We start from the raw sequence: 55,705 nt of genomic DNA on the forward strand, positions 1-55,705 counted from the left end.
CGTCTACATCGCCACGAGCGACAAGCCCGCGGTCGTCGGGATCATCGGGCGCCGCTGACCGCCGAGTCCGCCCGGAGCCTGCGACGGTCACCAGGCGTGCCCGTCGAGAGCGCCCGACGATGGGCAGTGGGTCAGGGGCCGACGACGGCGAGGAGCTCGGGCCGACCGAAGACGTCGGCGGCGACGGAGCGGACGTCGTCGAGGGTGACGGCGTCGATGCGGGCCATCACCTCGTCGATCCCGATGACGTCGCCGTAGACCAGCTCGGCCTTGCCGATGCGCATCATCCGGGAGCCGCTGTCCTCGAGGCCGAGGACGAGGCCGCCCACGAGCTGGCCCTTGCCGCGGGCGAGCTCCTCGGGCGTGATGCCGTGGGCGGCGATGCGCGACAGCTCGACCCGCACGACCTCCAGCACCTCCTCCAGGCGGCCCGGGAGGCAGCCGACAGCCACGCCCACGAGTCCCGAGTCGGCGTAGTGGCTGGCGAAGGAGTAGACCGAGTAGGCGAGTCCGCGGTGTTCGCGGACCTCCTGGAACAGCCGGCTCGAGGTGCCGCCCCCGAGAGCAGTGTTGAGGACGCCGAGAGCGAACCGACGATCGTCGTCGCGCGTGACGCCCTCGGCCGCCAGCACGACGTTGACCTGCTCGAACGGGCGGGCGATGCGCCCCTCGCCCGCGCGGATGCGGGGCCGTCGGCTCGCCGGTCTGGGGGCCACCGGCTCGGCGGTGCCGTCGAGGAAGCCGTGGCGACCGAAGTGCCTGCGGACGGCCTTGACGACCTCGCCGTGGTCGACGGCGCCCGCCACGGACACGACCATGTTGTCGGGCCGGTAGTGGCGCTTGTAGAACCGCTGGATCTGGGCGCGCGACATCGATTCGATCGACTCGGTCGTGCCGGCGATCGGCCGCCCGAGGGGCCCGTTGCCCCACGCCAGCTCGGCGAGCAGGTTCTGCACCACGTCGTCGGGGTCGTCCTCGTGCATCGCGATCTCGTCGAGGATCACGTCGCGCTCGGCGTCGACGTCGTGCGGCTCCAGGAGCGAACCGGTGATCATGTCACCGAGCACGTCGACCGCGAGCCCGATGTCCTCGCCGAGGACCCGGGCGTGGAAGCAGGTGTACTCCTTCGCGGTGAAGGCGTTGAACTCGCCTCCGACCGCGTCGAGCGCGATGGAGATGTCGAGCGCAGAGCGCTCGTCGGTGCCCTTGAAGAGCAGGTGCTCGAGGAAGTGCGAGGCACCGTGCGTGGTCGCGGACTCGTCGCGCGAGCCCACCCCGATCCAGACGCCGATCGAGGCGGACCGTGCGCCGGCCATCTGCTCGGTGATGACCCGCAGTCCGGACGGCAGCGTCGTCCGGCGTACCTGCGAGGTCACCAGACCGCCCGTGTCCCGGACCGTCTCGAGGGTGCGGGTCGTCGCCCTGAGCGCCGACGGCCGGCCAGCGTCGCGCTGGCCGGCCGTCGGGAAGGACGTCGTCACTTGACCGTCACTTCAGGGTCACTCCGCGTCCTCGGCCTCAGCGGCGTCGGACTCCGACTCCTCCACGACGGGGACGAGCGACAGCTTGCCGCGGTCGTCGATCTCGGCGATCTGGACCTGGATCTTCTGACCCACCGCCACGACGTCCTCGACGTTCTCGACGCGCTTGCCGCCGGCGAGACCGCGCAGCTTGCTGATGTGCAGCAGGCCGTCCTTGCCGGGCATGAGCGAGACGAACGCACCGAAGTTGGTCGTCTTGACGACGGTGCCGAGGTAGCGCTCGCCGATCTCGGGCATCGTCGGGTTGGCGATCGCGTTGACGGCCTGCTTGGCCGCCTCGGCCGCCTCGCCGTTGGTCGCGCCGATGTAGACCGTGCCGTCGTCCTCGATGGACAGCGTCGCGCCCGTGTCGTCCTGGATCTGGTTGATGACCTTGCCCTTGGGCCCGATCACCTCGCCGATCTTGTCGACGGGCACGCGGATCGTGATGATCCGCGGGGCGTGGACCGACATCTCCTCGGGCTCGTCGATGGCCTCGGCCATGACGTCGAGGATCGCCAGCCGGGCGTCCTTGGCCTGGGTCAGCGCCTTGGCGAGGACCTCGGCCGGGATGCCGTCGAGCTTGGTGTCGAGCTGGAGGGCCGTGACGAACTCGCGGGTGCCGGCGACCTTGAAGTCCATGTCGCCGAAGGCGTCCTCGGCGCCGAGGATGTCGGTCAGCGCGACGTACTGCGTCTCACCGTCGATCTCACCGGAGATGAGGCCCATCGCGATGCCGGCGACCGAGGCCTTCAGCGGGACACCGGCCTGCAGCAGCGACAGCGTCGAGGCGCAGACCGAGCCCATGGAGGTCGAGCCGTTGGAGCCCATGGCCTCCGACAGCTGACGGATCGCGTAGGGGAACTCCTCACGCGACGGCAGCACCGGCAGGAGCGCGCGACGCGCGAGCGCACCGTGGCCGACCTCGCGACGCTTCGGCGAGCCGACCCGGCCGGTCTCACCGGTGGAGAACGGCGGGAAGACGTACTTGTGCATGTAGCGACGGTGCTTCTCCGGGGAGAGCGTGTCGAGCTGCTGCTCCATCTTCAGCATGTCCAGCGTGGTGACGCCCAGGATCTGGGTCTCGCCGCGCTCGAACAGGGCCGAGCCGTGGACGCGGGGCAGGACGCCGGTCTCGGCGTGCAGCGGCCGGATGTCGGCCAGGCCGCGACCGTCGATGCGGACCTGGTCGCGCAGGATGCTCTCGCGGACGACGGCCTTGTTGACGGAGCGGAAGGCCGCGCCGATCTCCTTCTCGCGACCCTCGAACTGACCGGCGAGCGACTCCAGGACCTGGTCCTTGAGCTCGTCGGTGCGATCGTTGCGCTCGGTCTTGTCGGCGATCTTCATCGCGGCGACGAGGTCGGTCTTCACGGCGGACTCGACCGCGGCGAAGACGTCGTCCTCGTAGTCGAGGAAGATCGGGAAGTCCTGGACCGGCTTCGCGGCCTCCTTGGCCAGCTCGACCTGAGCCTCGACCAGCTGCTTGATGAAGGGCTTGGCCGCGTCGAGACCGCCGGCGACGACCTCCTCGCTGGGGGCCTGGACACCGCCCTGGACCAAGGCCCAGGACTGCTCGGTGGCCTCGGCCTCGACCATCATGATCGCGACGTCACCGGTGTCGGTGACCCGACCCGCGACGACCATGTCGAAGACGGCGTCCTCGAGCTGGCTGTGCGACGGGAAGGCGACCCACTGGCCCTCGATGAGCGCGACGCGCACGCCGCCGACCGGGCCGGAGAACGGCAGGCCGGAGAGCTGGGTCGACATCGACGCGGCGTTGATCGCGAGCACGTCGTAGGGGGCGTCGGGGTTGAGCGCCAGGACGGTGATGACGACCTGGACCTCGTTGCGCAGGCCCTTCTTGAAGGTCGGGCGCAGCGGGCGGTCGATGAGGCGGCAGGTGAGGATCGCGTCCTCGCCCGGCCGGCCCTCGGACCGGAAGAACGAGCCGGGGATCTGGCCCGCGGCGTACATCCGCTCCTCGACGTCGATCGTGAGGGGGAAGAAGTCGAAGTGGTCCTTCGGGTGCTTGCCGGCCGTGGTGGCCGACAGCAGCATGGTGTCGTCGTCGAGGTAGGCGGTCACCGAACCGGCGGCCTGGCGGGCGAGCAGCCCGGTCTCGAACTTGACGGTGCGGGTGCCGAACTTGCCGTTGTCGATAACGGTCTCTACGGCGGAGATGACGGGTTCAGTCAAGATGTTCTCTTATTCGTACGGCGCGGAGCACGCTGCCCCGCAGTCATTGGACTTGTTGTCTTGAGGATCACACTAGCGACGTGTGAGCGAAATGCAGAAAGGGCGGCCCCACGAGGGACCACCCGTTTCCACACAACATGAGGGACGCGATCAGCGACGCAGACCCAGGCGCTCGACGATCGAGCGGTAACGGTCGATCTCGGTCTTCTTCAGGTAGTTCAGCAGGCGACGGCGCTGACCCACGAGGAGCAGGAGGCCGCGGCGGCTGTGGTGGTCGTGCTTGTGCTGCTTGAGGTGCTCGGTCAGGTGGCTGATGCGGTGGCTCAGCAGCGCGATCTGCACCTCGGGGGAACCGGTGTCGCCCTCGGTGGTGGCGTACTCGGCGATGATCTTCTTCTTGGTCTCCGCGTCGGTACCAATAGCCATGCTTCTGGGGATCCTTCCGGTTCGTTGCGCGGCGCGCCCGGGCATGTCCACCGGGGCACTCTGAATCCGCGGCCGTCGTACGGCAACCGGTCAAGGCTAGCAGCGGCGTCGGGCAACACCGAATCGCGGAAGTGGCCCCGACGGAGCCGGACGGACGCGCCGAGAAGGACTCCGTCGTACGTCGCCGGCACCGTAGCCTCTCCGCCATGCGTGCCCTCCTCCGACGACTCCCCCCGCTCGCCGCCTGCTGTGCCCTGGCGCTCGCCCTCACCGCCTGCGGCGACGACGAGCCCGCGGACGCGGGCTCCGGCCCCACCTCGACGACCACCGCGGATCCCGGTGAGTCGGTGGCCGCCCAGGCGCAGGCGATCCTCGACTGCACGACCGCACAGGGCCTGCCCGGCCAGCTCACGGAGGCAGCCGGCGGCGTGACGGCGGTGGACCTCACGACCTCCGACGAGACCATCGTGGTGCACGTCCTGGAGTCCGCGGAGGAGGCACAGGCGCACCAGTCCTCGTCGTCCCTGGCCGCGGAGGTGGTCGGCAACACCGTCGTCCTCGGCGGCGCCATCTCCGCCGAGCACCACAGCGTCATCGTGGGCTGCATCCAGGATCTCTGACTGCCGCTGGTGCGGCACCGGCAGGACTGCCACGATGGCGAGGTGGCGGAGCAGCGCGGAGTCGACCAGCACCTGGGCGTGTGCAACCTGTGCGAGGCCGTGTGCGGCCTCCTCCTGACCGTCGAGGGGGGCCGGGTCACCAGCGCGCGGGGCAATCCCGACGACCCGTTGTCGCGGGGCCACATCTGCCCCAAGGGCGTGGCTATCGGCGACGTGCACGCCGATCCCGACCGGCTGCGCCGTCCGGTGCGGCGCGACCGCGCGACCGGCACGTGGACCGAGATCGGGTGGGACGAGGCGTTCGACCTCGTGGCCGACCGGCTCGCGGCGGTCGTGGGAGAGCACGGCCGGGCGGCCCTCGGCATCTACCTCGGCAACCCCAACGTGCACAGCCTCGGATCCATGACCCACGGCACCGGCCTGGTCAAGGCGCTGCGCACGCCCAACACCTACAGCGCCACCTCGGTCGACCAGCTCCCCCACCAGCTGATGGCGCACCTGATGTTCGGCCACCAGCTGCTGCTGCCGATCCCCGACATCGACCGCACGTCCTACTTCCTCGTCCTCGGCGCCAACCCGATGGCCTCCAACGGCTCGCTCATGACGGTGCCGGACTTCCCGGGCCGGCTGCGCGAGCTGAAGGCCCGCGGCGGCCGCATGGTCGTCCTCGACCCGCGCCGCACCGAGACCGCCAAGGTCGCCAGCGAGCACCACTTCCTGCGGCCGGGCTCGGACCCGTGGGTGCTGCTGGCGATGGTGCGGCAGCTGTTCGTCGACGGCACCGCCACGGCTCCGTCGTACGCCGTCGGGTTGGCCGCCGTCGAGGAGGCGGTCGCCGGCTTCACCCCCGAGCTGGCAGAGCAGCACAGCGGGGTGCCGGCGGACGAGGTCGTCCGGATCGCCCGCGACCTGGCGAGCGCCCGGGGTGGGGTCGCTTACGGCCGGATCGGGGTGTCGACGGCGGAGTTCGGCTCGATCTGCCAGTGGGCGATCAACCTGCTCAACGTGCTGACCGGCAACCTCGACCGCGAGGGCGGCGCGATGTTCACCTCGCCCGCGATCGACGTCGTCGGCACCGGGCTCATCGGCCGCGGGGGGCACGGTCGGCGCGCGTCGCGCGTGCGCGGGCTGCCCGAGACGTCGAGCGAGCTGCCGGTCGCCGCACTGCGCGAGGAGATCGAGACGCCGGGCGACGGCCAGATCCGCGCGATGCTCACCCTGTCGGGCAACCCGGTGCTCTCCACGCCCGACGGCGCCCGTCTCGACCAGGCACTCGCGGGGCTGGACTTCATGGCGGCGGTCGACATCTACATCAACGAGACGACCCGTCACGCCGACGTGATCCTGCCCCCGACGACGGCGCTCGAGCGCGACCACTACGACCTGGTGTTCCACGCCCTCGCGGTGCGGAACACCGCGCGGTTCACGCCGGCGGTGCTGCCGAAGGACAAGGACGCCCGCCACGACTGGCAGATCTACCGCGAGCTCGCGCTGCGCACGACCGCGCGGCTGGGATCGCGCGGCTCGCTGCTCGACCGCGCCAAGCTGTGGGCGCGGATGTCGATCAGCCCGACCCGGCTGGTGCAGGTGCTGCTCGCCCGCGGCGACTCCGGGGTGACGATCACCAAGCTGCGCAAGAGCCCGCAGGGCATCGACCTCGGCCCGCTCCGCCCCGATCAGCTGCCGCGACGGCTCCGCACCCGCGACCACACGCTCGACCTGGCACCCGCCCTCGTGCTCGACGACCTGGCGCGGCTGCGGGCGGTCGCCCCTCCCGCGGACGAGCTCCTGCTGATCGGACGCCGCCACCAGCGCGACTGCAACTCCTGGATGCACAACACCGAGCGGCTCACGAAGGGCCGACCGCGCCACCAGCTCCTCATGCACCCCGACGACCTCGCGGCCCGCGGGCTCGTGGACGGCGCTCTGGTCACCGTCACCTCGCGGGTCGGCTCGGTGAAGGTCGACGTGCAGGCGAGCGAGGACATGATGCCCGGGGTCGTGTCCCTCCCCCACGGCTACGGGCACGGACGCAGCGGCACGCGCACCGCGGTCGCCGACGGCGTGTCCGGGGTGTCGATCAACGACCTCACCGACCCCGAGCGCCTCGACGTGTCCGGCAACGCCGCGCTGAGCGGCGTGCCCGTCACGGTCGGGTAGCGCGACCTCGCCGGGGGCCGCTCAGACGACCGTCACCGGGTGCCGCACGACCGCGTCGAAGAAGTAGCCGCTCGGGTTGAAGGCCGCGACGTCGGGCTGGGTGCGGCCGAGCCCGTCGGTCGCGCGCGCCAGCAAGGTGTGCGGACCCGGCGCGGCGTCGCGCCAGACGTAGGTCCACTGGCTCCAGCCCCGGCCGCGCGACGGCTGCGGCGCGGGGTGGACCCGGGCGGCGGACCAGGTCTCGCCGCCGTCGGTGCTGACGTCGACGCGCGCGATGGGCGCGGTACCGGACCACGAGCGGCCCGTGAGGACGATCTTCCGGGCGGCGGGCAGTCGGGCGTCGCGGGGCAGCTCCCAGGCGGAGCGCACCGGGTTGACCGTGAGCGCGCCGTCGACGTTGTACCACTTGGTGTTCCACGGCGAGGTCAGCTCGCTGCGGGACACCTCCAGCGAGCCCAGCCACTTGGTGCTCGCGATGCCGACCCATCCTGGCAGGACCAGGCGCAGGGGGAAGCCGTGGTCCGGGAGCAGCCGTTCGCCGTTCACGCCCCAGGCGAGCACGGCGTCGTCGAGCGCCTTCGCGACCGGGAAGGGTCGGCGGACGGGCCCGTAGTCGACTCCCTTGTCGACGTAGCTGGGGTCGAGCCCCGTGCTGAGCACCGACACGGCGTCCGAGCGCAGGCCTGCCGACCGCAGCACGTCGCCGAGCCGTACCCCCTGCCAGGTGACCGTCCCGACGGCGCCGAGCGTCCACGCCGTACCACTCACGCTCTGGCCCTGCTGGGTGGTGAAGAAGCTGCGACCGTTGCCGGTGCACTCGTGCGTCGCGGTCACCTCCACGTTCGTGAACCTCCGTCGCAGGTCGGCGACCGCGAGGGTCACGCCGGCGGGGTCGGAGAGCCCGTCCCCGAAGATCCGCAGCCGGTAGTCGGCCTCGTCGATGATCGGCGTCCTGGTGTGGTTGCGGACGAACAACCGCGACTGGGGCGTGCGGTAGTCCTTGGGGTCCACCGAGTCCCACCGCATCTCGGCGTTGGTGCCGTGGTCGATGAACCACTCGGGCGGAAGCGGCTTGAGGATCGCGGGCCCTCCTGCGACCGCACGCGCGGCCAGAGGGGCGACCTGTGAGAGCACGGAGCCGGCAGCGGCGGCGACCGGAAGACCGAGCAGGGACCTACGGCGAAGGCGGGTGTCCGTCATAGGGTGAATCTAACACGATCAACTTACTCTACTATTGAGCCCCGGGCTTCGTCCTGGTCTCCGTCGCGCAGCATGCGGTAGATCACCCGCATGCTCACGGCGCGCGCCAGCTCCTCCATGATCACCGTGAAGAACTCCTTGCGGTAGAGCTCGTCGGTGATCGCGACGACGGTGAAGTAGAGCCCCGAGAAGCCCGCGAGGAAGAACGACACGTGCAGCAGCTCGACGCTCACGACGTGCGGCCCCGGCGGGTAGGTCGGCTTGGCGCCGACCCATGCGGTGATCACCGACGGGTCGATCACGAGCTTGCCGAACGCCAGGAAGAAGACGAAGACCGCGATCACCAGCAGGAACACCTGCACCGCCTGGGCGACCACCAGCACCAGCACCAGGTTGACCATCTGCAGTCCCGTCACCTGGGCCTGGTCGGGCAGGTCGATGTCGGAGGCCTCCATCCGCGCGGCGGCTGCGGCGAGCGGGGTGCGTGCCGTGCCGGCGAGCACCTCCTCCAGCTGCACCCGGTCGTCGAACTGGTCCAGCTCCTGCGCCAGCCGCGGCACCAGGAAGCCCATCGCGATCGCGCCGAAGCACAGCACCGCCGCCCACAGCACGCCGCCGTGCAGCGCGGAGGCCACCTGCCAGACCTCCGTGTTGATGAAGAGGAAGGTGATGAAGAGCATCAGGATCGGCAGGGCCCGGGTGGCCAGCGGCAGCAACAGGCCGAGGCTGCGGAGCGCGCGCCGCAACGCCCACCGGGCGATCGGCATCGTCCGCAGGGCGACCAGCGCGTAGACGACGACGGTCGCGAGCGCGGCGCTGATCCCCGCGATGACGTCGTACGACGGCGCGCCCGTCGCGCCCACCACCAGTGCCGTGCCGACGCCGACCACGACGGCGGCGAGGGCCACGAGCAGGACCGGCGTGCGCCGCAGCCGCCTGCGGACGACCGCCCGCACGTCGTCGACGAACCACGGCAGTCCGTGGTGGGCGAACCAGGCCTCGGCGGCGGCGCGTTCGGCAGCGACGGGCCCCGGCTCGGTCATGAGCCGAGGATCTCGCGGGTGCGCTCCACGTCGTCGGCGATCGCCACCAGGAGGTCGTCGATCCCGTCGAAGCGCACCATGCCTCGGATCCGCTCCACGAACTCAACCTCGACCTCGACGCCGTAGAGCGCGAGGTCGGTGCGGTCGAGCACGTAGGCCTCCACCCGTCGGTCGCGCTCGCCGTCGAAGGTCGGGTTGGTGCCCACGCTGATCGCGGCGGGCATCCGCTCCCCCGGCGCGCCGTCCGGTCCGCGTGGGGTCAGCCAGCCGGCGTACACGCCGTCGGCGGGGGCGGCCGACCCGGCCGCGACGGGCACGTTGGCGGTCGGGTAGCCGAGGTCGCGGCCGCGCTGGTCGCCCTGCATGACCTCGCCCCGGGTGACGAACGGCCGACCGAGCGCCTCCGCGGCACCGGTGACGTCACCGGCGGCGAGGCAGGTGCGGATGTAGGTCGAGGACCAGACCTGCGGGCCGCCGTCGAGGTCGACCGCGTCGACGGTGAAGTCGTGGGCCGCCCCGGCCTGCCCGAGCGTGTGCACGTCGCCGGCGGCCCGGTTGCCGAACCGGAAGTTGGCGCCGACGACGACCGCCTTGGCGTGCAGCCGCTCCACCAGGATCCGGTCGATGAACTCCAGCGGCGTCCAGGCCGCGATGTCGCGGGAGAACGGGATGACCAGCACCGCGTCGACGCCAGCGTCGGCGAGCAGGCGGAGCCGTTCGTCGATGGTGGTCAGGGTGGGAGGCGCGTGCTCGGGGCGGAGCACCGCGATGGGGTGCGGGTCGAAGGTCACCGCGACGACCGTGTCGACGCCTGCGTCGTCGGCCACCTCGCGCGCCCGTTGCACGACGTGCTGGTGCCCGAGGTGCATGCCGTCGAAGTTGCCGATGGTGACGACGCTGCGCCCGAGATCCCCGGGGACGTCGTCGAGCTGCCGCCACACGTGCACGGCCGTCACCCTACTGACCCGGCCTCAGCCGACGAACACGGCGGCCGGTCGGGCGCGCCCGCCCTCGGGTCGGTAGAGCGCCAGGAACTCGCCACTCGGCGCGAAGACGGCGGTCAGCCCGTCGATGTCGAGCGGGAGCGCGCGCCCGTAGCGGACCGCCTGCGCCTCCCCGGGATCGAGGTCGTACGACGGGAAGGCCGCCCGAGCGGCCTGCTCGATCGACATCACGGAGAACTCGTCGGTGAGCTGCTCGAGGGTGCGCGCGTCGTCGAGGCGGTAGGGCCCGACCGCCGTACGGCGAAGCGCGGTGAGGTGCCCGCCGACGCCGAGGGTCGCGCCGAGGTCGCGCGCGACGGCCCGCACGTAGGTGCCGCTGGAGCAGCGCAGCGAGACGTCGACGTCCACCGTCTGCGGGGAGGCGGCGCCTCCTGGTCGCACGTCGTGCACGACGAGCTCGTGGATCGTGACCGGCCGCGCGTCGAGCGCGACCTCCTCGCCCTCGCGCACGCGCTGGTAGGACCGCTTGCCGTCCACCTTGATCGCCGACACCGCGGTCGGTACCTGCTCGATGTCGCCGACGAACGCTGCCAGCGCGGTGCGGACCTGCTCGCCGGTGAGGCCGTCGGCCGGCACCGTCGCGACGACGTCGCCCTCGGCGTCGTCGGTCACCGTCGAGACACCGAGCCGGATGGTGGCGTCGTAGGCCTTCTCCGTGGTCATCAGGTGCCCGAGCAGCCGCGTCGCCCGCCCCGTGCCGACCACCAGCACACCGGTCGCCATCGGGTCGAGCGTGCCGGCGTGGCCGACCTTGCGGGTGCCGGCGAGGCGGCGGACCCGGGCCACGACGTCGTGGCTCGTGAGGCCGCCGGGCTTGTCGACGACGACCAGCCCGTTGGGCTCGGTCACTTGTCCTCGTCGTCCTCGTCGTGCTCGTCGCCCTCGTCGTCCGACGACTCGAGGACCTCACGCGGCTTCTTGTAGGGGTCGGCCTCCCCCGCGGGGCGGGCGCCCTCACGGGCTGCGGCGACGGCGGCGTCCGCCTCGCGCGCCTTGGCCAGCACCTCGTCGAGGTGGCGGGCACCCTCGGGGATCACGTCGAGCTCGAAGGCCAGGGTCGGCACCAGGCGCATGCCGAGCTGCTTGCCGACCTCGGAGCGCAGCACGCCCCTGGCCGACTCCAGGGCCGCGGCGGTGGCGACCCGGTCGTCCTCCTCACCGAGGACCGTGTAGTAGACCGTCGCGTGCTGGCTGTCGCCGGACAGGCGCACGTCGGTGACCGTCACGAACCCCAGCCGCGGGTCCTTGATGCGACGCTCCAGCATCTCGGCCACGATCACCTGGATCCGGTCGGCGATCTTGCGCACGCGGGGGTTGGTCATGTCTCTCACTCTCTCGCAACGGGTGCACGCGTGTCCGTCTCCCCAGGGATGTAGCCGAATGTGCGCCTCCCAGTGCCCCTTCGCACTGGGAAGCGCACACCGGTCTACCTACCGTGATGAACGACCACCTGCCGCAAGCCCGATCAGGCCCGCGGGATCTCCTTCATCTCGAAGGCCTCGACGATGTCGCCTTCCTTGATGTCCTGGAAGTTGCGGAGCACGAGACCGCACTCGAAGCCCTCGCGGACCTCCGCGGCATCGTCCTTCTCCCGCTTGAGCGAGGCCAGGTCGAGGTTGTCGGCGATGACCGCACCGTCGCGGAGCACGCGCACCTTCGCGTTGCGCCGGATGACGCCCCCGATGACCATGCAGCCCGCGATGTTGCCGATCTTCGACGAGCGGAAGATCGCACGGATCTCCGCCTGGCCGAGGGTCGACTCCTCGTACTCCGGCTTGAGCATGCCCTTGAGGGCGGCCTCGATCTCCTCGATCGCCTGGTAGATGACCGAGTAGTACTTGATCTCGACGCCCTCGCGGTCGGCGAGCTCGGAGGCCTTGCCCTGAGCCCGGACGTTGAAGCCGATGATGATCGCGTCGGAGGCGGCCGCCAGGTTGACGTTGGCCTCGGTGATCGCACCGACACCGCGGTCGATGACCCGCAGCGAGACCTCTTCGCCGACCTCGAGCTGCGCGAGCGCGTCCTCGAGGGCCTCGACAGAACCGGACACGTCGCCCTTGAGGATGAGGTTGAGCTCCTGGCTCTCGCCCTTCTCCATGGAGGCCATGAAGTCCTCGAGAGTACGACGGACCCGCCGCTTGGCCTGCAGGGCGGCACGCTCGCGCGCCTCCCGCTTCTCCGCGATCTGGCGGGCGACCCGGTCGTCCTCGACCACGATGAAGTTCTGGCCCGCTCCGGGCACGGCCGAGAGGCCGAGCACCATCGCCGGACGGCCGGGGTCGGCCTCCTGCAGCTCCTCGCCGTGCTCGTCGAGCATCGCGCGGACGCGGCCGTGGGCCGGACCGGCGACGATCGAGTCACCGACGCGCAGCGTGCCGCGCTGGACCAGCACCGTGGCGACCGGACCGCGACCGCGGTCCAGGTGCGCCTCGACGACCAGGCCCTGAGCGTCCTGGTCGGGGTTGGCCCGCAGGTCCAGGGACGCGTCGGCGGTCAGCACGACGGCCTCGAGCAGCTTGTCGAGGTTGAGCCCGGCCTTGGCCGACACGTCGACGAACATCGAGTCGCCGCCGTACTCCTCGGGCACGAGGCCGTACTCGGTCAGCTGTCCGCGGACCTTGGTCGGGTCGGCCTCCGGCTTGTCGATCTTGTTGACCGCCACGACGATCGGCACGCCGGCCGCCTTGGCGTGGTTGAGCGCCTCGACCGTCTGCGGCATCACGCCGTCGTCGGCCGCGACCACGAGGATCGCGATGTCCGAGGACTGCGACCCACGCGCACGCATGGCGGTGAACGCCTCGTGACCCGGGGTGTCGATGAAGCTGATCCGTCGATCGTTGCCGTCGACCTCGGTGTGCACCTGGTAGGCACCGATGTGCTGGGTGATGCCACCCGCCTCGCCGGCGACCACGTTGGCGCCACGGAGGGCGTCGAGCAGCTTGGTCTTGCCGTGGTCGACGTGACCCATCACGGTCACGACCGGGGGCCGGATGACCAGGTCGCTCTCGTCGCCCTCGTCGGCGCCGAACTCCAGGTCGAAGGACTCGAGCAGCTCGCGGTCCTCGTCCTCGGGCGAGACGACCTCGACGACGTAGTTGAGCTCCTCACCGAGCAGCTCCAGCGTCTCGTCACCCACGGACTGGGTCGCGGTGACCATCTCGCCGAGGTGGAAGAGCATCTGCACGAGCGACGCCGCGTCGAGACCGATCTTCTCCGCGAAGTCGGTCAGCGAGGCGCCACGGGCCAGACGCACGGTCTCGCCGTTGCCCTTGCGGACACGCATGCCGCCCAGGGTCGGGGCCTCCATGGCCTCGAACTCCTGGCGACGCGCCCGCTTGGACTTGCGCCCACGCCGGGCCGGGCCACCGGGGCGACCGAAGGCACCCTGGGTCTGACCGCGCTGGCCGGGACGGCCACCGCCGGGGCGACCGCCGCCGCCGGGGCCGAAGCCACCGCCGCCGCCGGGACCGCCACGACCGGGAGCGCCGGCACCGGCACCGCTGCGGCCGGGTGCGCCACCGCGACCCGGCGCGCCACCACGGGCACCGCCAGGGCCGCCGCCGGGACCGGGACGACCCGGACCACGACCGCCCGGGCCCGCGCCGAACGCGGCCGGGGATTTCGGCATCATCGCCGGGTTGGGGCGCGGCATGCCGGGGCGACCGCCCGCGGGGGCCGGCGGACGCGGACCGGCAGGTCCGGCCTCGCCCTCACGCGGCGGCGGGGCTGGCCGACGGCCCATGCCCTGGCTCGACGCGAACGGGTTGTTGCCGGGCCGCGGGGTGCCGCTCGGCTTGCCGACCGGACGGGGCGCGGGCGCCTTCGGCGTCGGCGCCTTGGGGGCACCGGGCTTCGGGGCGGCGGGCGCGGCCGACTCGGCGGCAGGGGCCTCGGGCTGCTCGGGAGCAGCCGGGGGCTCCTCCACGACGGGCTCGACGGGAGCGGGAGCAGGCGCCTCGGCGGCAGGCTCCTCGGCAGGGGCGGCCGGCGCCGGAGCCTTCGGCTTGGGGCCGGGCTTCGGGGCGGCAGCCTTCTTGGCCGCCGGCTCGGCGGCGGCAGGCGCGTCGGAAGAGGCCATCTGGGCGTTCAGCTGGGCACCGTAGGTGTCCTCGAACTTCTTCACCGCGGGCAGCTCGATGCTCGAGGATGCCGTCTTGGCGAATTCACCGATGGCGTTCAGCTTCTCCAGCGCTTCCTTGCTGGGGATGCCGTACTTCTTCGCGAGTTCGGAAACTCGGGTCTTGGCCACGTTTCTCCTTCTGGCCCAAGACCCGCGTTGGGGGGAGTCTCAGACCGTTGGTGGGTGCTGCAGAGCGAAGGGGCTCATCGCGAGTTACTCATCGAGTGCTCATGAGCTGCTGCTCCAGTTCTTTCCGGTCGGTCATTGCTGTTGGTCGAGCGAGTCGAGGTAGTCACCCACCGGTGCGCTGGACAGCCCACCCTGGACCCGAAGGGCTCGGGAGAAGGCTTTCCGGCGTACCGCGAGGTCGTAGCACCCGGGCGTGGGGTGGAGGTGCGCTCCCCTGCCCGGCGCAGTGCCGTCGGGATCAGGCGTGGCGGCGGGGAGGCCGTCGGTGCCCGAGCCGGCGATCACTCGCAACAACTCGCTTCTGGCGGCCCGCTCCCGGCATCCGATGCATGTCCGGACGGGCTCCTCACGAGGAGATCCGTCCGGTGACGTCGAGATGATCCGTCGGCGTGCCACCAACGGGCAACTCTACCCGTTGCGACCACCGGTTTCCGAAACCGGGGCGTCGTCGCCGGGTGACCGGGCGGTCCTCACCTGCAGGAGGACGGCTCGCGAGCCTGGACGTACGCCGCCAGGACGGTGCCGTCCGTGGACGACCGGGCACGGCTTGACGCTCCGTCCTAACCTGGACACGTGAGCGACCTCCACTGCGCGGCCACCCTCCTGGTGACCCCCTCCGACCGGGTCCCGGCCCTGGTCGATGAGCTCGCTGGCGCCCGGGTGGCACACGTCTGGAGCGACGGGACGACGGAGACCCACGTCGCGGCGCGGTCGGCCGCCGCACGGCTCGGCGTGGGCATCACCGAGCGGGCCGACGTCGGCGCGCACCTCGACGAGGTGGCCGACGAGCACCGCGGCGAGACCGTCCTCGTCGTCGTCGGTGCCGTGGCCGGTGCCGTGGCCGGCGACGCCGAGGTGACCGAGGTCCGGATCGACGGCGACGGCCGCATCAGCCGGCCCTGGCGCGGTTAGGCGCCCTCCTCGTCGGAGTGGATGTCGATCCGCCAGCCCGTCAGGCGGGCGGCGAGGCGGGCGTTCTGCCCCTCCTTGCCGATGGCGAGGGACAGCTGGAAGTCCGGCACCACGACGCGCGCCGACTTCGCGGCCTGGTCGACCACCGTCACGGAGGTGACCTGGGCGGGCGACAGCGCGTGCGCGACGAGCTCGCCGGGGTCGTCGGACCAGTCGACGATGTCGATCTTCTCGCCGTGCAGCTCCGACATCACCGCCCGCACGCGCTGGCCCATCGGTCCGATGCAGGCGCCCTTGGCGTTGACGCCGGAGACGGTCGAGCGCACCGCCATCTTGGTGCGGTGGCCCGCCTCGCGGGCGATCGCCGCGATCTCGACGGTGCCGTCGGCGATCTCGGGCACCTCGAGCGCGAAGAGCTTCTTGACCAGGTTGGGGTGTGAGCGCGAGAGCGTGATCTGCGGGCCGCGCATGCCCTTGCGGACCGAGACGACCAGGCACTTGATGCGCGTGCCGTGGCGGTAGTCCTCGCCCGGCACCCGCTCGCTGACCGGGAGCAGCGCCTCGATCTTGCCGAGGTCGACGAGCACGTCGTCGGGATTGCGCCCCTGCTGGATCACGCCCGAGATGATGTCGCCCTCCTTGCCGGAGAACTCGCCGTACTTGATCTCGTCCTCGGCGTCGCGGAGCCGCTGCAGCATGATCTGCTTCGCCGTGGTCGCGGCGATCCGGCCGAAGCCGTCCGGGGTGTCGTCGTACTCGCCGATCTTGTTGCCGTCGTCGTCGAGCTCCGCGGCGAGCACGGTGACGTGGCCGCTCTTGCGGTCGAGCTCGACGCGCGCGTCCTCCTGGGCGCCCGGCGTCTTGTGGTAGGCCGTGAGGAGCGCCTGCTCGATCGCCTCGACGAGCACGTCGAACTTGATCTCCTTCTCGCGCTCCAGCATCCGCAGGATGCTCAGGTCGATGTCCATGTCACTCGTCCTCGTTCTTCCGGTTGAACTCGATCTGCACGAGCGCCTTCTTGACCTCGTCGTAGCGCACCGTCCGCGGCGCACCGTCGACGTCGAGCACGACCTGCTCCTCGTCGGACTCCCCGATCCGACCGGTCACGGCGCTCCCGTCGGCGAGGGTCGCCTTCACCAGGCGCGTGGCGTTGCGCCGCCAGTGACGCGGCAGGGTGAGTGGGCGGTCGACGCCCCGGGAGGTCACCTCGAGGGTGTAGGGCTGCTCGCCCAGGGCCGCGGTTGCGTCGAGCACGTCGTTGATCGCGCGCGTCGCTGCTGCGACGTCGTCGAGGGAGACCCCGCCGTCCTTGTCGACGGCGATCCGCAGGACGCGGCGCTTGCCGGCGGGGGTCAGCTCCACGGCTTCGACATCGAGGTCCAGCTGCTCGAGCGGGCCGGTGACGGCTGCCGACACGGCCGCGACGGTGGCGTCTGCCCCGGGGCGCTGGCTCGAGCTCATGGGTGGAACCCCCGTGTCCTGTTGTGGTGAAGCGGTTGTGTGGTGGTGCGGTCGTTCTGGTTACCTCCGGCCACGATAGCGGCTGTAGCCTCACCCCGTGCTCAGGCAGGTCCGCGCGTCCCGGCGTGCTCTTCTCGGAGGTGTCGTCGGCGGCGCCGCCGGCGCCGTGGTGCTGTCGGGCTGCGGCGAGCACGACAGTCGTACGGCGTCCGCGGCTGCTGCCGACACCACCGCCCCTGCCGTCGACACCGACAGCGACCTGGTCGCCGACGTCGTCCGCGGGATCGAGGGCGCCCTGAGGACCGCGACGGCCACCGGCGCGGCCTTCCCCGCACTTCGGGCGAGCGCCCGCGCGTTCGTCGCCGTCCACCGGGCCCACCTGGTGGAGCTGGGCGAGCACGGCAAGGACCGTCCGGGCGGCAAGGCGACCGGCAGTGCCGCCGACGCGAAGGCCCACCTCCTCGCGGTCGAGGAGAAGCTGCAGGGCCGCCTCGTCGCCGCCGCCCTGGCCGCCGAGAGCGGAGCGCTGGCGCAGGTCTTCGCCGCGATGGCCGCGGCCGTCGCCCAGCAGCGGACGGTCGCGGCATGAACCCCCTCGTCGACGCCCTCCAGACCGCCCTGGCCGGCGAGCACGCGGCCGTCTTCGTCTACGGCGCGCTCGGCGGGCAGACCTCCCAGTCGGCCACGCCGACGCTCTACGCGAGCGTCACCGAGGGCTACGTCACCCACCGGGCCCGGCGCGACGACCTGATCGACGAGATCGTGGCCGCGGGTCACCAGCCGGTCGCGGCGGAGCCGGCCTACGACCTGCCGGTCGACCTGTCGTCCGCCGCCGCGGTCAGCGACCGGGCGCTCGCGCTGGAGCGGGCCTGCGCGGCGACCTACGCCTTCCTGGTGGCCTCCTCGACCGGGCGGCACCGGGAGTGGGGCGTCACCGCCCTGCTCGACAGCGCGGTGCGTGAGCTCGCCTTCGGTGGGCGGCCGGAGCGACTGCCCGGGCTCTGAGCTCCGGAGGCCGGGCGCTCGTCCCGCGGAATTGCAACAGGTCCGCGACCTCGACTCCGGGGAACTCCCGAGACGTCCCCCGAAGGTCGGGGTCGCGGACCTGGCAGCGGCCGGGGACAACGGCCTTGGCAGCTTCGGTGAGGTGGGGCTCTCCGGGCTGCTGTGCACAATCATGCAACGAAGGGGCACCGAAGCGCTGCTCTCTTCGATCCTCATAAATGTGCACTGCAGGAACCTGCAACGAAAAGCGGTGCGTCCCCCGCCTCGACCCGCCAGTCGGCGGGGAGACGGGGGACGCTCCTGGCGCGTGGGTCAGCCGCGGTAGGCCGCCCACATCGTGTCCATCCGGGCGCTCTGGCCAGGGGTGAACTGGTTGTAGCAGGAGTCGTAGCTGTAGTCCATGTAGTTGTGGATCGGGTCAAGCCCCGGCAGCGAGCAGGAGTCGCGACCGGCGGGGCAGCCCGTGGTCGACGAGCTCTGGGCCGGGGTGTCGCTCACCTCGTCGTTCGTCGCGGTGCAACCGCCCTGGAACGTGTGGTAGAGCCCGAACCAGTGGCCCGCCTCGTGGCTGGCGGTCTTGCCCTGGTTGTAGTTGGTCGCCGAGCCGCCGGGGAGCGAGGAGTACTGCACCCGGATGCCGTCGATCTTCGGGTTCTTCGCGTAGTCCCAGGGGAAGGTGGCGATGCCGAGGTACTTGAAGTCGACCAGCCAGATGTTCAGGGCGTTCTTGCCGCCCAGGCGGGTCTGCGACCGGTAGCTCGTCGACTGCTTGTCGGTGTGCCACTGGTTGTTGTAGTAGGTGTCGACACCCGCCAGGGTGAAGGTGAACCCGGTGTCGGCCGCCGTGCCCGAGGCCTCCTGGCCGGCGTAGTCCTGGTTGAGCTCGGCGATCTGCGCCGTGATCTGCGCCTGGGTGACGTCGCCGGCGCCGCTGGCCGAGAGCATCTTGTGGACGTACACCGGCACCGACGCACTGGTGCGCTGCGCCTCGGTGCGGCTGATGCCCTTGCGGTGCAGTGCTCGCGTCGTCTGGCGCTGGATCGCGCGCTGCTCCTGGGCGGAGATGGCGCGGGTGTCACCCGTGCCGCGGCCGCGGGCATCGGCGGCCGCGTCGTGACCACTGGGGGTGATGCAGGCGTTCTGCGCCCGCAGGTCCGGCGCCGGTCGTGCATGTGCAGGTGCGGAGATGGACAAGCTCGCGGCGGCAAGACCGATCGCCAGCGTCCCGAGTCGCAGGGTTCGATGCAATTGCATGAAGAACTTCCTCTTCATCCGGGGACCCGGCCCGCCCGGGCCACACATTCGGGATCAAACACCAGAAATGTTTCCAGCGGAAGGGGCGCTTACCGGAAGAAGCGCAGACCGCCGTGGGCACGGGCGAGCCGGATCAGGCCGGCCTCAGGCGCGGTAGGTCGCCCACATCGTGTCCATCCGGGCGCTCTGGCCCGGGGTGAACTGGTTGTAGCAGGAGTCGAAGCTGTAGTCCATGTAGTTGTGGATCGGGTCGAGGCCCGGCAGCGAGCACGAGTCGCGACCCGTCGGGCAGCCGTAGCTGTCCGACTTCTGTGCCGGCGTGTCGTCGACGTAGTCGTTGCGCTTCGTGCAGCCGCCGGAGAACGTGTGGTACAGCCCGAACCAGTGACCGGCCTCGTGCACGGCGGTGTCTCCCTGGTCGTAGTTGGTCGAGGTGCCGCCCGGCAGGGACGAGTACTGCACCCTGATGCCGTCGATGGCCGGCTTGCCGGCGTACTCCCACGGGAAGGTCGCGACGCCCAGGTTGTCGAAGTCGAGGAGCCAGATGTTGAGCGCGCCCTTGCCGCCCTTGCGGGTCTTCGCGCGGTAGGTCTCGGAGTCGCCGTCCCCGTGCCAGGTGTCGTTGCGGTAGGCGTCGACGCCGGCGAGGGTGAACGTGAAGCCGGTGTCGGCGGCAACCCCGGGAGCCTCCTTCCCGGCGAAGTCGGCGTTGAGGACGTCGATCTGCGCATCGATCTGCGCCTGGGTCACGTCGCCGGCGCCGCTCGACGAGAGCATCTTGTGCACGTAGACCGGCACGGTGGCGCTGGTGCGCTGCGTCTCGCGGCGGGTCAGCCCCTTGGTCTCCAGGATCTGCTGCGTCCGCCGGGCGATCGCGCGCTTCTCCCGGGCCGAGGGCTCGTCGCCGGCCTCACGCCCGCCCTGGTGCTTCGCACCGGCGCGGTCGACGCAGGCGTGCTGGGCGGCGTCGGTGGGACGCAGGGCGTGGGCCGGGGCCGTCGCCGCCACGCCGAGGGTGGTCGTGCTCGCTACGAGGCCGAGCAGGATCGAGGTGGATTTCCGCATGAACGATGTACCTCCCGAGATGGATGAATCGCCCGGACCGGGCGATTCTGGGAGACATCCTTGCGGTCGGACTGCGCGGAAACGCAAGGAATTCCGGCCCGGGAAGCGGTCTTCAGCGCCACGGTGTCATCAGATCTGATATCGCGGCGAGGGTCGGGGCCACCGCGTCCGGCCGTCCCTCGGTGTGGCCCACCTGCTCCGGCGGGATCGCGGAGTGGGGCACGTGGATCGCCCGCATGCCGGCCTGCTGGGCCCCCCAGACGTCGTCGAAGAGCCGGTCGCCGACGTACACGCACCGGGCCGGGTCGGTCACGCCCACCGCGTCCATCGCGGCTCGGAAGGCGTGGGGCGAGGGCTTCGTCCACGGCACCTCGCTGGTGTAGACGTCGCCGTCGATCAGGTGGTCGACCCCGTCGCGGGCGAAGAAGCCGACGTGCCACTCGCGCGGCCAGATCGTGTTGGACAGGACGCCGACCTTGATGCCCTCCGCGCGCAGCCACTCCCACAGCGGCCGGACCTCGGGGTCGGTCTCGGTGTGCGGCACCCAGAACTCGTAGTAGGCCGTCAGCAGCTCCGGGTCGTGCTCGAGCCCGGCCTCGGTGAAGAGGTCCGCGATGGTGGCGCTCTGCTGGTGGTCGCGGCTCCTCCCCCACACCGCCGCGCCCGCCTCGTGGAGGGCGCGCGCGTGGAGGTGTCGGTCGTCGTCCTTGCCGGGGGTCGCGACGACGGCCGCGGCCAGCGCCAGCGACTCGGCGTGGAAGTCGATGTCGTGCCAGCGGGTGAGCGTGCCGCCCCAGTCGAAGATGACCGCCTCGATCACCGACCGGTCACCTCCGGACGACGCCGGCGACGTGGGACGCCGCGTCGCCCACGGGTATGTCGACCCGCTCGCCGGTGCGCCGGTCCTTGACCTCGATCACGCCGTCCGCGACACCGCGGCCGACCGTGACGATGGTCGGCACGCCGATGAGCTCGGCGTCCTTGAACTTCACCCCGGGGCTGACCTTGCCGGCACGGTCGTCGTAGAGCACGTCGAGGCCGTGGGCCGCCAGCTCGGTGACGAGCTGCTCGGCGGCCGCGAAGACGGCCTCGTCCTTGCCCGCAGCGACGACGTGGACGTCGTACGGCGCCACGTCGCGCGGCCAGCACAGGCCGATCTCGTCGAGGGTGTTCTCGGCGATGGCGGCCACGGCCCGCGAGGGCCCGATCCCGTAGGAGCCCATCGTGACGGTGACGAGCTTGCCGTTCTCGTCGAGGACCTTGAGGTCGAGCGCCTCGGCGAACTTCCGGCCGAGCTGGAAGATGTGGCCCATCTCGACCCCGCGAGCGGCCTCGAGGATGCCGTCGCCGCGCGGGCAGGGGTCGCCCGCACGCACCTCGGCGGCCTCGATCGTGCCGTCGGGGACGAAGTCGCGGCCCACGGTCAGGTCGAGCACGTGGCGACCGGGCTCGTCGGCTCCGGTGACCCAGCGCGTGCCCTTGACGACCCGCGGGTCGACGAGGTAGCGGATGCCGGACGTGCCGTCCTCGCCGAGCACGCCGGGGCCGATGTAGCCCTTCACGAGCTCGGGGTGCTTCGCGAAGTCCTCCTCGGTGAACGGCCGGAACTCCGCCGGGTAGAGCGTCGCCTCGAGCCGCTTCGGATCGACCTCGCGGTCGCCCGGGACGCCGATCGCCAACGGCTCGCTGCTGCCGTCGAGCTGCGTGACGACCATCAGCACGTTCTTGAGCGTGTCCTCGGCCGCCCACGCGCGGTCCTCGCGCGGGAACGACTCGTTGAGCAGGGCGACCAGTGACTCGATGGTGGGAGTGTCAGGGGTGTTCTCGACGCGCGCGGCGGGCGCGTCGTCGTAGGGGACCGGAGGGGGCGACGGCGTCTCCACGGCCTCGACGTTGGCGGCGAACCCGCACGCAGGGCAGGTGACATAGGTGTCCTCGCCGATCGCAGCCTTGGCGAGGAACTCCTCGGACTTGGAGCCGCCCATCGCGCCGGCGTGGGCGCGGACGATCACGTACTCGAACCCGAGCTTGTCGAAGATGCGGATGTAGGCCTCGCGGTGCTGGGCGTACGACGCATCGAGCCCGGCGTCGTCGACGTCGAAGGAGTAGGAGTCCTTCATGATGAACTCGCGACCGCGGAGCAGGCCGGCCCGCGGCCGGGCCTCGTCGCGGTACTTCGTCTGGATCTGGTAGATCGAGAGGGGCAGGTCCTTGTAGGAGCTGTAGAGGTCCTTCACGAGGAGCGTGAACATCTCCTCGTGCGTGGGTCCGAGGAGGTAGTCGGCGTCCTTGCGGTCCTTCAGGCGGAAGATGCCGTCGCCGTACTCGGTCCAGCGACCCGTCGCCTCGTAGGGCTCGCGGGGCAGCAACGCAGGGAACGAGACCTCCTGGGCGCCGATCGCGTCCATCTCCTCGCGGATGATCGCCTCGATCCGGCGCAGCACCCGCAGCCCGAGCGGCAACCAGGTGTAGATGCCCGGCGCGGCCCGGCGGATGTAGCCGGCCCGGACGAGCAGGCGGTGGCTCGGCACCTCGGCGTCCGCGGGATCCTCGCGCAGGGTGCGGACGAACAGGGTCGACATCCGGGAGATCATGGGCACAGGGTAGGCGGGGCGCTCCGCCCGCCCGAAACCAGTTCAGGCACGTCCCGCGCGCAGTGCGCCGCGGATCATCGGCAGCTGGAGCGGCAGCCGCGCGAGCGAGGCCGCCTGCAGCGGCCGGTTCGAACCCTGCAGCGCGTCGACCGCCATCTTCACGTTGCCCGGGAAGACCCCGACGAGGAGGGCGGCACTGGCCAGGCCGGCCACCTTGCGGGTCGCCGGCAGCACCATCGCGGCGGCACACACGAGCTCGGCGACGCCGGACGCCACGATGACGTCACGGTGCGCCGGCACCCAGGAGGGCATGAGCGGCTCGAACACCTCCGGCCGGACGAGGTGCACCGTGCCCGACGCCAGGAAGGCCCCGATCACGATCTTGGCGTCGGTGCGGAGGGGTCGGGCCACGGTGAACTCCTGGTGTGGGTGCAGCGGGGTCAGAACATCACGGTCGCGAACCGCGCGGTCTCGCGGAAGCCGACGCGCTCGTAGGCGCGCCGGGCAGGCAGGTTCCAGTCGTTGACGTAGAGCGACACCGTCGGGGCGATCTGCCGGCTGACGAGCTGCGCGACCGCAGCCATGCCCGAGATCGCCAGCCCCTCCCCCCGCCGGTGCGGCGGGACCCAGACGCCCTGGATCTGGGCGGCGTCGGGGGTCGCGCAGGCGACCTCGGCCTTGAAGACCAGCTCGTCGCCGTCGAACCGCGCGAACGACCAGCCGCGGCTGATCAGCTGCAGGACCCGGGTGCGGTAGAGGTCGGAGCCGCCCCCCGTCTCCGGCGAGACCCCGACCTCCTCGGTGTACATCGCGACGCACGCCGGGTAGAGCACCTCGAGGTCGGCGCGGGTCGTCGCACGCACCGCCGGGTCGGCCTCCACCTCGGGCGGGCCGGTCAGGACGAGGTGACGCTGGTCCCATCGCGCGTCGCGCGGAGCGCCCCACGTGGGACGGACGGCCTCCCAGAACGGCGCGACCGCCTCCTGCGGACCGACGATCGTCGACGCCGTACGACGCCGGCCCAGCGCGCGCTCGGCGAAGACCGACGCGTCCTCGGCGGTCGCCTGCACCGGCACCAGGTTGGCCGCGACGTGGCACGCCGCCACCAGCTGCCCGCCCTCGTAGCGGCCCCACATCTCACCGCCGAGCCAGCGCGGCTCGAGGCTGGTGGTCTGCGCGCGGTGGATCGCGAACACGTTGACGACCGGGTCCTGGTGAGCGAGCTCCAGGAACTCCTCCAGGTCGGCCGCCGTGAGGGCGCGCACACCGTGGCGGGTCGTCAGCACGGGGCGAGCCTACGACCTGGAGGTGGGGTCGGGTCGACCCCCGGGCGGCTAGAGTTTCGCCCCACCTCCCAGAAAGTCCCGATGCCCCGATGACGTCGCGCGTCCGTCGCCTGCTCGTGGCAGGCATCGCCGTCGGCGCGGTCGTCGCCGTCGTGCTGGCGATCCTCGTCGTCTCGCGGTCCGGCTCCGACGACGACGGTGGACCGGGGTCCGCGGACCAGGGGGACGCCTGCGGCGCGCTCCTCGCCAAGCCGGGCGGCGGGACGTGGACGTGCACCTTCGTCGACGAGTTCGACGGCGACGCGCTCGACCCGGACAAGTGGACGACCCAGGACACCGCGCGGACGGGATTCCGGTCCGACCAGACCTGCTACCGCGGGGCGGAGAACGTGGCGGTGCAGGACGGCGACCTGGTGCTCGAGGCCCGGGACGCCGGCGCCGAGATCGACTGCGACGGACCGTACGGCGAGTTCCGCACGCGCTACACAGGCGGCCTGGTCGGGACCCGCGACCACTTCTCCCAGACCTACGGGCGCTTCGAGGTCCGCGCGAAGTTCCCCACGGCTCGCACGCCCGGGGTGCACGGTGGCTTCTGGATGTATCCCGTCCGGCTCACCTACGGACGCTGGCCCGCCTCGGGCGAGATCGACGTCGCCGAGTGGTGGTCCAACGACCCGACGCTCCTGCTCCCGACACTGCACTACCGCGGACGCAGCTTCCACGCCGACTCCGGATGGCACTGTCGCGTCGACGACCCGAGCGAGTTCCACACCTACGCCGTGGAGTGGTTCCCGGCGGTGATCCGGTTCGCCATCGACGGCACCGTCTGCTACACCCGCACCTGGCGGCCGACACCCCCGCAGGCGCTACCTCAGCCGTTCGACAAGCCGTTCGGCATGATCCTCAACATGGGCGTCGGCACCGTCGGCGGCACCAACCCCGTCTCGGGAACCACCCCCCTGCCCGCGACCCTCACGGTCGACTACGCGAAAGCCTGGCGCTGATCATGACGAGATCCCTCCACGTGGCGCGGCGATGCGCCCTCGTCGGGGCACTGCTGCTCGGCTGCGTCGGGCTGGCCCCGGCCACGGACACCGCACTCGGCGCCCCTCCGCCGGACCGGGTCGCGACGGCTCGGGCAGGCGCCACGTCGGAGGACGCCTGCGGTCCCCGGATCGCACGACCGGGCGGGCGCAGCTGGACCTGCTCCTTCGCGGACGACTTCCGCGGCATCCGGATCGACGGCCGGAAGTGGGTCGTGCAGGACTCTGCGCTGACCGGTTTCCACACCGGCCAGACGTGCTACACCCGGCACGCCAGCAACGTCCTGGTCCGGCGGGGCACCCTCCGGCTCACCGCCCGCACCGTCGAGCCCTTCCGCTGCGGGCGCCTGCCGCGCGCGTTCCACACGCGCTACACCGGCGGGATGATCGGCACCAAGGGCAAGTTCTCCCAGGCGTTCGGGCGGTTCGAGGTCCGGGCGCGCTTCCCCGAGGGCGACAGGAGCGGGATCCACGGCGGCCTCTGGATGTATCCGGTCGACCTCACCTACGGAGCGTGGCCGGAGTCCGGCGAGATCGACGTCGCGGAGTGGTGGTCCTCGGAGCCGACCCAGGTGATCCCGTCGCTGCACTACGACGGCAGGAAGAGATCCGTGGACTCGGGGTTCGACTGCTGGGTGTCGACCCCGACCCGGTTCCATACCTACACGCTGGTCTGGCTGCGGCGGGTGATGCGCTTCTCGATCGACGGCCGGGAGTGCTTCCACCGCAGGTGGCGGCCCGACCCGCCGCAACAGGCACCCCAGCCGTTCGACCAGCCGTTCAGCATGATCCTCAACATGGGCGTCGGCCGCACCTTTGGCCGCCAGCGGGTCAGCCGCTACACCCGGTTCCCTGCCCAGTACGTGGTCGACTACGTCAGGGCCTGGCGATGACGGACGTCCGTCGCTAACCTTTCCCGACGCGACCGTCGGTTGTGGTCGTGACGCAGTGCAGGAGGGGCGTTCCATGGTGAGGTCGGCCGTCGCCGTACGCCGCCTGCTGGTCAGCCTCGTCCTCGTCGGGGCCGCCGGGCTCGCGGTGCCCGCGACGGCGCCGGCGTCCCAGCCGTCGTACGACGGGAGCGCGGCGCGCACCCGCACGGACCGGTGCGGCGCGCTGATCCCGAAGTCGGGCGGCGGGACCTGGCACTGCACGTTCGTCGACAACTTCAACGGGCGAGCCGTCGACGGCGATCGCTGGGTCGTCCAGCGCACCTCGCACACCGGCTTCCGCACCGAGCGCACCTGCTACACCGACTCCCCCGACAACCTGGCCGTCCACGACGGCGCCCTGGTGCTCAGCGCGCGGAAGGGGCGCTGGGTCAACTGCCGCTTCATGGGCCGCTGGCTGCGCACCCGCTTCACCGGCGGGATGATCGGCACCCGCGACCGCTACTCACAGACCTACGGTCGCTTCGAGGTGCGTGCCCGCTTCCCGGGCAACGAGCACGCCGGCATCCACGGCGGCTTCTGGATGTATCCCGTCGACGACACCTACGGCGACTGGCCCTCGTCCGGCGAGATCGACGTCGCGGAGTGGTGGTCCTACGAGCCCCAGCTGGTGCTGCCGTCGTTGCACTTCGACGGCCGCGACCCCGACGTCGACTCGGGCTGGGACTGCACGGTCGAGGACGCGAGCGTCTTCCACACCTACACGGTCGTGTGGCGGCCGACCGTGATGCAGTTCGCGATCGACGGGACGACGTGCTTCACCCGCACCTGGACCCCTGACGCTCCGCAACGCCGGCCCCAGCCCTTCGACCACCCGTTCCGGATGATCCTCAACTTGGGCGTGTCGACCAACGGGCTCTCCTGGCGCACCGAATTCCCCGCCTCCCTGGTCGTCGACTACGCCAAGTCCTGGCGCTGACGCCTGCGCTGTGGACACCGCGGCGGCCGGCGGCGGGTAACCGCTACGGTCCGTAGCGATGACGGCCTCCAGCAACCGGGGCCGCAGGGGGGAAGCGCATGATCCACACTCCTCGGACGCTCCGCCGCGCGCTCGCCGCGACGGCGCTGGTGACCATCGCCGCGGTCGCACCGCTCGCCGACGACACGGCCACCGCCGACTCCGCCCGGACCGCTCCCGCACTGGCCGCCGGTGCCTGCGGTCCCGTCATCCCGAAGGGCGACGGCACGACCTGGACCTGCACCTTCGCCGACGCCTTCGACGGCACCGCGCTCGACACCGACACCTGGATCGTCCAGGACACCCGCAGGACGGGCTTCACGGTGGGCAAGACCTGCTTCACCTCCTCGCCCGACAACGTGCGCGTCCGCGACGGTCACCTGATCCTGGTCGCGCGGGAGGGTCGCACCATCAACTGCCGCAGCCCGAAGGGCTTCTTCAGCACCCGGTACACCGGCGGGATGGTGGGCACGCGCGGCAGCTTCTCCCAGGCCTACGGCAGGTTCGAGGTGCGGGCCGAGCTGCCCGCGGGCGGCGGGCCGGGCCTGCACGGCGGCTTCTGGATGAACCCCCTCGACATGGCCTACGGGCCGTGGCCGGCCTCCGGCGAGATCGACGTCGCGGAGTGGTGGTCGAGCGATCCCACGCTCGTGCTGCCGTCGTTGCACTACAACGGGCGCGACCCGCAGGCCGACTCCGGCTGGGGCTGCCGGGTGACCGACCAGACCGCGTTCCACACCTACACGCTCGAGTGGCTCCGCACGGTGATGCGCTTCTCGATCGACGGGGACCTCTGCTTCGCGCGCTCGTGGACGCCCGATGCCCCGCAGCAGGCGCCGCAGCCCTTCGACCGGCCGTTCAGCATGATCCTCGACATGGCGGTCGGACCTGCGACGGGCACCAACAAGGTCTCGTGGCGCACGCCGTTCCCGGGGAGCCTCGTCGTCGACTACGCCAGGGCATGGCGCTGACCGGCCCGCCGCATGCCCAGCGGCACCCGCGAGGTGGACGGCGCGAAGGCCGGGCGATAGAAATGGCACCTGATCCGATCATGGGGGTACTCGAATGAAGAGGAACATCCGCGGCCTGCGCCGCACCGTCGCCGCCGCTGCAGTGGTCGGCCTCGCCGGCCTCGCCCCGCTGCAGGCGGTCACCGGCAGCGGCTCGCCGGCCGCCGCCGCCTCCTCCGACGCGTGCGGCACCGTCACGCTCAAGCCGGACGGCTCGCCGTGGACCTGCTCCTACGTCGACAACTTCGACGGGCGCTCGCTCGACCCGACCAAGTGGATCACCCAGCAGACCGCACTCACCGGCTTCCGCAGCGGGTCGACCTGCTTCACGACCTCCGACAAGAACATCCAGGTCTTCAAGGGCGAGCTGTCGCTCACGGCGCGCATGGAGCGCGGCAAGTTCCTCTGCAAGAGCCCGACAGGTGACTTCACCACCATCTACACCGGCGGCATGATCGGGACCCGCACCAAGTTCTCGCAGGCCTACGGGAAGTTCGAGGTCCGCGCGAAGTACCCGTCGGTCAACAAGCCCGGCGTGCACGGCGGCTTCTGGATGTTCCCGCTCAACAACACCTACGGCGCGTGGCCCGCCTCGGGCGAGATCGACGTCGCGGAGTGGTGGTCGAGCGATCCGACCCTGGTGCTGCCCTCGCTGCACTACAACGGGCGCGACGCGGTGCTCGACTCGGGCTGGAGCTGCCGCGTGGCTGACCCGTGGAACTACCACACCTACACCGTCGACTGGGAGCCCACCGGCATCAGCGTCGCCATCGACGGCACGACCTGCTTCTCACGTGTCGCCGAGCCGGACAGCCCCCTGGTGTGGCCCCAGCCCTTCGACAAGCCGTTCAGCATGATCCTCAACATGGGCGTCGGACCCGCGAGCGGCACCAATGCGGTCACCTCGGCGACACCGTTGCCGGCGACGTACGTCGTCGACTACGCCAAGGCCTGGCGCTGAGCCTCGCACCGGGTTCATCCCGATGACGGACGCCGGGAGGGTCCCCGACGTGGTGTCATGACGGACCGACGTCCCGGACACCGCGAGAGGCTCCCGTGAACCAGCGCATCCTCACCGACGGCGGTCTCGAGACCGATCTGATCTTCAACCGAGGGATCGACCTCCGCGAGTTCGCAGCCTTCCCGCTGCTCGACTCGGAGGACGGTGTCGCGGCCTTGCGCGCCTACTACGCGGACTACGTCGACGTGGCGGTCCGCGCCGAGGTGCCGATCCTCCTGGAGACCCCGACCTGGCGCGCCAACGCCGATCACGCCGCCGTTCTCGGCTACGACGCGGCCGGCGCCGACCGGGTCAACCGGGCCGCCGTCGAGCTCTTGGCCGGCATCGCGCTGGAGCGCGAGGGCGAGCTCGCCGGATGGCAGGTCGGGGGCATCGCCGGTCCACGCGGCGACGGCTACCGGGCAGCGGGTGGGGTCGACCCGGACCGGGCCGCCGAGTACCACCACCCGCAGCTGGCCGCGTTCGCGTCCGCCGGCGCCCAGCGCGCGACCATCCTCACGCTCACCGACGTCGGCGAAGGCATCGGCTTCGCCCGCGCCTCGGCCGAGGTCGGTCTGCCCGCGGTCGTGGGGTTCACCGTGGAGACCGACGGCCGCCTTCCCGACGGCAGCACCTGCGCCTCGGCGATCGAAGCGGTCGACGCGGCGGCCGCGCCGACGTACTTCATCGTGAACTGCGCCCACCCCACCCACATCGCTCGTGCGCTGGACGGCGGCGACTGGCAGCGGCGGGTCGGCGGCCTGCGGGTGAACGCATCGACGATGAGCCACGACGAGCTCGACGCCATGGAGGTCCTCGACGACGGGGACCCGATGCAGCTGGCTGCCGATCAGCGACCGCTGCTCGATGCCTTCCCGGACATCGAGGTGATCGGGGGTTGTTGCGGCACCGACGTGCGTCACATCGCAGCGATGTGGGGCGTCAGCCGACCGTGACCTCGGCCGCGCCGCCCTCGACGGGCTCCATCGAATCGGCGAGGCGCAGCGCCTCCTCGATGAGGGTCTCGACGATCTCCGACTCCGGCACGGTCTTGATGACCTCTCCCTTGACGAAGATCTGACCCTTGCCGTTGCCCGACGCCACCCCGAGATCGGCCTCGCGAGCCTCGCCCGGGCCGTTGACGACACAGCCCATCACGGCGACCCGCAACGGGACCTCCATGCCCTCGAGGCCGGCGGTGACCCGCTCGGCGAGCGTGTAGACGTCGACCTGGGCGCGACCGCACGAGGGGCAGGAGACGATCTCGAGCTTGCGCGGGCGCAGGTTGAGCGACTGCAGGATCTGGATGCCGACCTTGACCTCCTCGACCGGAGGCGCGGACAGCGAGACCCGGATCGTGTCGCCGATGCCCTTGCTGAGCAGGGCGCCGAAGGCGGTCGCGGACTTGATCGTGCCCTGGAAGGCCGGTCCGGCCTCGGTGACACCGAGGTGCAGCGGCCAGTCACCCTGCTCGGCGAGCAGCTCGTAGGCGCGCACCATCACGACGGGGTCGTTGTGCTTCACCGAGATCTTGAAGTCGTGGAAGTCGTGCTCCTCGAAGAGGCTGGCCTCCCAGACCGCCGACTCGACCAGCGCCTCGGGGGTGGCCTTGCCGTACTTCTCCAACAGCCGCTTGTCGAGCGAGCCCGCGTTGACGCCGATCCGGATGCTCGTGCCGCGGTCCTTGGCCGCGCGCGCGATCTCCTTGACCTGGTCGTCGAACTTCTTGATGTTGCCCGGGTTGACGCGGACCGCCGCACAGCCCGCGTCGATCGCCGCGAAGACGTACTTCGGCTGGAAGTGGATGTCGGCGATGACCGGGATCTGGCTGTGCTGGGCGATCTCGGGGAGCGCCTCGGCGTCGTCCTGGCTCGGGCACGCCACCCGCACGATGTCGCAGCCGGCGGCGGTGAGCTCGGCGATCTGCTGGAGCGTGGTGTTGACGTCGGCGGTGAGCGTCGTCGTCATCGACTGGACCGAGATCGGGTGATCGCTGCCGACGCCGACCTTGCCCACCTGGATCTGCCGGGTCTTGCGACGGGGGGCCAGCACCGGAGGGGGTGCCGTGGGCATGCCGAGGCCGATGGCGGTCATGCCTCCAGGGTACTTCCGCCTCTTCCCCGGAGCCTCATCCCGGGTCAGGTCGGCGACCGCTCAGGTGCCGTCGAGGTGCACGGGCACGACGAGGTCGCCGACGATCAGGACCACGCCCATCACGAGCAGGGCGGAGGCCACGACGTAGGCCACCGGGAGCAGCTTGGCGGCGTCGACGTAGCCGGGGTCGGGGCGACCGCGCAACCGGGCCATGCCCCGACGCAGTGCCTCCCACAGCGCGCTGGCGATGTGCCCACCGTCGAGGGGCAGCAGCGGGATGAAGTTGAACAACCCGATGAACAGGTTGAAGCCCGCCAGCAGCATCGAGAAGAAGACCACCTTCTCGGTCGCCGTCGAGCCGTCGTGGGACGCGACCTCGCCGGCGAGCCGGCCACCGCCGACGATGCTGACCGGCCCCTCGGGGTCGCGCTTCTCCAGCCCGAAGATGGCCTTGCCCACGTCGAGCACCTTGGGCGGCAGGGTGGCGAGCGCGTGCACGACGTCGACCGTCATGCCGCCCATCTGCTGGACCGTGTAGATCGGCCCGCCCGTCGTCGGCTCGGTCGTCGGCGCGACGCCGAGGAAGCCGACCGGCTCCGGGTCGGCGTTCTCGTCGATCTGCCGCGGAGTGACGGTGGTCTTGGTGCGGATGGTCTTCAGCGCCCCGTCGCGCTCGACGACGATCGTGGCCTGACCGTTGCCGTTCTCGCGGATGAGGTGCTGGACCTGGGTCCAGTCGGTGACGTCGGTGCCGTTGAACGACACGAACCGGTCGCCGGGCCGGATGCCGGCCTCGTAGGCCGGTGTCGGCTGGTCCGCTATCTCCTGCTGGGTGCACACCCGGCCGGACTCGTCGGACGGCACGATGCAGGCCTCGACGACGTCGACGGTGGTCGTGATCTTCTCGTCGTTGCCGTTGCCGTAGGTCGCGAACACCGCGGAGAACAGGAAGAACGCGATCAGCACGTTGACCGTCGGGCCGCCGGCCATCACGACGACCTTCTTCCACCAGGCCATCTTGTAGAACAGCCGGTCGCTGTCCTCCGGCCCGACCAGCTCCCACTCCGCCGCGCGGGCGTCGGAGATCAGCTGCGTGAACATGCCGGTGTTCGACTTGCGCACCCGGGTGACCTGCTGGCCGTCGGCGCCGACGGTGACCTCGTCGGCGAGCTCCTCCGCGCCCGGGGGCAGCATCCCGACGATCTTGACGTAGCCGCCGAGCGGGATCGCCTTGACGCCGTACTCCGTCTCGCCGACCTGCTTGCTCCACACCGTCGGACCGAAGCCGATGAAGTACTGCGTGACCTTCCCGCCGAACCTCTTCGCGGGGATCATGTGGCCGAGCTCGTGGAGCGCGATCGAGACCAGGATGCCGACGAAGAAGACGAGGAATCCGATGGTGTACTGCAGGGCGTCCACGGTGGTCAGGTGCCTCGCTTCAGGGCTGGATCTCGGGCGATCGTCAGGGCGGCGGTCTCACGCGCCCAGGCATCGGCGGCGAGGACGTCGTCGAGCGTGAGCTGCTCAGTAGAGGGTACGTCGTGGGCGGCGAGCACGGAGCCGACCACGTCGACGATGCCGGGGAACGGCAGCCGGCCCTCGTGGAAGGCGTCGACGCACACCTCGTTGGCCGCGTTGTAGACGGCGGGTGCGGTGCCGCCGCGGGTGCCGGCCTCGCGGGCGAGCGCGACGGCCGGGAACGCCACGTCGTCGAGCGGTTCGAAGCGCCAGTCGGCCGCCTTGGTCCAGTCGACGGGCGTCTCGGCGTCGGGCACGCGGTCGGGCCAGGCCATGCCGAGCGCGATCGGCACGAGCATGGTCGGGAGGCCGATCTGCGCCACGACCGCGCCGTCGGTGAACTCCACCATCGAGTGGATCAGCTGCTGGGGGTGGACGACCACGTCGATGCGGTCGAACGGCACGTCGAAGAGAAGGTGCGCCTCGATCACCTCCAAGCCCTTGTTGACCAGGGTCGCGGAGTTGGTCGTGATGACCCGGCCCATCGCGAAGTTGGGGTGGGCCAGGGCCTGCTCGGGGGTCACGTCGGCCAGCTCGTCCCGCGAGCGCCCGCGGAAGGGTCCGCCGCTCGCGGTGAGCACCAGCCGTCGTACCTCCTCACGGCGTCCGCCGCGCAACGACTGCGCGATCGCGCTGTGCTCGCTGTCGACGGGGACGATCTGGCCCGGACGGGCCAGCTCCTTCACCAGCGGCCCGCCGATGATCAGCGACTCCTTGTTGGCCAGCGCGAGCGTGCGCCCGGCCTCCAGCGCCGCGAGGGTGGGGCGGAGCCCCACGGCGCCGGTGATGCCGTTGAGCACGACGTCGCACTCCTGGGCGGCGGCCTCGACGCTGGCGGTCTCACCGAGGCCGGAGTACGCCGGCGCGAACTCCTCGACCTGGCGCGCGAAGAGATCGGCGTTGCTCCCCCCGGCGGTCAGGCCGACGACCCGGAACCGGTCGGGGTTGGCACGCACCAGGTCGAGGGCCTGGGTGCCGATCGACCCGGTCGAGCCGAGGATGACGACGTCTCTCACGAGACCAGTCTCTCAGCCCTCGAGCAGCTCGTCGGCAGCGGCGTAGGGGTCGTCGGCGCCGCTCGCCACGGCCTCGGCCAGCCGGTCGATGACCGCTCCCCCGCCCACGTCGCCCCAGCGCTCACGCAGGGCGGTGAGCGCGATCGCCTCGATCTCGTCGCGCGCGCGCCGGACCCGGCGGCGCTCGTGCTCGCCGGTCTCCGCGGCCCAGGCGCGGTGACGGTCGATCGCGTCGACGACGTCGGCCGCGCCGTCGCCGTTGGTGGCGACGGTCTTGATCACCGGCGGGCGCCAGGCACCCTCGGGCCGGTCGGCCAGGGAGATCATCGAGCGCAGGTCGCGCCGCACGCTGTCGGCGCCATCGCGGTCGGCCTTGTTGATCACGAACACGTCGCCGATCTCCAGGATGCCGGCCTTGAAGGCCTGGATGCCGTCGCCCATCCCGGGCGCCAGCAGGACGATCGTGGTGTCGGCGAGTCGGGCGATCTCGACCTCGCTCTGCCCCACGCCCACCGTCTCGACCAGGATCACGTCGAGCCCGGCCGCGTCGAGCACCCGCAGCGCCTGCGGGGTCGCGCGGGACACCCCACCGAGGTGGCCGCGCGCCGCCATGGACCGGATGAAGACACCGGGGTCGGTGGCGTGCTCCGACATCCGGATCCGGTCGCCGAGGAGGGCGCCACCGGAGAACGGTGACGACGGGTCGACCGCCAGCACGCCGACCCGGAGGTCACGACGCCGCAGCTCGGTGACCAGCGCACTGGTCGAGGTGGACTTCCCCACTCCCGGTGAGCCGGTGAGCCCGACGATGTGGGCGTCGCCGCCGTGCGGCGTCAGCGCCGCCATGACCTCCCGGAGGACGGGCGAGCCGTCCTCGACCAGGGAGAGAAGACGACCGATCGCCCGGGCCTCGCCTTCGCGGGCCCGGGCGATCAGGTCGTCAGGAGACTCAGCTCGACGGGACACGGACGATCAGGGCGTCGCCCTGGCCGCCGCCGCCGCAGAGCGCGGCCGCACCGGTGCCGCCACCGCGGCGCTGGAGCTCGAGCGCCAGGTGCAGCACCACACGGGCGCCGGACATGCCGACCGGGTGGCCGAGGGCGATCGCGCCGCCGTTGACGTTGACCTTGTCGTCGGAGATGCCGAGCTCGCGCGCCGAGGCGATGCCGACGGCGGCGAACGCCTCGTTGAACTCGACCAGGTCGAGGTCGCTCGCGGCGATGCCCTCCTTCTCCAGGGCCTTGGCGGTCGCCCGCGCGGGCTGGAGCTGCAGGCTCGAGTCGGGGCCGGCGACCATGCCGTGTGCGCCGATCTCGGCGAGGTAGGTCAGGCCCAGCTCCTCGGCCTTCGCCTTGCTCATGACCACGACGGCGCAGGCACCGTCGGAGATCTGCGAGGCGGAGCCGGCGGTGATGGTGCCGTCCTTGGCCACCGGGCGGAGCCCGGCGAGCGACTCGACGGTGGTGTCGCCCCGGACGCCCTCGTCGTCCTTGACGACGACCGGGTCGCCCTTGCGCTGCGGGATCTCGACCGGCACGATCTCGCCGTCGAAGACGCCGTTCTTCTGCGCGGCGGCGGCCCGCTGGTGCGAGGTCGCTGCGAACGCGTCCTGCTCCTCGCGGGAGAACTTGTCGACCGCCGCGTTGCAGGTGTCGGTCAGGTTGATCATCGCCTGCTGGGTGAACTGGTCGTAGAGGGCGTCGTAGGCCATCGAGTCGACGAGCGTGGTGTCGCCGTACTTGAAACCCTCGCGCGACTTCGGCAGCAGGTGCGGGGCCTGGGTCATCGACTCCATGCCGCCGGCGACGACGATGTCGACCTCGCCCGCGCGGACCAGCTGGTCGGCCAGGGCGATCGCGTTGAGGCCCGAGAGGCAGACCTTGTTGATCGTCATGGTCGGCACGTCCATCGGGATGCCGGCGTTGACGCTCGCCAGGCGGGCCGGGTTCTGGCCCGCGCCGGCCAGGATGACCTGGCCCATGATCACGTAGTCGACCTGGTCGCCCGAGACCCCGGCCTTCTCGAGGGCGCCCTTGATCGCGATCGCACCGAGGTCGCTGGCCGAGAGCGACTTGAGGCCACCCATGAGGCGGCCGATCGGGGTGCGGGCGCCGGCGACGATGACGCTGGGGTTGTCGGACATTCTTCCTCCGGTGAAAGCAATGAGTGAACCTTCGTGACTGTACCCGCGGGTAGCGACGCGGTGCGAGGTGTCTCGACGGGCGCGGGGTGAGGCCCGCGTCACAGCGGCGGCTCGGCAGAATGTCGGCATGAGCCTGAACGACGTCCAGCACCTCTTCACCGCCATCGACCACGTCGGCATCGCGGTGCCCGACCTCGACGAGGCGATCGCCTTCTACACCGAGACCTACGGGATGACGGTCGCGCACGAGGAGACCAACGAGGAGCAGGGCGTGCGCGAGGCGATGGTGCGCGTCGGCGACACCGACTCCTGCATCCAGCTTCTCGCGCCGCTGACTCCCGAGAGCACGATCGGCAAGTTCCTCGACCGCAGCGGGCCGGGACTGCAGCAGCTCGCCTACCGCGTCGCCGACATCGACGCCGTCTCCGCGACCCTGCGCGAGCGCGGCCTGCGCCTCCTCTACGAGGAGCCCAAGCGCGGCACGTCGAACAGCCGGGTCAACTTCATCCACCCCAAGGACGCCGGTGGCGTCCTGGTCGAGCTGGTCGAGCCTGCGGCTGACGCCCACCACTGATCGGCGGGTGAGGAATCCCCGGTCGACCGGGGAAACTGTCACTTGTCGGGGTTTGCAAACCCCGACAAGTGAGGGAATCCCCGGTCGACCGGGGATTCCTGACGCCCGTCACGCCCAGGCGAAGCCGACCGTGTCCCCCGGCCTGAGCTGGGCGAGGCGGTCGGTGTCGTGGTCGACGACGACGGCCACGACGGGGTAGCCGCCGGTGACGGGGTGGTCGGGGCCGAGGACGACGGGCTCGCCGGTCGGGGGCACCTGGATCGCTCCGCGCAGGGCGCCCTCGCTCGGCAGCTGCCGGGACGGGTCGCAGAGGTCCAACCGTGCTCCGGCGAGCCGGATCCCGACCCGGTCGGAGTCGGGGGCGACGGTCCAGCGCCGCGCGGTCAGCGCGCCGGCGTCGCGCACCCAGTCGTCGCGCGGGCCGCGCACGAGGCGGAGGACGGGGCTGTCGCCGTACTCCTGCGCCGGTACGGCGTCCACGCGCATCTCGTCGCCGACCCGATCGCCGACGGGCACGACGTCGCCGGCCGCGAGAGGTGCCGGGCCGAGCCCGGCGAGGGTGTCGCGCGAGCAGGAGCCGAGGACCGGAGGGACGCCGAGCCCGCCGCGCACCGCGACGTAGGAGCGCAGCCCGCTGGCCGGGACGCCGAGCCGCAGGCGCTCCCCGGGCCGCAGCGCGAGGATCGCGCCGGTCGGCTCGTCCCGGCCGGCGCGCGTGACCGGCACGGGCGCACCCGTGACGGCGACCCAGACCGTGCCGTCGCGCGCCTCGACCTCGAGGCCGCCGAGGGTGACCTCCAGCGTCGCGGCACCGGGGACGTTGCCGACCAGCCGGTTGGCGAGGTCGTACGACGACCGGTCGGCCGCTCCCGAGCGGCCGACGCCGATCGTGGTGAGCCCCGGACGGCCGGCGTCCTGCACCAGGCAGGGACCTCCCGTGGCGAGGACGCCGAGCGCGGTCATGCGCGCACGAACCGCACGCGCGCTCCCGGCGCGAGGAGCGCGGGCGGGTCGCGGTCCGGGTCCCACATCGCGGCGTCGGTGCGGCCGATCAGCTGCCAGCCGCCGGGCGACGGCCTCGGGTAGACCCCGCTGAACTCCCCCGCGAGACCGACCGACCCGGCCGGCACCCGCGTCCGCGGGCTCCCACGGCGCGGCACCTCCAGCCGCGGGTCGTCGCCGACCAGGTAGCCGAACCCCGGCGCGAACCCACCGAACGCCACCCGCCACTCCGCGCCCGTGTGCGCCGCGACCACCCCCGCCGCTCCGAGACCGGTCAGCTCACCGACCTCCGCGAGGTCGGGGCCGTCGTACGTCACCGGGATCGTGACCTCGAGCGAACCCACCGACCCATGCAACGGAGAATCCTGCGGTGGTTCGGGCCGATCGGTGACGAGGTTCCCCGTTACGAGACGGGCCCGGAGCGTCCCGAGGTCGATGCCGGGGCGGGCCCGGACGAGCACGGTCCGCGCGCCGGGGACCAGGTCGTCGACGAGGTCGGCGAGGTCGGGCGCGGCGGCGAGCGCGTCGGCGCAGGCGACCACGGCGGCGGTGTCGGCGAGCTCGAGCAGGAGGGCGCGGTCGCCGTAGGGCAACAGCCTCATGCGAAGGCCGCGAGGGTGAAGCCGGCGCCGCTGAGGGCGGTGCGCACCGCGTCCGCCAGGAGTACGGCGTCGGGCGAGTCGCCGTGGACGCAGATCGAGTCGACGCCGCCGCTCCCCGCCAGGCGCAGGGCCTGGGCGGCGACGGCGGCCGGCTCGGTGAGCAGCGCACCGGGCTCGGAGCGCGGGACCAGCGTGCCGTCGGGCCGGTAGCCGCGGTCGGCGAACCCCTCGCGGACGACCCGCACCCCGGCGGCGGCGGCGAGGTCCAGGAGGACCGACCCGGGCAGCCCGAGGACGGGCAGCGGGACGCCGTACCCCTCCTCGAAGGCGAGCACGGCGTCGACGACGGCGCGGGCCTGTGCCTCGTGCGTGACGACCGCGTTGTAGAGGGCGCCGTGCGGCTTGAGGTACGCCACCCGGCCACCCGCCGCCGCGGCCAGTGCGGAGAGCGCGCCGAGCTGGTAGAGCACGTCGGCGGTCAGGTCGTCGGCGGCGATGTCGACGAAGCGCCGGCCGAAGCCCGCGAGGTCGCGGTAGCCCACCTGGGCGCCGATGGCGACGCCGTGCGCCACCGCCCCCGCGCAGACCATGCGCAGGGTCAGCGGGTCGCCGGCGTGGAACCCGCACGCGACGTTCGCGCTGGTCAGGTGGGGCAGCAACGCCTCGTCGTCGCCCAGCCGCCACCTGCCGAAGGACTCCCCCACGTCGGCGTTGAGGTCCAGGGATCGGTCACTGTCGGCCGGCACGCCCCCATCCTGGCGCATAGTCAGGGTTGAGACGCCTGCCACAGTCGCGCGACCGGGACGTTACCGGCAGGTATCTTTCGCCCTTGGCCGCTGAATACGACCATCAACGACGCAGGAGACGATCCGTGCAGCACATCCTCGACGCCATCCTCGCCGAAGAGACCTCCTCGGAGGACTTCGCCAACCTCGAGCTCCCCGAGTCCTACCGGGCCGTCACCGTCCACAAGGACGAGGTCGACATGTTCGAGGGCATGTCCGCCAAGGACAAGGACCCCCGCAAGTCGCTCCACGTCGACGAGGTGCCCCTGCCCGAGCTGGGTCCGGGCGAGGCGTTCGTCGCCGTCATGGCCTCCGCGATCAACTACAACACCGTGTGGACCTCGATCTTCGAGCCCGTCTCCACGTTCGGCTTCCTGGAGCGCTACGGCCGCGAGTCCGAGCTGGCCAAGCGCCACGACCTGCCCTACCACATCGTCGGCTCCGACCTGTCCGGCGTCGTGCTCGCCGTCGGCGCCGGGGTCACCAAGTGGAAGCCCGGCGACCGCGTCGTCGCCCACTGCCTCTCCGTCGAGCTCGAGGCCCCCGACGGCCACAACGACACGATGCTCGACACCTCGCAGCGCATCTGGGGCTTCGAGACGAACTTCGGCGGTCTCGCCGACGTCGCCATGGTCAAGGCCAACCAGCTCATGCCCAAGCCCGAGCACCTCACCTGGGAGGAGGCCGCCTCCCCCGGCCTGGTGAACTGCACCGCCTACCGCCAGCTCGTCTCGGCCAACGGCGGCAACATGAAGCAGGGCGACAACGTCCTCATCTGGGGCGCCTCCGGCGGCCTCGGCGGCTTCGCCACCCAGTACGCGCTCAACGGTGGCGCCAACCCGGTCTGCGTGGTCTCCAACGAGGAGAAGGCCCAGATCGTGCGCAACATGGGCGCCGAGATGGTCATCAACCGCTCCGAGCTCGACCCGAAGTTCTGGAACGAGGACGGCACCAAGCAGAACCCGAAGGAGTGGCAGCGCTTCGGCAAGGCCATCCGCGAGCTCACCGGCGGCGAGGACATCGACATCGTCTTCGAGCACCCGGGTCGCGAGACCTTCGGCGCGTCGGTCTACGTCACCCGCAAGGGCGGCACGATCACCACCTGCGCCTCGACCACGGGCTACATGCACGAGTACGACAACCGCTACCTGTGGATGAACCTCAAGCGCATCATCTCCAGCCACTTCGCCAACTACCGCGAGTCGTGGGAGGCCAACCGCCTCATCGCCCAGGGCAAGATCCACCCCACCCTGTCGCGCACCTACCGCCTCGAGGACACCGGCCAGGCGGCGCTCGACGTGCACCACAACAAGCACCAGGGCAAGGTCGGCGTGCTGTGCCTCTCCCCCGAGGAGGGCCTCGGCGTCAGGAACGACGAGCTCCGCGCGCAGCACCTGGACAAGATCAACCTGTTCCGCGGCATCTGAGGGTGCCCCGCCGCTAGATTGCGGCTGTGGTCGACCGCTGGGCCGGGGTCGTCGGGCGGCACGCCCGGCTGGTCCTGGCTGCGGCCGTCCTTGTGGTCGTGGCGGCGGCGCTGTACGGCGCCGGCGTGTCCGACTCGCTGGGCCGGGGCGGCTTCGAGGACCCTGACGCCGAGGGTTACCGAGCCGTCCAGGCCGAGCGGGCGGTCTTCGGCAACCACGACGTCGACGTGGTCGCGATCTACTCCAGCGACGACCTCACCGCGGACGACCCGCGGTTCCGTGCCGCGGTCGAGGACGTCGTCGCCGGTCTCGCGGACGCACCGGAGGTGGTCGACCACGTCGCCTACTACGACGCTCCTCCGGAGGCGGGCCTCGTCTCCGCCGACGGGCACGCCGCCCAGGTGCGGATCTCGCTCGCCGGCGACACCCTCAACGAGCGGCTGATCAGCTACGACGCCATCGAGCCGCGCCTCCACGCGCGCGGCCTCGACACGGACCTGGCGGGCCTCTACCCGACCCACGCCGACGTCAACGTGATCACCGAGGAGGACCTCAAGCGGGCCGAGCTGATCTCGCTGCCCCTCGTGGTGCTGCTCGCCCTGCTGATCTTCGGCAGCCTCACAGCGTCGGCGATGCCCGCACTGCTCGGCATCGTCGCGCTGCTGACCTCGATCGCCGGCATGCGCCTGCTGGCCCTCGTCACGGACGTGTCGATGTTCTCGATCAACGTCATCTCGCTGCTCGGCATCGGTCTCGCCGTCGACTACTCGCTCTTCGTCGTCAGCCGGTTCCGCGAGGAGATGGCCCTGCTGCCCCCGGACGACCCCGCCTCGCCCCGCGTCGCGGTCGCGCGGACGTTGGCCACCGCCGGCCGGACCGTCATGTTCTCAGGGCTGGTCGTGGCCGCGTCGATGTCCAGCCTGCTCGTGTTCCCCCAGGTCTTCCTGCGGAGCATGGGGTACGGCGGCATCGCTGCCGTGCTCGTCGCGATGCTGGCCGCGCTCACGGTGCTGCCGGCGATCCTGGTGCTGCTCGGCCGGCGGATCGACAAGGGCCGGCTGCCGTGGCGCAAGAAGTGGGACATGCCCGAGCCGGCAGGCGACGAGGGCCGCTGGGCACGGCTGGCACGAGCCGTGATGAAGCACCCGGTGGCGGTGCTCGCCGTGTCCGCGGTCGTGCTGCTGGCCGTCGCCTCGCCGTTCCTCGGCGTCCGGTGGGGCGGGATCGACTACCGCGTCCTCCCCGACGACGCCCCCTCGAGGGTGGCCGCGGAGAAGCTCCTCGACTTCGGCCCGGAGACGTCATTGGCGACGGTCGTGCTCCGCGGCGTCGACGAGGCCACCGTGGACCGGTGGGCCGCCGACGCCCGCTCGGTCGACGGCGTGGCAGAGGTCGAACCGCTCCTGCAGGAGGGTGACGACGCCCTGGTGCGGGTCGCGTGGGAGGGCAACAGCCAGTCCGAGGACTCCCAGGAGATCGTCCACGAGCTGCGTGCGATCGACCCGGTCACGGGCACCGCCCTCGTGGGCGGACTCACCGCCGACACCGTCGACCTGGTCGCCTCCGTGCACGGCCACCTGCCCGTGATGGGGCTGATCGTGCTCGCGGTCATGCTGGTGCTGCTGTTCGTGGCGTTCGGGTCCCTCGTGCTGCCCTTCAAGGCCGTCGTGATGAACGCCTTCTCGGTCACCGCCTCGTTCGGCGTGGTCACCTGGATCTTCGCGGACGGCCACCTCTCCGGCCTGCTGGGCTTCACCTCACCGGGCTTCCTCGAGGCCACGAACCCGATCCTGATGCTCGCCATCCTCTTCGGGCTGTCGATGGACTACGAGGTGTTCCTGCTGTCGCGCGTGCGCGAGCGGTGGGACGCCACGGGCGACCCGGTGGGCGCGGTCGCGAGCGGGGTGCAGTCGACCGGACGCATCATCACCAGTGCCGCCCTGCTGCTCGGTGTCGTCATCGGGGCGTTCGCGACCGGCGACATCGTGCTCATGAAGATGCTCGGCGTCGGGATGGTCGTCGCGCTCGTCGTCGACGCCACGGTGGTGCGCGCGCTGATGGTGCCGGCCGCGATGGCACTGCTCGGCCGGCTGAACTGGTGGGCACCGGGACCGATGCGACGCTGGTGGGAGCGGCACGGGTTCCACGAGGAGGGCCGCCTGGCGACGCTCGGGCCCGCGCTGGGACGGGCGCCCTCCGACGGGCCTCCACCGCCTCCTCGGGCCGCCCCGCCTCCTCCACCAGCCGCGACCCGCACCCTGGCACAGCGTCTCGTGGCCGGCCCGCTGCCGCTGCGGGAGGCGACGGCACTCGTGACCGACGTCGCCCGCTCCCTCGCCGTCGCACCGCCACCGGGTGGCGCCCACGGGGCGATCGGTCCGGCCGCCGTGCTGCTGGGGAGTGAGGTGGTGCTGGCGAAGGGCGTGCGCGACCCGGCGTACGCACCGCCCGAGCCGATCTCCGGGCCGCACCCGAAGGCCGACGTCTACGCGCTCGGCGCGGTCCTCTGGGCGGCCGCGACCGGACGGCCGCCGTTCTCCGGCGCCACGCCGGAGGCGCTGCGCAGTGCCCAGGTCGGGCAGCGCGTGCCCCAGCTGCCGGGCCGCGAGCCGCTCACGCTGGCCGTCAACCGGATCCTGCGGCTCAGCCTCACCCGGGACCCGAACCGCCGCTACGCGAACCCCGCGGCCCTCCTGCACGACCTCGAGGTGGCGCTCGCCCTGCCGGACACGGCCGCCGCCCCCGCCCAGCCCTGAGTGCGACGTGTCCCACCCGCGAATTGCGCGGGTCGGGGGTGGGTTATCGCGAGCCGATCAGGGATCATGGACCGGACCTCGTACCGACCTCGATCTCAAGGGAGCCTCCCCAGCATGAGCGACCAGGGTCTGTCGATCTTCGACAACGAGCCCGGCGGACCGCCGGAGCCGTCGTCGCCCCCTCCCCCTTCCGACGCTGAGACCACCCAGGTGATGCCCGTGACCCCGTCCGCCCCTGCCCAGCCGGCCCAGCCGGCACCGTCGACCTCGTCGGCGCCGTCGGGTCCGCCCGCACAGCCCGCGAGCGCGCGGCCTGCGGCGGGCCGCCCGGCCACCGCGCCGACGGCGGCCCTGCCGATCGTGCGACGCGGCGGCTACGACACCGCCGCGGTCGACGCGCAGATCCGGCAGCTCGCGAGCGAGAAGGCTGCGCTGGGGGCGAGCCTGACGGAGTCGGAGCAGCGGGTGCTGGACCTGGAGGCACAGCTCGAGGCAGCGAGGGCGGAGCTCGCCGAGAGCGACAACCCCTCCTACGCCGGCCTGGGCGGGCGGGCCAGCGCGATGCTGCGGCTCGCCGAGGAGGAGGCCGACGAGATCCGCTCGATCGCCGAGCGCGACGCCGCGGAGATCCGTGACCAGGCCCTGCGCGACGCCAAGGCGATGCGCGCCGAGGCCGCGCGCGAGACCCAGGACATGCGCGCGGTGCAGCTGCGCGAGCTGGAGGAGAACCGCACCCGGCTGCTCGCCGACGCCGAGCAGGAGCTCGCCCTGGCGCGCAGCACCGCGGCCGACGAGCTCGCCGCGGCGAAGCGCGAGTCCGACCAGCTCCGCCTCGCAGCCGAGCAGGAGGCCAGCGAGCAGCGCAGTGCCATCCAGCGCGAGGTCGAGCAGGCCCGCGCGGCCGCCGACCGTGAGGTCCAGGAGGCCCGCCGCACGCTGGCGGTCGAGAAGGAGCGGCTCGCCCGCGAGGCGACCGATCACCACAACACCGCGGTCTCCGAGACCCGGCGCCTGGTGGAGGAGGCCGAGCAGCGGGCTGCTGCCGCCGAGCAGCGCGCGGCCGAGGCGGCCAAGCAGGCCGCCGAGAACCGGGCCGCTGCCCAGTCCGAGTCCGAGGCGATGCTCAGCCGCGCCCGGCGCGAGGCCGAGCAGATCGTGGCCTCGGCGAGCACGCACGCCGAGTCGATCACCGCGAGCGGCGAGGCCGAGGCGCAGCGCCAGCTCGCCGCGACCAAGGCCGAGCTCGAGCGGGTCAGCAAGCGCCGCGACTCCATCACCGCCCAGCTCGCCTCGCTCGCGGAGCTGGTGGCCGGCTTCGGCGGGGACGAGTCCGAGGACAGGAGTTGAGGTTCGGCCGGCGGCGGGACGCCGCCCCCGCGGGCGACGCGTCCCCCGCCGGCCCCTCGCAGACCGACGTCGCCGACCCGGACGTCGCGACCGACGGGGCTGGCGCCGTACCCCAGCCCTACGGCGAGCTGGGCGCGCCGTTCGACCGGAGGTCACCGTTCTACGTCGGCTTCGTCGGTGGCCTCGGCCTGCTGCTCGCCTACTGGCTCTTCCAGGCGCTGGTGGGCATCGGCTCGGTCCTGATGCTCGTGGTCGTCTCGTTCTTCCTCGCCGCCGGCCTCAACCCGTCGGTGGAGTTCCTGGAGCGACGAGGGATCCGCCGCTCCTGGGCGTGCGCACTGGTGATCGTCGCCGCCCTCGCCATGGTCGCGCTCTTCGTGGTCGCGATCGTCCCGGTGATCGCCGACCAGATCAAGGCGTTGACCGACAACGCGCCGACCTGGCTCGACCAGCTCGAGAAGAACAAGGAGATCCAGCGGCTCAACGACGACTACCAGGTCGTCGACAAGGTCAAGGACTTCGTCACCGACGGCAAGTTCATCTCCACGCTGTTCGGCGGCGCGCTCGGCTTCGGCCTGAAGATCATCTCCGCGCTCTTCAACGCCTTCATCATCCTGGTCCTGACGCTCTACTTCCTCGCGTCGCTGAAGACCACCACGCACGCCATCTACCGGCTCGCTCCGGCCTCGCGCCGCGAGCGTGTCGAGCTCCTGGGCGACAAGGTGATCCACAACATCGGGGGCTACGTCTCCGGCGCGTTCGTGGTCGCCCTCTGCGCCGGCGTCTCCTCGCTGATCTTCCTGGAGTTCACCGAGGTCCGGGAGTACGCCGTCGCGCTGGCCTTCGTCGTCGCGGTGCTCGACGTCATCCCGATGATCGGGGCGACGCTGGGCGCGGTCATCGTCTGCGCGATCGCCTTCGCCACCGACGTGCGGAGCGGCATCGCCGCCGTCATCTTCTACGTGGTCTACCAGCAGGTCGAGAACTACGTGATCTATCCGCGCGTCATGGGTCGCACGGTCGACCTGCCCGGCGCCGTCATCGTGATCGCGGCACTGGTCGGCACCGCCCTGCTGGGCGTGGTCGGCGCGCTCCTCGCGATCCCGGCCGCCGCGGCGGTGCTGCTCGTGATCCGCGAGGTCGTGGTCAAGCGGCAGGACCTGCGCTGAGATCGGTCCCCGCCGCGGCAGGGCTGACCGGCGCGTTCGCCGGCGCGCTCGGGCTGGTCGGCGCCGGTCGGCCCACGACGTGGACCGACGAGGCCATCACCCGGTCGATGGTGCGCCGCCCGCTGGGCGAGGCGTTCGACGTGCTCGGCCGGGTCGACGCCGTGCACGGGCTCTACTACCTCGTGCTGCGCGGGTGGTCGGCGGTCGCGGGCGACTCGGTCGTCGCGCTGCGCGCCTTCAGCGCTCTCGGCCTCGCGGTGGCCGTCGCGGCGGTCGTCGCGCTGGTCTCGCGCTACCGCGAGCTGCCGGTCGCGGTCGCCGCCGGACTCGTGACCGGCCTGCTGCCGGGCCTGGCCTGGGCCGCCGTCGAGGCCCGCGGCTACAGCTGGGCCGCGGCGATCGCGGTGCTCGCGACCTTGGCGCTCGACGTCGCGGAGGAGCGCGACACTCCCCGCTCGTGGTGGACGTACGGCGCCGTGGTGCTCCTCGCAGCCTGGTGGCACCTCTACCTGGTGGTGCTGGTGGTCGCGCACGGCATCAGCGTCGCCGTCGTGCGGCGCGACCTGCTGCGGACCTGGTGCGCGGCGGTCGGCGCGGCCGCCGTCGGCGTGGCACCGCTGGTCCTCCTCGCGTGGCGGCAGCGCGACCAGGTCGCCTGGCTGGCCGACGTGCAGTACACGTGGTCCTCGCTGCTCGAGAAGCTGCTCGGCGGCAGCTATCCCAGCGCTGTGGGCGACCTCCGGCTGCTGCTGGCCCTCACGCTCCTGGGCCTCGCCGCGCTCGGCGTGGCGGCCCTGGCGCGCTCCCACGGCAGCTGGCCGGCGTGGCTCCTCGGCACCTGGGTCGCGCTGCCGCTTCTCGTCGGGCTGGGCTCGATGGTCACCGACGCGGGCGCCGTGCACACGCGCTACCTCACGTTCGTGACGCCCGCGGTCGCGCTCGCGGCCACCCTCGGCGCCGCGCCGCTCGGTCGCTGGGTCGCGCCGGTGCTCGCGGTCGGGGCGATCGTCGTCGCCGTACCCCTGCTGGTCGCGCAGCGCGCCCACGACGCCCGCCCCCACGACCTCGGCGCCGTCGCGGCGAGCGCCTCCCGGACGGGTGCCGACGCGGTGATCTTCACCGCTCCCCTCGCCCGCAGCGTGGCCTACGCCTACCCTGCGGCGTTCCTCCGGACCGCTGACCTGTCGGCCGTCGCGCACCCGGCGCCCGACCCGTTCTTCGACCAGACCCGCGACCCGGCCTCGCTCCTCCCGCACGAGGTCGCCGGGCGGCGGATCGTGGTGATCGGGACCCGGGAGGTGCCCGATGCCCCCGCGCTGCGCCGACTCGGCTGCCGCCCGCACAAGCTGCACCACGACCGCGGCTACCGGGTGTGGCTCTACCGCTGCCGGTGACTCAGCCCTGGGGCCCGATGAAGTAGAAGAGGGTCGCGCGCACCCCCGGGTCGGCCCACGGGTGGACGGCCGCGTCGGTCAGCTTCCTCGGTGCGCCGCCGATGTCGACGTAGCCGCAGTCGGGCGCGACCATCAGCTCTTGGTGCTGGCTCGCGGGTCCGCCGCCGTAGCGGTCGTCGAAGTCGCCGGTGAGCACGACCAGCTCGTCCACGTCGCACTTCGCCTCGCTGGCCGGCGCGGTGCTGACGGCCTCCAGGCTCTCCGCCAGGGCCCGGCCCGCGATCCGGCGGCCGTAGGCCAGCACGAGCTCGCCCGACGCGTCGCGGCGGTAGGCGCACAACGTGCTGGGCCGGGGCGTGCCGGTCCCCTCCCTGCTCAGGTCGAGGTGCCCGGACGGGACGGCGTCGAGCGTCGCGTCGCAGAGGTCGCCGGGCCGCACCGTGGCCAGGACCTGCGCCCGCAGGTGGGCGTCGGCGGTGCCCACGGTGACCGTCGTCCCCGCGACCTCGACCGTCTCCTGCACGTAGCCGTTGTCCCACTCCTCGGTGCCCGGCGCCAGGGCCGCGCCGAGCCAGACGTACGGCGCGGTGGGCTGCCACCCGCTCCTGAGGTAGGTGCACACGTCGGTCTGGACGATCGGGCGGCCGACGTAGCCGGGCGGACCTCCGGGGGCGCACACGGTGAGCGGTTGCGACGGGAGCGGCGCGCCGCCGTACCCCCACGCGGCCGGCACGTCGACGGCGACCCCGCCGTAGTACTCCGTGCGCCAGCCGGCCGGCGGATCGGCGACGGTGGTCCCGGAGTCGGCGACCCCCGGAGGTTCCGCAGCGCGGTCGTCACCGCCGCGGGTGAGCACGGCGGCTCCGCCGATCACGAGTACGACGGCAGCGGCCGCCGCGACGACACCCCACCGCGTGCGGTGCCGGTGCGCGACCGCGGCGCGGGCCCGGGCGGCGACCGGCGCCGTCACGTCGGCCCGCTCCGCGTGCCCCGCCAGCCCGGCCCGCAGCACCTGCTCGACATCCCGCTCGTCCATCACGCCTCACCTCGGTCGTCGGCCTCGAGCTCGCGGCGCAGGGCCGTGAGCGCACGGTGGACGTGGGAGCGCACGGTGGCCTCGGTGATCCCCAGGACCGTCGCGATCTCGGGGTAGTCGAGGTCCTCGTAGAACCGCAGCACCACGGCCGCCCGCTGCTGGGGCGGCAGCGCGGCGCAGAGCCGCCACACGGCGTCCTGCTGCGCGACCTCCGCGGCGGGGTCGGCGCCGGAGGTCTCGCGCACCGCGGCGACCGGCGACTCCCGCCGCCCCGCCCTCCGCCAGGCGGAGATGTGCGCGTTGACCACCATCCGGCGCACGTAGGCGTCGGGGTCGTCGCGCCGGCTGACCCGCGCCCACTTCTCGCACGCGCTCACCAGCGCCGCCTGCACCGCGTCCTCGGCGGCGGTCTGGGACCCGGTGACGAGGTAGGCGAAGCGCAGCAGGGCGGCGATCCGCGCCTCCACCCACGCGTCGAAGCCCGCCTCGGCGGGCGTCGCGCGGTCGGTCACCTCCACATCCACGCACGACTCACGCCGTCACGACGGGATCTGTTGCACCCCGGCGCGGAATTTTTCCACCGGCGACCTCCACCGGCGTTAAGTGAACGGTAAGCGGCTCGTCGCACGCTCCTCCTGTCAGGCCAACCACCGCCCCACACCCGAGGAGCACACCATGCACACCCAGCCGCTCGCCCGCACAGCCCGGACCGCCCGCCTCGTCGTCGTCGCCGTGGCCCTCGCGCTCCTCGCGACCCTCGTGTCGCTCTCCACGGCTCACCCCGCGTCGGCCGCGGTCGCCCAGTCCGTCAGCGGTCGGACCGGCTCGGTCAGCCTCAACGGGCCGCTCATCACCGGCCGCGACATCATGTACCCGACGTACTTCATCCGGACCTTCGAGACCGCGGGCGTCACCGTCGCGCCGAGCAGCGCCTACTCCGGCACCCAGACCGTCCTCGGCGGCTACGTCCTCGAGCGCTACGTCAACGGCGCGTGGCGGACCGTGCAGTCGACCGGGTCCTACTCGGGCAACGTGTCCGGCACGGGCCGGCTCCGCTTCCCGGCGGTGACGTTCGGCAACGCGCCGCAGTACACCGGCCAGTTCCCCTACCGGATCGCCGTCGCCCTCGTGTGGACCAAGGCCTCGACCGGGGCGGTCATCGGCTCCGAGCGGATCATCTCCTCGACCACCAGCGACAACCGGTGCGCCACCCGCATGATCCGCTGCCTGACCTACACCGACAGCATCGTGATGTGACGGACCCGACCGTCAGACCGGCACCTGCGTGGTCTCGGGCACGGAACGCTCGCCGAGCTTGACCCCGACGACACCGGCCAGCACGAGGAGACCGCCGACGAGCTGCAGCACCCCGGGCAGCTGGCCGAGCAGGGCCCATGCCCAGAGCACACCGGCGACGACCTCCGCCAGGGCGACGAACGACGCGAGCCGCGAGCCGAGCAGGCGGGCGGCGGCGATGCCGGAGACGTAGGCCAGGGCGGCGGTCACCAGGCCGAGCAGCAGCAGGGGCACCCACCACGAGACCGCCACGTCGGCGTACTCCATGGTCGTGCGCTCCGCGTGCATCGGCAGGACGCCCACCAGCCCGAGGGCACCGAGCGCGACGCCGCCGACCACCAGACCACCTGCTGCCAGGGTGATCGGCGGGAGCCCGGTGGTGTCGTCGGCGGAGATCAGGAAGTACGACGCCGCCCCGATCATCGCCACCAGCGCCCAGGCGATGCCGCGGGCGTCGAGGCCGAACCCCGCGAACACGTCGAGCACCAGGAGCAGGCCGACGCCGGCCACCGCGGCGCCGCCGAAGGTGAGCGCACCCGGCCGCTGGTGGTGGCGGACCCAGAGCCAGAGGACGACCGTCGCGGGCGCGGTGTACTCGATGAGGAGCGCGGGCCCGACCTCGAGGTACTGCACCGCGGAGAAGTAGCAGAACTGGGCGCCGGCGACCGCCAGCAGGCCGTACATCGCCACCAGCGGCAGGTTGCGCCCGAGCAGCGCCCACCGCCCGCGCAGGGCCGCCACGCCGAACGGCAGCACGACGACAGCGCCCAGCCCGATCCGCACCAGCACCACCGCCCCCGCGCTCCAGCCGGCGTCGAGCATGGGCGAGGCGAGTGCTCCGGAGAGCGCGAAGGACACGGCCGAGAGCAGGGCGACCATGATCCCTGAGGCCGACCGGTGCGGCACCGCAACCGGGGCGTCATGAGTCAACGTCGTCATGGCTCATGACAGTAGCGAGGCTGCGGTAACCTGTCAACGTGGTATTCGCCCATGACACCGCCATGGCCCTGCAGGCGGCAGTGACCCTGGTCAACTCCGCGCTCGAGCCGGTCACCCTGACGACCCCCGACGAGCTCGACGAGTTCCTCGCCGACTTCGGCTACACCGGTCGTCACGACGGCGACGAGGCCGAGGTCGAGGCGGTGCGCGAGATCCTGCCGCGGTTGCGCGAGCTGCTCACCAGCGGCCGCGACGAGGCCGCGTCGCTGGTCAACGAGATGCTGTTCCAGGCCAAGGCGCTGCCCCAGCTCTCCCGCCACGACGGCTACGACTGGCACCTCCACGCCGTCGCGCCCGACCGCCCCCTCCCCGACCGCATCATCGTCGAGACCGCGATGGCGATGATCGACGTGATCCGCGCCGACGAGCTGTCCCGCCTCGGCGTGTGCGCCGACCACGACTGCGAGGGACTGGTCCTCGACCTCTCCCGCAACCGGTCGCGGCGCTTCTGCTCCACGGCCTGCGGCAACCGCAACGCGGTCGCGGCCTACCGCGCCCGCCAGGCGTCCTCGACCTGACGCTTCTGTCGACTCGATCGACTCAATCGACTCAATCGACGAAGCGGCGCAGCACCTCGAGGAAGATCGCCGGCTGCTCGGAGTGCACCCAGTGGCCGGCGCCCTTCACGGTGACCCGCCGCACGCGCGGGAAGTAGCCCTCCATCGCCGCCGCGTAGTCCGCGAGCACGTAGCGCGACTCCGCGCCTCCCATCCACAGCACCGGGCCGTCGTACGGCGGCGTGCCTGCCAGGGCCTCAGCGGGCCAGCCGCCGATCCGGTCGATCTCGGCCCGGAGCAGCTCGAGGTTCGGCTGCCAGTGCCAGGCGTCGCCGTCGCGGCGCAGGTTCTGGAGGAGGAAGCCCCGCACCACCGGGTCGGGCACGGCGTCCTGGAGCGCGACGTCGGCCGCACCGCGCTCGGTGAGGGTCGTGAGGTCGATGGCGAGCATCGCGTCGATGTAGCGCACGAACTCCGCGGCGTGCTCGTAGGCCACCGGTGCCACGTCGACGACGCAGAGCCGTTCGACCAGCTCGGGATGACGCAGCGCGAGCACCATCGCGGTCTTGCCGCCCATCGAGTGACCGACCAGCACCACCGGGTCGTCGGGGCTGAGGAGCTCGGCGACCTGGTCGGCTGCATCGAGGTAGTCGAACGACTCGCTCCACGGCGAGCGCCCGTGGTCGGGCATGTCGACCAGGAGCACCCGGTGGTCGGCCGCGAGCGCCTTCGCGTGCTGGGTCCAGTTGCGGCCCTGTCCGAAGAGACCGTGGCAGAAGACGATCCGGCGACCGGCGTGGTCGGCCGAGTCGCCGTACGACGTGGTGTGGAGCGGCACGGGCGCCAGTTTGTCAGGCGCGTCACGGCGACCAACCACCGAACACACCCGCCCAACGCCTGCGCGGTTGGTCCTCATGAGTCAAGATGGAGCCTGAGGTCCCGATCCCGACCCCTGGAGACACCTTGCGATCCACCCTGCTCGTCCGCGCCGCGCTCACGATGGCGGCCGCCCTCCTGCTCGGGGGCACGCTGCTCGCTGCCCCCACCACCGCGGCGGCTCCCGACCGCGCGGCGACCGTCGCCAGCCGGGCACCTGGCTGCGTCCCGCACTGCTGGGTCGCGATCTCGTTCAACCCCGAGACGCTCCGCAGCGGGTGGACCCAGAACGGCAACTGGGGCACCAAGGCGGGCGCCTCCTCCTCGGCCCTCAACCACTGCAAGAACCGCCCGGTCAACGCCGGTCACGCGCGTGCCTGCGTCAAGCCGTCGGCGCGCGGCGCCTACAACCAGAACGGCTGCGTCGCCGTGGCCTGGCGGGTGCGCAACGAGCAGCTCGTCGAGTGGGCGAAGGGCCTGGGCGACGGCCCGAAGTCGGCCATGCGTCACGCTCGGCGTGCGGTCGACGGCCGGGGCGTCATCAACGCCGGATACGCCTGCGCACCGCGCAAGTTCAACTAGGCGGAGCGCTCGTGCGATCCCCCCGTCGCCAGCGTCTCGCCGCCGCCGTGGCCGCGGTCGCCGCGGTGGCGAGCGGGCTGGTGGGTGCCACCTCTGCCCCCGCGACCTCCGCGCCCACGATCTCCGCGCCCGCGAGCGCGAGCCCCGGTCAGCACGACCGCGTCGGCAGCTGCACGACGCCGCGCTGCTTCGGGGCGATCTCGTTCAACAAGCGCACCGGTGTCGCAGGTCTCGCCAACGACAAGGACGGTCGCCCGAAGTCCATCCGTCTCGCGCAGCGCAGCTGTCGGGCGCACTCGGCCGACCAGTCAGGCTTCCCGGGCCAGTGTGTGCCGGCCGGCTCCGTGCAGAACGGCTGCATGGCCGTGGCCTTCCGGGTGGTCGACAACGCGATCGTCGAGTGGACGACCGAGTTCGGCCACACCAAGCACGAGGCCGTCACGGCCGCGCGGGCGTCGGTCGCCGGCCCCGGCGACCGCTACGCGGTCTGGCTCTGCACGACGCGGCACTACGCCTGACGTAGCGCCGCGTCGCGCGGCTCCGGGTCAGCTGTAGTCGTGGAAGCCCTTGCCGGTCTTGCGGCCCAGGGCGCCCTCGGCGACCTTCTGCTCCAGCAGCGCCGCCGGGGCGAGACCGGGCTCCTTGAACTCGGCGAAGAGCTCCTGCTGGATCGCGAGCGAGACGTCGTTGCCGACCACGTCGAGCAGCTGGAACGGGCCCATCGGGAAGCTCGCCTGCTCCTTGATGGCCGCGTCGATCTCGTCCATCGTGGCGGCGCCGGACTCGACGAGCTTCACGGCGTCGTTGAGGTAGGGGAAGAGCAGGCAGTTGACGATGAAGCCGGAGCGGTCGCCGCAGGAGACCGCGACCTTGCCGACGTTCGCACACAGGGCGAGGACCGTCTCGTTGACGTCCGCACCGGTGTCCGCCGTCGTGACGACCTCGACCAGCTTCATGATCGTGGCCGGGTTGAAGAAGTGCATCCCGATGACGGCCTCGGGGCGTGAGGTGACCTCACCGAGCTTGGTGATCGGCATCGACGAGGTGGTCGTCGCGAGGATCGCGCCGGGCTTGCAGATCCGGTCGAGGTCCTTGTAGAGCTCGGTCTTGATCGCGAGGTCCTCGGCGATGGCCTCGACCACGATGTCGGCGTCGGCGAGCGCCTCGCGCTCCGTCGACGCGGTCAGCCGGCCGAGCACGTCGGACTTGGCGTCCTCGGTGATCTTCTCCTTCGCGACCAGCTTCGAGAGGCCCTTGTCGATGGAGGCGATGACGCCGTTGACCTTGTCCTCGCCGCGACCCACGAACACGACGTCGTATCCCGCCTGGGCGAAGACCTGGACGATTCCCGAGGCCATCGTGCCGGTGCCGACGACGCCGACGGTGCGGATCTCGTGGCGGAGCTGGGGGGCGGCGCTCTCGGCGCCCGCGGTCTCCTCGGCGAAAGTGCGGCCCTCGGCGGCGAGCTTCTCGAGCAGCTCCGCGGGCTCGTGCAGGTGGTCACCGGACTCGGCGAAGCGCGCAGCGAGCTGGTCCCGCACGGCCGCGGCGCCGAGCTGGTCGATCGTGGCCAGCGGGCCCTGGGGGTAGCCGCAGCCGAAGCGCATCCCGGCGTCGATGTCGGTGCTGGAGGCGTACGACGCCTCGTACATGCGCACCGCGTGGTTCAGGTACGGCAGCACGAGAGTGCTGAAGATCTGCTCGTTGGTCAGCGTCATAGGGGCAGTGTGACAAAATCCGAACCGTTTCGTACCGGCTGGTAACTATGCGAGACGGGCAGCCGCCGACGCCCGGTCGGGCGGTGAGCGGGGTCACTGTAGGTTGGGCGACCGTGAGACTCGTCGTCGCGCGCTGCCAGGTGGACTATGCCGGCCGGCTGACCGCCCACCTCCCGATGGCCACCCGGGTGCTGATGATCAAGGCGGACGGCTCCGTGCTGGTCCACTCCGATGGCGGCTCCTACAAGCCGCTGAACTGGATGTCGCCGCCGTGCACCGTCCGCGAGGGCACCAACGACGAGGGTGCGGTCGAGTGGACCGTGACGGCGAGGGCCGCCAAGGGGGCCGTCCCCGACACGCTGCGGATCCTCATCGAGGAGGTGCTCCACGACTCCCAGCACGACCTCGGCATCGATCCCGGCCTGCAGAAGGACGGCGTCGAGAAGCACCTCCAGGAGCTGCTGGCCGAGCACCCCGGCACCCTCCTTCCGGGCCTCTCGCTCGTGCGCCGCGAGTACCCCACCGCGATCGGCCCCGTCGACCTGATGTGCCGCGACGCCGACGGCGTGAGCGTGGCCGTCGAGATCAAGCGCCGCGGTGAGATCGACGGCGTGGAGCAGCTGACCCGCTACCTCGAGCTCCTCAACCGCGACCCGTTGCTCGCCCCCGTCCGTGGCATCTTCGCCGCCCAGGAGATCAAGCCCCAGGCCCGCGTGCTGGCCGGCGATCGCGGCATCACCTGCGCCCTCGTCGACTACGACGCCCTGAGGGGCCTGGACGACCCGACCGACCGGCTCTTCTGAACCTCGGCCGTAGTCGGACGGGAGGACTGGTACGCACGTGACTCAGGTGGTTCCTGAGGCGGCGTTCCGGCCCCTTGGAGCCCGATGCTCCCGTGCGACTACGAGCGACCTCACCGACTAACCTCGGGGCATCATGGCAACGATCTTCCACCTCGCGCTCGAGTCGGACTGGGCCGCGGCCCAAAAGGCCGGCGACTACCGGATCTCCACGCTCGGCCGCACGTTGGCCGAGGAGGGGTTCATCCACGCCAGCCGGGGCGACCAGTGGCCGGGGGTGCGCGACCGGTTCTACGGCGGCGTGACCGAGCAGCTGCTGCTCCTCCAGATCGACACCGACCTGGTCGGCGTGCCGATCGTCGAGGAGCCGCCGGTGCCCGGTGCGACCGAGACCTTCCCGCACATCTACGGACCGCTGCCGGTCACGGCGGTGGCGAAGGTGATCCCGCTGGAGCCGGCGCTCTCGACCGCGGCACCTGCGCCCACACCCACACCGGGAGGAGCGCCGGCTGAGGAGTCGGCAGGCCCGGAGGGGTCCTTCGGCCGGTTCTTCCTCTGGGAGATGATCCGCAACATGACGCTGGTCATCCTGATCATGGTCGCCGTGGCGTTGGGCTACGCCCTCAGCACCCCGTTCGGCGACCGGATCGCCCCGCTCGTCGGGATCGTGGTCGGCTTCCTCGTGGGGCTCGCGCTCGCTCGCGCGATCTACGTCCGCCGACGGTCCGACTAGCTCTCCGCGGGACCGACGAGCGCGACGACGTCGTCGGCACAGCCCCAGCTGAGGGTCACGCCGGCCCCGCCGTGGCCGTAGCAGTGCACGACGTCGCCCACCCGCTCCAGCCGGACCGACGGCCTCGCGGGCCGCAGACCGACCCGGTGACCGACGACTCGGGCACCGGCGAGCGCGGGCACGAGCTCCGCGGCGCGCGCGAGGACCGACCGAGCGGCTTCCGGGTCCGGCGTCCGGCTCCACTCGCCGCGGGCCTCGGTGCCACCGACCACGACGTCGTCCGCGCGGGGCACCACGTAGATCGGCTGCCCGTCGAGACCGG

General features: G+C 71.8%; 56 protein-coding genes (2 of these 56 only partly in view). 24 read left to right on the forward strand and 32 right to left on the reverse strand.

The genetic code is table 11. The annotated features are described in order from the left end of the window. On the forward strand, positions 1-58 hold the end of the coding sequence (locus tag ACAX67_RS20210) for a class I SAM-dependent methyltransferase (protein ID WP_370705698.1). It extends 461 nt beyond the left edge of the window; only the last 58 of its 519 coding nucleotides appear in the window; its start codon lies off the left edge, out of view; its stop codon occupies positions 56-58. A gap of 73 nt (positions 59-131) precedes the next feature. Here the strand turns inward: ACAX67_RS20210 and ACAX67_RS20215 are convergent, their stop codons facing one another. From ACAX67_RS20215 to rpsO, 3 genes are all read right to left on the reverse strand, one after another. Continuing rightward, positions 132-1,481 carry a M16 family metallopeptidase gene (locus ACAX67_RS20215; RefSeq protein ID WP_370705699.1) on the reverse strand — a complete coding sequence of 450 codons (1,350 nt, stop codon included), beginning with the start codon at positions 1,479-1,481 and terminating at the stop codon, positions 132-134. 18 nt (positions 1,482-1,499) lie between these two features. Continuing rightward, a complete protein-coding gene (locus ACAX67_RS20220) occupies positions 1,500-3,719 on the reverse strand; it encodes a polyribonucleotide nucleotidyltransferase (protein WP_370705700.1) in 2,220 nt (739 codons plus the stop codon). Positions 3,720-3,869: 150 nt separating this feature from the next. Next, positions 3,870-4,145: a 30S ribosomal protein S15 gene (rpsO, locus tag ACAX67_RS20225; RefSeq protein WP_370705701.1), complete on the reverse strand. Its 276-nt coding sequence runs from the start codon at positions 4,143-4,145 to the stop codon at positions 3,870-3,872. A gap of 206 nt (positions 4,146-4,351) precedes the next feature. Between rpsO and ACAX67_RS20230 the strand changes: the two genes are divergently transcribed. Both ACAX67_RS20230 and ACAX67_RS20235 read left to right on the forward strand, forming a co-directional pair. Then, positions 4,352-4,765: a hypothetical protein gene (locus ACAX67_RS20230; protein WP_370705702.1), complete on the forward strand. Its 414-nt coding sequence runs from the start codon at positions 4,352-4,354 to the stop codon at positions 4,763-4,765. Between the two features lie 42 nt (positions 4,766-4,807). After that, positions 4,808-6,925 carry a molybdopterin-dependent oxidoreductase gene (locus ACAX67_RS20235; RefSeq protein ID WP_370705703.1) on the forward strand — a complete coding sequence of 706 codons (2,118 nt, stop codon included), beginning with the start codon at positions 4,808-4,810 and terminating at the stop codon, positions 6,923-6,925. A 21-nt stretch (positions 6,926-6,946) separates the two neighbouring features. Here the strand turns inward: ACAX67_RS20235 and ACAX67_RS20240 are convergent, their stop codons facing one another. The 7 genes from ACAX67_RS20240 to ACAX67_RS20270 all read right to left on the reverse strand — a co-directional run bounded on the left by ACAX67_RS20240 (position 6,947) and on the right by ACAX67_RS20270 (position 14,877). Beyond that, positions 6,947-8,125 (reverse strand): molybdopterin-dependent oxidoreductase, encoded by a 1,179-nt coding sequence (locus tag ACAX67_RS20240; protein ID WP_370705704.1) that lies wholly within the window; start codon positions 8,123-8,125, stop codon positions 6,947-6,949. 23 nt (positions 8,126-8,148) lie between these two features. Further along, on the reverse strand, positions 8,149-9,168 hold the full coding sequence (locus ACAX67_RS20245; RefSeq protein ID WP_370705705.1) for a hypothetical protein: 1,020 nt from the start codon (positions 9,166-9,168) through the stop codon (positions 8,149-8,151). Continuing rightward, a complete protein-coding gene (locus ACAX67_RS20250; protein WP_370705706.1) occupies positions 9,165-10,115 on the reverse strand; it encodes a bifunctional riboflavin kinase/FAD synthetase in 951 nt (316 codons plus the stop codon). The genes ACAX67_RS20245 and ACAX67_RS20250 overlap by 4 nt, the downstream gene beginning before the upstream one ends. Before the next feature lie 24 nt (positions 10,116-10,139). Beyond that, positions 10,140-11,021 carry a tRNA pseudouridine(55) synthase TruB gene (gene truB, locus ACAX67_RS20255; protein WP_370705707.1) on the reverse strand — a complete coding sequence of 294 codons (882 nt, stop codon included), beginning with the start codon at positions 11,019-11,021 and terminating at the stop codon, positions 10,140-10,142. Beyond that, complete coding sequence (gene rbfA / locus ACAX67_RS20260; protein ID WP_370705708.1) at positions 11,018-11,494, reverse strand: 30S ribosome-binding factor RbfA; 477 nt, start codon at positions 11,492-11,494, stop codon at positions 11,018-11,020. The genes truB and rbfA overlap by 4 nt, the downstream gene beginning before the upstream one ends. A gap of 143 nt (positions 11,495-11,637) precedes the next feature. Next, positions 11,638-14,421 (reverse strand): translation initiation factor IF-2, encoded by a 2,784-nt coding sequence (infB, locus tag ACAX67_RS20265; protein WP_370705709.1) that lies wholly within the window; start codon positions 14,419-14,421, stop codon positions 11,638-11,640. A 132-nt stretch (positions 14,422-14,553) separates the two neighbouring features. Beyond that, complete coding sequence (locus tag ACAX67_RS20270; RefSeq protein ID WP_370705840.1) at positions 14,554-14,877, reverse strand: YlxR family protein; 324 nt, start codon at positions 14,875-14,877, stop codon at positions 14,554-14,556. 177 nt (positions 14,878-15,054) lie between these two features. Between ACAX67_RS20270 and ACAX67_RS20275 the strand changes: the two genes are divergently transcribed. Then, positions 15,055-15,393 (forward strand): hypothetical protein, encoded by a 339-nt coding sequence (locus tag ACAX67_RS20275; RefSeq protein WP_370705710.1) that lies wholly within the window; start codon positions 15,055-15,057, stop codon positions 15,391-15,393. Here the strand turns inward: ACAX67_RS20275 and nusA are convergent. Both nusA and rimP read right to left on the reverse strand, forming a co-directional pair. Beyond that, positions 15,390-16,361: a transcription termination factor NusA gene (gene nusA, locus ACAX67_RS20280; protein WP_370705711.1), complete on the reverse strand. Its 972-nt coding sequence runs from the start codon at positions 16,359-16,361 to the stop codon at positions 15,390-15,392. The two genes, ACAX67_RS20275 and nusA, sit on opposite strands and share 4 nt — an antisense overlap. A gap of 1 nt (position 16,362) precedes the next feature. Next, entirely contained in the window at positions 16,363-16,854 is a 492-nt protein-coding gene (gene rimP, locus ACAX67_RS20285) for a ribosome maturation factor RimP (protein WP_370705712.1), read from the reverse strand. Between the two features lie 97 nt (positions 16,855-16,951). On the opposite strand from rimP, the gene ACAX67_RS20290 reads away from it, so the two are divergent. Further along, positions 16,952-17,443 carry a hypothetical protein gene (locus tag ACAX67_RS20290; RefSeq protein ID WP_370705713.1) on the forward strand — a complete coding sequence of 164 codons (492 nt, stop codon included), beginning with the start codon at positions 16,952-16,954 and terminating at the stop codon, positions 17,441-17,443. After that, a complete protein-coding gene (locus tag ACAX67_RS20295; RefSeq protein WP_370705714.1) occupies positions 17,440-17,859 on the forward strand; it encodes a ferritin-like domain-containing protein in 420 nt (139 codons plus the stop codon). Before ACAX67_RS20290 ends, ACAX67_RS20295 begins: the two co-directional genes overlap by 4 nt. A gap of 312 nt (positions 17,860-18,171) precedes the next feature. On the opposite strand, the gene ACAX67_RS20300 is transcribed toward ACAX67_RS20295, so the two are convergent. The 6 genes from ACAX67_RS20300 to ACAX67_RS20325 form a co-directional block, all read right to left on the reverse strand. Next, positions 18,172-19,113 (reverse strand): zinc metalloprotease, encoded by a 942-nt coding sequence (locus tag ACAX67_RS20300; RefSeq protein ID WP_370705715.1) that lies wholly within the window; start codon positions 19,111-19,113, stop codon positions 18,172-18,174. A 144-nt stretch (positions 19,114-19,257) separates the two neighbouring features. Further along, the gene (locus ACAX67_RS20305; protein WP_370705716.1) at positions 19,258-20,178 is read right to left on the reverse strand and encodes a zinc metalloprotease; all 921 of its coding nucleotides are present in this window, start codon (positions 20,176-20,178) and stop codon (positions 19,258-19,260) included. A gap of 112 nt (positions 20,179-20,290) precedes the next feature. Further along, positions 20,291-20,998, reverse strand: a complete 708-nt coding sequence (locus ACAX67_RS20310) for an HAD family hydrolase (RefSeq protein ID WP_370705717.1) — start codon at positions 20,996-20,998, stop codon at positions 20,291-20,293. Between the two features lie 7 nt (positions 20,999-21,005). Further along, entirely contained in the window at positions 21,006-22,772 is a 1,767-nt protein-coding gene (locus ACAX67_RS20315; RefSeq protein ID WP_370705718.1) for a proline--tRNA ligase, read from the reverse strand. Positions 22,773-22,814: 42 nt separating this feature from the next. Continuing rightward, positions 22,815-23,183, reverse strand: coding sequence for a DoxX family protein (locus ACAX67_RS20320; RefSeq protein ID WP_370705719.1), 369 nt, complete (start codon positions 23,181-23,183; stop codon positions 22,815-22,817). A 29-nt stretch (positions 23,184-23,212) separates the two neighbouring features. Beyond that, positions 23,213-24,058: a GNAT family N-acetyltransferase gene (locus ACAX67_RS20325; RefSeq protein ID WP_370705720.1), complete on the reverse strand. Its 846-nt coding sequence runs from the start codon at positions 24,056-24,058 to the stop codon at positions 23,213-23,215. A gap of 89 nt (positions 24,059-24,147) precedes the next feature. Between ACAX67_RS20325 and ACAX67_RS20330 the strand changes: the two genes are divergently transcribed. The 6 genes from ACAX67_RS20330 to ACAX67_RS20355 all read left to right on the forward strand — a co-directional run bounded on the left by ACAX67_RS20330 (position 24,148) and on the right by ACAX67_RS20355 (position 29,975). Then, positions 24,148-25,062: a glycoside hydrolase family 16 protein gene (locus tag ACAX67_RS20330; RefSeq protein ID WP_370705721.1), complete on the forward strand. Its 915-nt coding sequence runs from the start codon at positions 24,148-24,150 to the stop codon at positions 25,060-25,062. A gap of 2 nt (positions 25,063-25,064) precedes the next feature. Continuing rightward, entirely contained in the window at positions 25,065-25,994 is a 930-nt protein-coding gene (locus ACAX67_RS20335) for a glycoside hydrolase family 16 protein (RefSeq protein WP_370705722.1), read from the forward strand. Between the two features lie 73 nt (positions 25,995-26,067). Beyond that, positions 26,068-26,970: a glycoside hydrolase family 16 protein gene (locus ACAX67_RS20340; protein ID WP_370705723.1), complete on the forward strand. Its 903-nt coding sequence runs from the start codon at positions 26,068-26,070 to the stop codon at positions 26,968-26,970. Between the two features lie 98 nt (positions 26,971-27,068). Beyond that, positions 27,069-27,980: a glycoside hydrolase family 16 protein gene (locus tag ACAX67_RS20345; RefSeq protein WP_370705724.1), complete on the forward strand. Its 912-nt coding sequence runs from the start codon at positions 27,069-27,071 to the stop codon at positions 27,978-27,980. Between the two features lie 94 nt (positions 27,981-28,074). Beyond that, the gene (locus ACAX67_RS20350) at positions 28,075-28,980 is read left to right on the forward strand and encodes a glycoside hydrolase family 16 protein (RefSeq protein WP_370705725.1); all 906 of its coding nucleotides are present in this window, start codon (positions 28,075-28,077) and stop codon (positions 28,978-28,980) included. Positions 28,981-29,075: 95 nt separating this feature from the next. After that, on the forward strand, positions 29,076-29,975 hold the full coding sequence (locus ACAX67_RS20355) for a homocysteine S-methyltransferase family protein (RefSeq protein ID WP_370705726.1): 900 nt from the start codon (positions 29,076-29,078) through the stop codon (positions 29,973-29,975). Here the strand turns inward: ACAX67_RS20355 and ispG are convergent. From ispG to ACAX67_RS20380, 5 genes are read right to left on the reverse strand one after another with little or no spacing between them, the layout of a single operon-like run. Next, positions 29,962-31,113, reverse strand: coding sequence for a flavodoxin-dependent (E)-4-hydroxy-3-methylbut-2-enyl-diphosphate synthase (ispG, locus tag ACAX67_RS20360; protein ID WP_370705727.1), 1,152 nt, complete (start codon positions 31,111-31,113; stop codon positions 29,962-29,964). The genes ACAX67_RS20355 and ispG overlap by 14 nt on opposite strands. A gap of 60 nt (positions 31,114-31,173) precedes the next feature. Then, positions 31,174-32,532, reverse strand: a complete 1,359-nt coding sequence (locus ACAX67_RS20365; RefSeq protein WP_370705728.1) for a M50 family metallopeptidase — start codon at positions 32,530-32,532, stop codon at positions 31,174-31,176. A 5-nt stretch (positions 32,533-32,537) separates the two neighbouring features. Further along, positions 32,538-33,647, reverse strand: coding sequence for a 1-deoxy-D-xylulose-5-phosphate reductoisomerase (gene dxr / locus ACAX67_RS20370; protein ID WP_370705729.1), 1,110 nt, complete (start codon positions 33,645-33,647; stop codon positions 32,538-32,540). Between the two features lie 12 nt (positions 33,648-33,659). Further along, the gene (gene meaB, locus ACAX67_RS20375; RefSeq protein WP_370705730.1) at positions 33,660-34,613 is read right to left on the reverse strand and encodes a methylmalonyl Co-A mutase-associated GTPase MeaB; all 954 of its coding nucleotides are present in this window, start codon (positions 34,611-34,613) and stop codon (positions 33,660-33,662) included. Next, the gene (locus ACAX67_RS20380; RefSeq protein ID WP_370705731.1) at positions 34,597-35,790 is read right to left on the reverse strand and encodes an acetyl-CoA C-acetyltransferase; all 1,194 of its coding nucleotides are present in this window, start codon (positions 35,788-35,790) and stop codon (positions 34,597-34,599) included. Before ACAX67_RS20380 ends, meaB begins: the two co-directional genes overlap by 17 nt. Positions 35,791-35,917: 127 nt before the next feature. Between ACAX67_RS20380 and mce the strand changes: the two genes are divergently transcribed. Continuing rightward, positions 35,918-36,364 (forward strand): methylmalonyl-CoA epimerase, encoded by a 447-nt coding sequence (gene mce / locus ACAX67_RS20385; RefSeq protein ID WP_370705732.1) that lies wholly within the window; start codon positions 35,918-35,920, stop codon positions 36,362-36,364. A 108-nt stretch (positions 36,365-36,472) separates the two neighbouring features. On the opposite strand, the gene ACAX67_RS20390 is transcribed toward mce, so the two are convergent. Genes ACAX67_RS20390 through ACAX67_RS20400 form a run of 3 tightly spaced genes read right to left on the reverse strand, consistent with a single transcriptional unit; the run spans position 36,473 to position 38,714 of the window. Then, entirely contained in the window at positions 36,473-37,327 is an 855-nt protein-coding gene (locus tag ACAX67_RS20390; protein ID WP_370705733.1) for a 5-oxoprolinase subunit C family protein, read from the reverse strand. Continuing rightward, a complete protein-coding gene (locus tag ACAX67_RS20395) occupies positions 37,324-37,968 on the reverse strand; it encodes a 5-oxoprolinase subunit B family protein (RefSeq protein ID WP_370705734.1) in 645 nt (214 codons plus the stop codon). Before ACAX67_RS20395 ends, ACAX67_RS20390 begins: the two co-directional genes overlap by 4 nt. Continuing rightward, positions 37,965-38,714 carry a LamB/YcsF family protein gene (locus ACAX67_RS20400; protein WP_370705735.1) on the reverse strand — a complete coding sequence of 250 codons (750 nt, stop codon included), beginning with the start codon at positions 38,712-38,714 and terminating at the stop codon, positions 37,965-37,967. The genes ACAX67_RS20395 and ACAX67_RS20400 overlap by 4 nt, the downstream gene beginning before the upstream one ends. A gap of 125 nt (positions 38,715-38,839) precedes the next feature. Between ACAX67_RS20400 and ccrA the strand changes: the two genes are divergently transcribed. The 5 genes from ccrA to ACAX67_RS20425 all read left to right on the forward strand — a co-directional run bounded on the left by ccrA (position 38,840) and on the right by ACAX67_RS20425 (position 46,846). Continuing rightward, positions 38,840-40,180, forward strand: a complete 1,341-nt coding sequence (gene ccrA, locus ACAX67_RS20405; protein ID WP_370705736.1) for a crotonyl-CoA carboxylase/reductase — start codon at positions 38,840-38,842, stop codon at positions 40,178-40,180. A 26-nt stretch (positions 40,181-40,206) separates the two neighbouring features. Then, positions 40,207-42,936, forward strand: a complete 2,730-nt coding sequence (locus tag ACAX67_RS20410; protein WP_370705737.1) for an efflux RND transporter permease subunit — start codon at positions 40,207-40,209, stop codon at positions 42,934-42,936. A gap of 114 nt (positions 42,937-43,050) precedes the next feature. After that, positions 43,051-44,283 (forward strand): coiled-coil domain-containing protein, encoded by a 1,233-nt coding sequence (locus ACAX67_RS20415; RefSeq protein WP_370705738.1) that lies wholly within the window; start codon positions 43,051-43,053, stop codon positions 44,281-44,283. Beyond that, the gene (locus tag ACAX67_RS20420) at positions 44,280-45,452 is read left to right on the forward strand and encodes an AI-2E family transporter (protein ID WP_370705739.1); all 1,173 of its coding nucleotides are present in this window, start codon (positions 44,280-44,282) and stop codon (positions 45,450-45,452) included. Before ACAX67_RS20415 ends, ACAX67_RS20420 begins: the two co-directional genes overlap by 4 nt. Before the next feature lie 107 nt (positions 45,453-45,559). Continuing rightward, complete coding sequence (locus ACAX67_RS20425) at positions 45,560-46,846, forward strand: glycosyltransferase family 39 protein (protein WP_370705740.1); 1,287 nt, start codon at positions 45,560-45,562, stop codon at positions 46,844-46,846. A 1-nt stretch (position 46,847) separates the two neighbouring features. Here ACAX67_RS20425 and ACAX67_RS20430 read toward each other — a convergent pair whose 3' ends face one another. Further along, a complete protein-coding gene (locus ACAX67_RS20430) occupies positions 46,848-47,882 on the reverse strand; it encodes a hypothetical protein (RefSeq protein WP_370705741.1) in 1,035 nt (344 codons plus the stop codon). After that, positions 47,882-48,394 (reverse strand): SigE family RNA polymerase sigma factor, encoded by a 513-nt coding sequence (locus ACAX67_RS20435; protein WP_370705742.1) that lies wholly within the window; start codon positions 48,392-48,394, stop codon positions 47,882-47,884. The genes ACAX67_RS20430 and ACAX67_RS20435 overlap by 1 nt, the downstream gene beginning before the upstream one ends. A gap of 163 nt (positions 48,395-48,557) precedes the next feature. Here ACAX67_RS20435 and ACAX67_RS20440 point away from each other — a divergent pair, with 163 nt between their 5' ends. After that, entirely contained in the window at positions 48,558-49,139 is a 582-nt protein-coding gene (locus tag ACAX67_RS20440; RefSeq protein ID WP_370705743.1) for a hypothetical protein, read from the forward strand. 12 nt (positions 49,140-49,151) lie between these two features. Here the strand turns inward: ACAX67_RS20440 and ACAX67_RS20445 are convergent, their stop codons facing one another. After that, positions 49,152-50,117 (reverse strand): EamA family transporter, encoded by a 966-nt coding sequence (locus tag ACAX67_RS20445; RefSeq protein WP_370705744.1) that lies wholly within the window; start codon positions 50,115-50,117, stop codon positions 49,152-49,154. Between the two features lie 38 nt (positions 50,118-50,155). Between ACAX67_RS20445 and ACAX67_RS20450 the strand changes: the two genes are divergently transcribed. Further along, positions 50,156-50,695 carry a CGNR zinc finger domain-containing protein gene (locus tag ACAX67_RS20450; RefSeq protein ID WP_370705745.1) on the forward strand — a complete coding sequence of 180 codons (540 nt, stop codon included), beginning with the start codon at positions 50,156-50,158 and terminating at the stop codon, positions 50,693-50,695. Positions 50,696-50,726: 31 nt separating this feature from the next. Here the strand turns inward: ACAX67_RS20450 and ACAX67_RS20455 are convergent, their stop codons facing one another. Further along, positions 50,727-51,512 carry an alpha/beta fold hydrolase gene (locus ACAX67_RS20455; protein WP_370705746.1) on the reverse strand — a complete coding sequence of 262 codons (786 nt, stop codon included), beginning with the start codon at positions 51,510-51,512 and terminating at the stop codon, positions 50,727-50,729. Positions 51,513-51,598: 86 nt separating this feature from the next. On the opposite strand from ACAX67_RS20455, the gene ACAX67_RS20460 reads away from it, so the two are divergent. Further along, on the forward strand, positions 51,599-52,132 hold the full coding sequence (locus tag ACAX67_RS20460) for a hypothetical protein (protein WP_370705747.1): 534 nt from the start codon (positions 51,599-51,601) through the stop codon (positions 52,130-52,132). Positions 52,133-52,143: 11 nt separating this feature from the next. Further along, positions 52,144-52,650: a DUF4189 domain-containing protein gene (locus ACAX67_RS20465; RefSeq protein ID WP_370705748.1), complete on the forward strand. Its 507-nt coding sequence runs from the start codon at positions 52,144-52,146 to the stop codon at positions 52,648-52,650. A gap of 27 nt (positions 52,651-52,677) precedes the next feature. Here ACAX67_RS20465 and ACAX67_RS20470 read toward each other — a convergent pair whose 3' ends face one another. After that, positions 52,678-53,850, reverse strand: coding sequence for a 3-hydroxyacyl-CoA dehydrogenase family protein (locus tag ACAX67_RS20470; protein ID WP_370705749.1), 1,173 nt, complete (start codon positions 53,848-53,850; stop codon positions 52,678-52,680). A 47-nt stretch (positions 53,851-53,897) separates the two neighbouring features. Between ACAX67_RS20470 and nucS the strand changes: the two genes are divergently transcribed. Together nucS and ACAX67_RS20480 are read left to right on the forward strand one after the other, a co-directional pair. After that, positions 53,898-54,653: an endonuclease NucS gene (gene nucS, locus ACAX67_RS20475; protein ID WP_527891046.1), complete on the forward strand. Its 756-nt coding sequence runs from the start codon at positions 53,898-53,900 to the stop codon at positions 54,651-54,653. A 133-nt stretch (positions 54,654-54,786) separates the two neighbouring features. Then, on the forward strand, positions 54,787-55,383 hold the full coding sequence (locus ACAX67_RS20480) for a DUF952 domain-containing protein (RefSeq protein ID WP_370705751.1): 597 nt from the start codon (positions 54,787-54,789) through the stop codon (positions 55,381-55,383). Here ACAX67_RS20480 and ACAX67_RS20485 read toward each other — a convergent pair. Further along, a protein-coding gene (locus ACAX67_RS20485) for an FAD-dependent oxidoreductase (RefSeq protein WP_370705752.1) crosses the window boundary here: on the reverse strand, positions 55,380-55,705 show its final stretch. It continues 607 nt past the right edge of the window; 326 of the gene's 933 nt are visible here — the last part of the coding sequence; its start codon lies off the right edge, out of view — the gene reads right to left on this strand; its stop codon occupies positions 55,380-55,382. The genes ACAX67_RS20480 and ACAX67_RS20485 overlap by 4 nt on opposite strands.

Origin of the sequence: Nocardioides candidus, assembly GCF_041321175.1 — a bacterium.
Classification (GTDB): Bacteria; Actinomycetota; Actinomycetes; order Propionibacteriales; family Nocardioidaceae; genus Nocardioides.

Bases quoted from the DNA above. Each gene is read 5' to 3' on its own strand.
- ACAX67_RS20335 (WP_370705722.1), top strand. From the start codon at position 25,065: ATGACGAGATCCCTCCACGTGGCGCGGCGATGCGCCCTCGTCGGGGCA.
- ACAX67_RS20340 (WP_370705723.1), top strand. From the start codon at position 26,068: ATGGTGAGGTCGGCCGTCGCCGTACGCCGCCTGCTGGTCAGCCTCGTC.
- ACAX67_RS20300 (WP_370705715.1), bottom strand. From the start codon at position 19,113: ATGCAATTGCATCGAACCCTGCGACTCGGGACGCTGGCGATCGGTCTT.
- mce (WP_370705732.1), top strand. From the start codon at position 35,918: ATGAGCCTGAACGACGTCCAGCACCTCTTCACCGCCATCGACCACGTC.
- rbfA (WP_370705708.1), bottom strand. From the start codon at position 11,494: ATGACCAACCCCCGCGTGCGCAAGATCGCCGACCGGATCCAGGTGATC.
- ACAX67_RS20390 (WP_370705733.1), bottom strand. From the start codon at position 37,327: ATGACCGCGCTCGGCGTCCTCGCCACGGGAGGTCCCTGCCTGGTGCAG.
- ACAX67_RS20295 (WP_370705714.1), top strand. From the start codon at position 17,440: ATGAACCCCCTCGTCGACGCCCTCCAGACCGCCCTGGCCGGCGAGCAC.
- ACAX67_RS20345 (WP_370705724.1), top strand. From the start codon at position 27,069: ATGATCCACACTCCTCGGACGCTCCGCCGCGCGCTCGCCGCGACGGCG.
- ACAX67_RS20425 (WP_370705740.1), top strand. From the start codon at position 45,560: ATGGTGCGCCGCCCGCTGGGCGAGGCGTTCGACGTGCTCGGCCGGGTC.
- ACAX67_RS20415 (WP_370705738.1), top strand. From the start codon at position 43,051: ATGAGCGACCAGGGTCTGTCGATCTTCGACAACGAGCCCGGCGGACCG.
- rpsO (WP_370705701.1), bottom strand. From the start codon at position 4,145: ATGGCTATTGGTACCGACGCGGAGACCAAGAAGAAGATCATCGCCGAG.
- ACAX67_RS20445 (WP_370705744.1), bottom strand. From the start codon at position 50,117: ATGACGACGTTGACTCATGACGCCCCGGTTGCGGTGCCGCACCGGTCG.
- ACAX67_RS20240 (WP_370705704.1), bottom strand. From the start codon at position 8,125: ATGACGGACACCCGCCTTCGCCGTAGGTCCCTGCTCGGTCTTCCGGTC.
- ACAX67_RS20315 (WP_370705718.1), bottom strand. From the start codon at position 22,772: ATGATCTCCCGGATGTCGACCCTGTTCGTCCGCACCCTGCGCGAGGAT.
- ACAX67_RS20305 (WP_370705716.1), bottom strand. From the start codon at position 20,178: ATGCGGAAATCCACCTCGATCCTGCTCGGCCTCGTAGCGAGCACGACC.
- nusA (WP_370705711.1), bottom strand. From the start codon at position 16,361: ATGGACATCGACCTGAGCATCCTGCGGATGCTGGAGCGCGAGAAGGAG.
- ACAX67_RS20350 (WP_370705725.1), top strand. From the start codon at position 28,075: ATGAAGAGGAACATCCGCGGCCTGCGCCGCACCGTCGCCGCCGCTGCA.
- nucS (WP_527891046.1), top strand. From the start codon at position 53,898: ATGCGAGACGGGCAGCCGCCGACGCCCGGTCGGGCGGTGAGCGGGGTC.
- ACAX67_RS20440 (WP_370705743.1), top strand. From the start codon at position 48,558: ATGCACACCCAGCCGCTCGCCCGCACAGCCCGGACCGCCCGCCTCGTC.
- ACAX67_RS20245 (WP_370705705.1), bottom strand. From the start codon at position 9,168: ATGACCGAGCCGGGGCCCGTCGCTGCCGAACGCGCCGCCGCCGAGGCC.
- ACAX67_RS20380 (WP_370705731.1), bottom strand. From the start codon at position 35,790: ATGTCCGACAACCCCAGCGTCATCGTCGCCGGCGCCCGCACCCCGATC.
- ACAX67_RS20460 (WP_370705747.1), top strand. From the start codon at position 51,599: ATGGAGCCTGAGGTCCCGATCCCGACCCCTGGAGACACCTTGCGATCC.
- rimP (WP_370705712.1), bottom strand. From the start codon at position 16,854: ATGAGCTCGAGCCAGCGCCCCGGGGCAGACGCCACCGTCGCGGCCGTG.
- ACAX67_RS20330 (WP_370705721.1), top strand. From the start codon at position 24,148: ATGACGTCGCGCGTCCGTCGCCTGCTCGTGGCAGGCATCGCCGTCGGC.
- ACAX67_RS20430 (WP_370705741.1), bottom strand. From the start codon at position 47,882: ATGGACGAGCGGGATGTCGAGCAGGTGCTGCGGGCCGGGCTGGCGGGG.
- ispG (WP_370705727.1), bottom strand. From the start codon at position 31,113: ATGACCGCCATCGGCCTCGGCATGCCCACGGCACCCCCTCCGGTGCTG.
- ACAX67_RS20470 (WP_370705749.1), bottom strand. From the start codon at position 53,850: ATGACGCTGACCAACGAGCAGATCTTCAGCACTCTCGTGCTGCCGTAC.
- ACAX67_RS20480 (WP_370705751.1), top strand. From the start codon at position 54,787: ATGGCAACGATCTTCCACCTCGCGCTCGAGTCGGACTGGGCCGCGGCC.
- ACAX67_RS20395 (WP_370705734.1), bottom strand. From the start codon at position 37,968: ATGAGGCTGTTGCCCTACGGCGACCGCGCCCTCCTGCTCGAGCTCGCC.
- ACAX67_RS20230 (WP_370705702.1), top strand. From the start codon at position 4,352: ATGCGTGCCCTCCTCCGACGACTCCCCCCGCTCGCCGCCTGCTGTGCC.